At 58.3% G+C, this 57,671-nt stretch carries 47 protein-coding genes, 2 tRNA genes and 2 pseudogenes (1 of these 51 running past the window's edge); 22 read left to right on the top strand and 29 right to left on the bottom strand.

Annotated elements, in window-relative coordinates; translation table 11 throughout:
* The 5 genes from clpX to GOB85_RS05105 all read right to left on the bottom strand — a co-directional run.
* A protein-coding gene (gene clpX, locus GOB85_RS05125) for an ATP-dependent Clp protease ATP-binding subunit ClpX (RefSeq protein ID WP_173576573.1) crosses the window boundary here: on the bottom strand, nt 1–182 show its 5' portion. It extends 1,084 nt beyond the left edge of the window; only the first 182 of its 1,266 coding nucleotides appear in the window; the start codon lies at nt 180–182; its stop codon lies off the left edge, out of view.
* A 141-nt stretch (nt 183–323) separates the two neighbouring features.
* A complete protein-coding gene (locus tag GOB85_RS05120; RefSeq protein WP_173576625.1) occupies nt 324–962 on the bottom strand; it encodes an ATP-dependent Clp protease proteolytic subunit in 639 nt (212 codons plus the stop codon).
* 260 nt (nt 963–1,222) lie between these two features.
* Nucleotides 1,223–2,554, bottom strand: a complete 1,332-nt coding sequence (gene tig, locus GOB85_RS05115) for a trigger factor (protein ID WP_173576574.1) — start codon at nt 2,552–2,554, stop codon at nt 1,223–1,225.
* Between the two features lie 124 nt (nt 2,555–2,678).
* A tRNA-Leu gene (locus GOB85_RS05110) sits at nt 2,679–2,763 on the bottom strand.
* Nucleotides 2,764–2,884: 121 nt separating this feature from the next.
* Complete coding sequence (locus GOB85_RS05105) at nt 2,885–4,318, bottom strand: NAD(P)H-hydrate dehydratase (protein WP_173576575.1); 1,434 nt, start codon at nt 4,316–4,318, stop codon at nt 2,885–2,887.
* A gap of 191 nt (nt 4,319–4,509) precedes the next feature.
* On the opposite strand from GOB85_RS05105, the gene GOB85_RS05100 reads away from it, so the two are divergent.
* The 3 genes from GOB85_RS05100 (at nt 4,510) to GOB85_RS05090 (ending at nt 8,686) form a co-directional block, all read left to right on the top strand.
* Nucleotides 4,510–4,959: a hypothetical protein gene (locus GOB85_RS05100; RefSeq protein ID WP_173576576.1), complete on the top strand. Its 450-nt coding sequence runs from the start codon at nt 4,510–4,512 to the stop codon at nt 4,957–4,959.
* A gap of 789 nt (nt 4,960–5,748) precedes the next feature.
* Nucleotides 5,749–7,356: a DEAD/DEAH box helicase gene (locus GOB85_RS05095; RefSeq protein ID WP_173576626.1), complete on the top strand. Its 1,608-nt coding sequence runs from the start codon at nt 5,749–5,751 to the stop codon at nt 7,354–7,356.
* Nucleotides 7,340–8,686, top strand: a complete 1,347-nt coding sequence (locus GOB85_RS05090) for a class I SAM-dependent RNA methyltransferase (protein ID WP_173576577.1) — start codon at nt 7,340–7,342, stop codon at nt 8,684–8,686. The genes GOB85_RS05095 and GOB85_RS05090 overlap by 17 nt, the downstream gene beginning before the upstream one ends.
* A gap of 62 nt (nt 8,687–8,748) precedes the next feature.
* Here GOB85_RS05090 and GOB85_RS05085 read toward each other — a convergent pair whose 3' ends face one another.
* Together GOB85_RS05085 and GOB85_RS05080 are read right to left on the bottom strand one after the other, a co-directional pair.
* Complete coding sequence (locus tag GOB85_RS05085; protein WP_408737038.1) at nt 8,749–9,417, bottom strand: endonuclease/exonuclease/phosphatase family protein; 669 nt, start codon at nt 9,415–9,417, stop codon at nt 8,749–8,751.
* Between the two features lie 38 nt (nt 9,418–9,455).
* Complete coding sequence (locus GOB85_RS05080; RefSeq protein ID WP_173576578.1) at nt 9,456–10,523, bottom strand: AI-2E family transporter; 1,068 nt, start codon at nt 10,521–10,523, stop codon at nt 9,456–9,458.
* Nucleotides 10,524–10,790: 267 nt separating this feature from the next.
* On the opposite strand from GOB85_RS05080, the gene GOB85_RS05075 reads away from it, so the two are divergent.
* The 4 genes from GOB85_RS05075 (at nt 10,791) to GOB85_RS05060 (ending at nt 14,935) form a co-directional block, all read left to right on the top strand.
* Complete coding sequence (locus GOB85_RS05075; RefSeq protein WP_173576579.1) at nt 10,791–11,663, top strand: helix-turn-helix domain-containing protein; 873 nt, start codon at nt 10,791–10,793, stop codon at nt 11,661–11,663.
* A 49-nt stretch (nt 11,664–11,712) separates the two neighbouring features.
* Nucleotides 11,713–12,567 (top strand): rhodanese-like domain-containing protein, encoded by an 855-nt coding sequence (locus GOB85_RS05070; protein ID WP_173576580.1) that lies wholly within the window; start codon nt 11,713–11,715, stop codon nt 12,565–12,567.
* A gap of 20 nt (nt 12,568–12,587) precedes the next feature.
* The gene (metC, locus tag GOB85_RS05065; RefSeq protein WP_173576581.1) at nt 12,588–13,802 is read left to right on the top strand and encodes a cystathionine beta-lyase; all 1,215 of its coding nucleotides are present in this window, start codon (nt 12,588–12,590) and stop codon (nt 13,800–13,802) included.
* A gap of 206 nt (nt 13,803–14,008) precedes the next feature.
* Entirely contained in the window at nt 14,009–14,935 is a 927-nt protein-coding gene (locus tag GOB85_RS05060; RefSeq protein WP_173576582.1) for a hypothetical protein, read from the top strand.
* A 125-nt stretch (nt 14,936–15,060) separates the two neighbouring features.
* Here the strand turns inward: GOB85_RS05060 and GOB85_RS05055 are convergent, their stop codons facing one another.
* On the bottom strand, nt 15,061–15,411 hold the full coding sequence (locus GOB85_RS05055; protein WP_173576583.1) for a RidA family protein: 351 nt from the start codon (nt 15,409–15,411) through the stop codon (nt 15,061–15,063).
* 219 nt (nt 15,412–15,630) lie between these two features.
* Between GOB85_RS05055 and acuI the strand changes: the two genes are divergently transcribed.
* Nucleotides 15,631–16,611, top strand: coding sequence for an acrylyl-CoA reductase (NADPH) (acuI, locus tag GOB85_RS05050; RefSeq protein ID WP_173576584.1), 981 nt, complete (start codon nt 15,631–15,633; stop codon nt 16,609–16,611).
* Nucleotides 16,612–16,933: 322 nt separating this feature from the next.
* Here the strand turns inward: acuI and ilvC are convergent, their stop codons facing one another.
* From ilvC to miaA, 4 genes are all read right to left on the bottom strand, one after another.
* Nucleotides 16,934–17,953 (bottom strand): ketol-acid reductoisomerase, encoded by a 1,020-nt coding sequence (gene ilvC, locus GOB85_RS05045; protein ID WP_173576628.1) that lies wholly within the window; start codon nt 17,951–17,953, stop codon nt 16,934–16,936.
* Nucleotides 17,954–18,049: 96 nt separating this feature from the next.
* A complete protein-coding gene (gene ilvN, locus GOB85_RS05040) occupies nt 18,050–18,583 on the bottom strand; it encodes an acetolactate synthase small subunit (protein ID WP_173576629.1) in 534 nt (177 codons plus the stop codon).
* A gap of 171 nt (nt 18,584–18,754) precedes the next feature.
* Nucleotides 18,755–20,569 (bottom strand): biosynthetic-type acetolactate synthase large subunit, encoded by a 1,815-nt coding sequence (gene ilvB, locus GOB85_RS05035; protein ID WP_173576585.1) that lies wholly within the window; start codon nt 20,567–20,569, stop codon nt 18,755–18,757.
* A gap of 117 nt (nt 20,570–20,686) precedes the next feature.
* Entirely contained in the window at nt 20,687–21,676 is a 990-nt protein-coding gene (gene miaA / locus GOB85_RS05030) for a tRNA (adenosine(37)-N6)-dimethylallyltransferase MiaA (RefSeq protein ID WP_408737033.1), read from the bottom strand.
* A 47-nt stretch (nt 21,677–21,723) separates the two neighbouring features.
* Here miaA and serB point away from each other — a divergent pair, with 47 nt between their 5' ends.
* Nucleotides 21,724–22,620, top strand: coding sequence for a phosphoserine phosphatase SerB (gene serB, locus GOB85_RS05025; protein WP_173576586.1), 897 nt, complete (start codon nt 21,724–21,726; stop codon nt 22,618–22,620).
* Between the two features lie 149 nt (nt 22,621–22,769).
* On the top strand, nt 22,770–24,665 hold the full coding sequence (locus tag GOB85_RS05020; protein ID WP_173576587.1) for an N-acyl-D-glutamate deacylase: 1,896 nt from the start codon (nt 22,770–22,772) through the stop codon (nt 24,663–24,665).
* A gap of 178 nt (nt 24,666–24,843) precedes the next feature.
* Here GOB85_RS05020 and GOB85_RS05015 read toward each other — a convergent pair whose 3' ends face one another.
* Nucleotides 24,844–27,369, bottom strand: coding sequence for an excinuclease ABC subunit UvrA (locus GOB85_RS05015; protein WP_173576588.1), 2,526 nt, complete (start codon nt 27,367–27,369; stop codon nt 24,844–24,846).
* A 180-nt stretch (nt 27,370–27,549) separates the two neighbouring features.
* Nucleotides 27,550–28,362 (bottom strand): deaminated glutathione amidase, encoded by an 813-nt coding sequence (locus GOB85_RS05010; RefSeq protein ID WP_173576589.1) that lies wholly within the window; start codon nt 28,360–28,362, stop codon nt 27,550–27,552.
* Nucleotides 28,363–28,678: 316 nt separating this feature from the next.
* On the opposite strand from GOB85_RS05010, the gene ffh reads away from it, so the two are divergent.
* From ffh to leuD, 7 genes are all read left to right on the top strand, one after another.
* Entirely contained in the window at nt 28,679–30,076 is a 1,398-nt protein-coding gene (gene ffh, locus GOB85_RS05005; RefSeq protein WP_173576590.1) for a signal recognition particle protein, read from the top strand.
* A 53-nt stretch (nt 30,077–30,129) separates the two neighbouring features.
* Nucleotides 30,130–30,477 carry a 30S ribosomal protein S16 gene (rpsP, locus tag GOB85_RS05000; protein ID WP_173576591.1) on the top strand — a complete coding sequence of 116 codons (348 nt, stop codon included), beginning with the start codon at nt 30,130–30,132 and terminating at the stop codon, nt 30,475–30,477.
* Nucleotides 30,478–30,510: 33 nt separating this feature from the next.
* Complete coding sequence (rimM, locus tag GOB85_RS04995; protein WP_173576592.1) at nt 30,511–31,050, top strand: ribosome maturation factor RimM; 540 nt, start codon at nt 30,511–30,513, stop codon at nt 31,048–31,050.
* Nucleotides 31,047–31,775 (top strand): tRNA (guanosine(37)-N1)-methyltransferase TrmD, encoded by a 729-nt coding sequence (gene trmD / locus GOB85_RS04990; protein WP_173576593.1) that lies wholly within the window; start codon nt 31,047–31,049, stop codon nt 31,773–31,775. Before rimM ends, trmD begins: the two co-directional genes overlap by 4 nt.
* A complete protein-coding gene (rplS, locus tag GOB85_RS04985; RefSeq protein ID WP_173576594.1) occupies nt 31,772–32,164 on the top strand; it encodes a 50S ribosomal protein L19 in 393 nt (130 codons plus the stop codon). The genes trmD and rplS overlap by 4 nt, the downstream gene beginning before the upstream one ends.
* 206 nt (nt 32,165–32,370) lie before the next feature.
* The gene (leuC, locus tag GOB85_RS04980) at nt 32,371–33,780 is read left to right on the top strand and encodes a 3-isopropylmalate dehydratase large subunit (RefSeq protein ID WP_173576595.1); all 1,410 of its coding nucleotides are present in this window, start codon (nt 32,371–32,373) and stop codon (nt 33,778–33,780) included.
* A 22-nt stretch (nt 33,781–33,802) separates the two neighbouring features.
* A complete protein-coding gene (gene leuD, locus GOB85_RS04975) occupies nt 33,803–34,429 on the top strand; it encodes a 3-isopropylmalate dehydratase small subunit (protein WP_173576596.1) in 627 nt (208 codons plus the stop codon).
* Between the two features lie 145 nt (nt 34,430–34,574).
* Here the strand turns inward: leuD and GOB85_RS04970 are convergent, their stop codons facing one another.
* Nucleotides 34,575–35,480 carry a LysR family transcriptional regulator gene (locus tag GOB85_RS04970; RefSeq protein ID WP_173576597.1) on the bottom strand — a complete coding sequence of 302 codons (906 nt, stop codon included), beginning with the start codon at nt 35,478–35,480 and terminating at the stop codon, nt 34,575–34,577.
* A gap of 183 nt (nt 35,481–35,663) precedes the next feature.
* Between GOB85_RS04970 and GOB85_RS04965 the strand changes: the two genes are divergently transcribed.
* From GOB85_RS04965 to GOB85_RS04955, 3 genes are read left to right on the top strand one after another with little or no spacing between them, the layout of a single operon-like run.
* Nucleotides 35,664–36,821, top strand: coding sequence for an iron-containing alcohol dehydrogenase (locus GOB85_RS04965; protein WP_173576598.1), 1,158 nt, complete (start codon nt 35,664–35,666; stop codon nt 36,819–36,821).
* A gap of 29 nt (nt 36,822–36,850) precedes the next feature.
* Complete coding sequence (locus GOB85_RS04960) at nt 36,851–38,227, top strand: MFS transporter (RefSeq protein WP_173576599.1); 1,377 nt, start codon at nt 36,851–36,853, stop codon at nt 38,225–38,227.
* 17 nt (nt 38,228–38,244) lie between these two features.
* Nucleotides 38,245–39,738, top strand: a complete 1,494-nt coding sequence (locus GOB85_RS04955) for a CoA-acylating methylmalonate-semialdehyde dehydrogenase (RefSeq protein ID WP_173576600.1) — start codon at nt 38,245–38,247, stop codon at nt 39,736–39,738.
* A gap of 86 nt (nt 39,739–39,824) precedes the next feature.
* Here the strand turns inward: GOB85_RS04955 and GOB85_RS04950 are convergent, their stop codons facing one another.
* Both GOB85_RS04950 and GOB85_RS04945 read right to left on the bottom strand, forming a co-directional pair.
* Nucleotides 39,825–40,961 carry a glycosyltransferase gene (locus GOB85_RS04950; protein ID WP_173576601.1) on the bottom strand — a complete coding sequence of 379 codons (1,137 nt, stop codon included), beginning with the start codon at nt 40,959–40,961 and terminating at the stop codon, nt 39,825–39,827.
* Complete coding sequence (locus GOB85_RS04945; RefSeq protein WP_173576602.1) at nt 40,958–43,012, bottom strand: HAD-IA family hydrolase; 2,055 nt, start codon at nt 43,010–43,012, stop codon at nt 40,958–40,960. Before GOB85_RS04945 ends, GOB85_RS04950 begins: the two co-directional genes overlap by 4 nt.
* 332 nt (nt 43,013–43,344) lie before the next feature.
* Between GOB85_RS04945 and GOB85_RS04940 the strand changes: the two genes are divergently transcribed.
* A complete protein-coding gene (locus GOB85_RS04940) occupies nt 43,345–44,604 on the top strand; it encodes a cation:proton antiporter (RefSeq protein WP_173576603.1) in 1,260 nt (419 codons plus the stop codon).
* Nucleotides 44,605–44,644: 40 nt separating this feature from the next.
* Here the strand turns inward: GOB85_RS04940 and GOB85_RS04935 are convergent, their stop codons facing one another.
* From GOB85_RS04935 to GOB85_RS04915, 5 genes are all read right to left on the bottom strand, one after another.
* Nucleotides 44,645–45,061, bottom strand: coding sequence for a hypothetical protein (locus GOB85_RS04935; protein WP_173576604.1), 417 nt, complete (start codon nt 45,059–45,061; stop codon nt 44,645–44,647).
* Between the two features lie 215 nt (nt 45,062–45,276).
* Nucleotides 45,277–45,353 (bottom strand) — tRNA-Arg (locus GOB85_RS04930).
* 105 nt (nt 45,354–45,458) lie between these two features.
* A complete protein-coding gene (locus GOB85_RS04925; RefSeq protein WP_173576605.1) occupies nt 45,459–46,838 on the bottom strand; it encodes an aminotransferase family protein in 1,380 nt (459 codons plus the stop codon).
* Nucleotides 46,839–47,135: 297 nt separating this feature from the next.
* Nucleotides 47,136–47,873, bottom strand: coding sequence for a LexA family transcriptional regulator (locus GOB85_RS04920; protein WP_173576606.1), 738 nt, complete (start codon nt 47,871–47,873; stop codon nt 47,136–47,138).
* A 232-nt stretch (nt 47,874–48,105) separates the two neighbouring features.
* Entirely contained in the window at nt 48,106–51,492 is a 3,387-nt protein-coding gene (locus GOB85_RS04915) for a S41 family peptidase (RefSeq protein WP_173576607.1), read from the bottom strand.
* A 212-nt stretch (nt 51,493–51,704) separates the two neighbouring features.
* Here GOB85_RS04915 and GOB85_RS04910 point away from each other — a divergent pair, with 212 nt between their 5' ends.
* Nucleotides 51,705–52,859, top strand: a complete 1,155-nt coding sequence (locus tag GOB85_RS04910; RefSeq protein ID WP_173576608.1) for an AI-2E family transporter — start codon at nt 51,705–51,707, stop codon at nt 52,857–52,859.
* 68 nt (nt 52,860–52,927) lie between these two features.
* On the opposite strand, the pseudogene GOB85_RS04905 reads toward GOB85_RS04910, so the two are convergent.
* From GOB85_RS04905 to GOB85_RS04875, 7 genes and pseudogenes are all read right to left on the bottom strand, one after another.
* Nucleotides 52,928–53,722 (bottom strand): annotated as a pseudogene (locus GOB85_RS04905) (IS5 family transposase); the annotation flags it as partial.
* Between the two features lie 122 nt (nt 53,723–53,844).
* Nucleotides 53,845–54,414, bottom strand: a complete 570-nt coding sequence (locus GOB85_RS04900; RefSeq protein ID WP_173576609.1) for a hypothetical protein — start codon at nt 54,412–54,414, stop codon at nt 53,845–53,847.
* 39 nt (nt 54,415–54,453) lie between these two features.
* The gene (locus tag GOB85_RS04895; protein WP_173576610.1) at nt 54,454–55,596 is read right to left on the bottom strand and encodes a baseplate J/gp47 family protein; all 1,143 of its coding nucleotides are present in this window, start codon (nt 55,594–55,596) and stop codon (nt 54,454–54,456) included.
* Between the two features lies 1 nt (nt 55,597).
* The gene (locus tag GOB85_RS04890; RefSeq protein ID WP_173576611.1) at nt 55,598–55,954 is read right to left on the bottom strand and encodes a phage tail protein; all 357 of its coding nucleotides are present in this window, start codon (nt 55,952–55,954) and stop codon (nt 55,598–55,600) included.
* Nucleotides 55,955–56,016: 62 nt separating this feature from the next.
* Nucleotides 56,017–56,541: a phage baseplate assembly protein V gene (locus GOB85_RS04885; protein ID WP_173576612.1), complete on the bottom strand. Its 525-nt coding sequence runs from the start codon at nt 56,539–56,541 to the stop codon at nt 56,017–56,019.
* Nucleotides 56,538–57,533, bottom strand: a complete 996-nt coding sequence (locus GOB85_RS04880; RefSeq protein WP_173576613.1) for a hypothetical protein — start codon at nt 57,531–57,533, stop codon at nt 56,538–56,540. The genes GOB85_RS04885 and GOB85_RS04880 overlap by 4 nt, the downstream gene beginning before the upstream one ends.
* Nucleotides 57,534–57,570: 37 nt before the next feature.
* Nucleotides 57,571–57,671: pseudogene (locus GOB85_RS04875) on the bottom strand (IS5/IS1182 family transposase); the annotation flags it as partial.

Here is a 57,671-nt window from a genome sequence, read left to right as displayed (position 1 = left end):
CCGTCACGGGATTTCACCATTGTCGTCTTGTGCTCTTCACGGATGATATCCATGCAGAGTTCAACGCACTCGTCACAGATGAAAACCGTTGGACCCGCAATAAGCTTGCGGACCTCATGCTGCGACTTCCCGCAGAACGAGCAATAAAGCGTGTTCTTGGAATCGCCGGACTTCGCGTTCATCTGCCGTCCCCTGACCTTGCCCTGAACGGGCCTTCCGGCATCGTGCCGGACAATTTAAAAACCGTAGCCATACCGGAAGCCATCATCAAGCCACAGCCGGACTCCGCGATACGGGCAGCCCTGCGGCCGCGCATCACGTTCTTATGACTTCTCCGGAACCTGAGCCGCGTGATTTTTGATGACCTCATCAACGATACCAAACGATTTAGCCTCCTCAGCCGACATATAGGAGTCACGCTCAAGCTTCTGCTCGATGTCCTCCAGCGACTGTCCGGTATGCTCCCGGTAGATCTCGTTCAGCCGCTGACGGATCGTCAGAATTTCTTTCGCCTGAATCTCGATGTCACTAGCCTGTCCCTGCGCGCCACCTGAAGGCTGATGCACCATCACGCGTGCGTTTGGCAGCGCATAACGATGTCCGGCAGCCCCACCGGCGAGCAGCAGCGACCCCATCGAAGCCGCCTGACCGATACAGACCGTGCTGACCGGGCTGCGGATATATTGCATAGTGTCATAGATCGCGAGCCCCGCGGACACGACGCCACCCGGACTGTTGATATAGAACGAAATTTCTTTCGTCGGGTTCACGCTCTCCAGATAAAGAAGCTGCGCCGAAATTACTGACGCCACCTGATCGTAAACAGGTCCCGTCAGAAAGATGATGCGCTCCTGCAGAAGACGCGAATAGATATCGAACGCGCGCTCACCCCGGGACGTCTGCTCCACCACCATGGGCACAAGCGCATTATTGTAAATCTCGACAGGGTTCGAATCCCACATCACATCATTCCCGACTTCTATGCGCCGCATTCCATTCCGGATCCCGAGTCGAAGCCCTTACGCTTCGCCGTCAGATCCGTTCCGGAAGAAGGCCCGTTCAGCTTAAGATAGAGATAAACAGGACCGGCGCCACCCCGTCCGGCGAAAATCACCTCACCTGCTCCGTATCCGGCTGAGCATTGTACAAAAACATGCGGCACTTTTCTCCCCGAAAAAGAGAAAAGTGCCGCATATCCGACTCTCAGAAATGGCGCCAGAAATCAGACGCTGGCCGGAGGCATGTCAGCCAGCTCTTCCGGCGTCACTTCCTTGTCTTCAACTTTCGCCAGCTCGATCAGATAATCGACAACCTTGTTCTCGAAGATCGGACCGCGCAGGGACTCGGCAGCCTGCGGATTCTTCATGAAGAAGTCGAATGCCGCCTGCTCCTGACCACGATACCGCATCGCTTCCGAGCGGATGGCACGTGCCATCTCGTCAGGCGTCACGGTGATTCCCTTCACGCGACCGATATCAGCCAGCAGAAGACCGAGCTTCACGCGACGCTCGGCGATCTTCCGGTAGTCGGCTTTCAGGGTCTCTTCGTCTTTATCCTTGTCTTCATCATCGAGCTCACCAGCCTTGCGGTCAGCCTCGACACGGGCCCAGATCTGCTCGAACTCGGCCTCGACCATGCTTTCCGGTGCCGGGAAGCTGGTCTTCTTCGCCAGTTCGTCAAGGAGATCACGCTTGATCCGCAGACGGGACAGCTGCTCGTATTCGTCAGCAACCTGCTTTGTGATCACTTCGCGGATTTTATCGAGATTCTCGAAGCCGATCTTCTTTGCCAGATCATCATCGACAGCCACGTCAACCGGGCGCTTCAGGCCCTTCGCGGTGATATCGAACGTGGCGACCTGACCGGCCAGCTCCGCTGCGCTGTAATCTTCCGGGAAAGTCACGCTGATCTGGCGCTCTTCACCTGGCTTCATGCCTTCGAGCTGCTCAGCGAAGCCGGGAATGAACCCTTCGCCACCGATCTCGACATTCACATCCTGCGCCGTGCCGCCATCAAACGGCACACCGTCACGCTTGCCGACGAAATCGACAACCACGACGTCGCCGCTCTCAGCAGCGCGCTCTTCCTCAATATCAGCGAACTCGCGCTGACGCTTTGCGATATCGTTCAGAGCCTTATCGACCGTCGCCGCATCCGGCGTTGCCTTAAGACGAACAAGCGACAGGTCGGACAGGTCCGGTTCCGCGATCTCAGGCAGAACTTCCATGTCGACCTTAAACTCAAGATCACCCTTGCCGTCGCCACCTGAGACCAGGTCAACCTTCGGCTGCTGTGCGGGACGAAGGCCACGCTCCTGCAGCAGGTCACGCACGCCGTCGGACACGGCCTGCTCAAGCACCTCGCCTTTAACGGACGCGCCGAAACGCTGACGCACGATCGCCAGCGGCACTTTGCCAGGACGGAACCCGGGAAGATTGGCCGAACGACCAACTTCCTGGAGACGAGCCGTCTCTTTGCTCTCGAGTTCGGTCGACGGAACGACCACGGTGAAGGCGCGCTTCAGGCCCTCGGAAAGCGTCTCAGTAACCTGCATGTGCCCAGGCCATCCTCTCGTACGAACTCAGTCAACAGAACAAAATACGGCCCGACTGGCCGCAGAAAAATAAATTTCGGCAAAACGGATCGGGATGCTGCCGCCGCCACCGGCGCCGAGCCGCTGGTACGGGCGGAGGGACTTGAACCCCCACAGCTTACGCCACCAGAACCTAAATCTGGCGTGTCTACCAATTCCACCACGCCCGCGTGGCATCGCAGCGCACCCCTGTCGCCGAAGGCGCTCGCATTACCGCAGACTGCCGGTCTCGGCAAGGTCAGCCATCCGTTGCAACCTGACAGGACCGGGCCCTTACAGCCGAAATAAAGTTCAGATCACGCCCTGCCGCGCCGTTGCGGCGTCCCGCGCCGCTCCGAGATGCGCGTCGAGGTCCTCCGCGATCAGCCAGTCACCCGCCCGCTGACCAGCATCACCATGCAGCCACACACCGGCACAGGCAGCCTCCCAGTGGTCCATGCCAGCGGCGAGTAATGCTCCGATGACACCCGAAAGCGTATCACCCGACCCGGCTGTCCCGAGAGCAGACGTTGCATGCGTGTTCAGCGCCGCCCTTCCGTCAGGCGCCGCGATAATCGTCGTTGCGCCTTTCAGCACGACCACGGCGCCTGTTTTTGCCGCCGCAGCACGCGCAGCGGCGAGATGGTCGTCTCCGGGAGCCCCGAAAACCCGTTTGAATTCACCGGCATGAGGCGTGACAACCGCAACACCACGCAACCGCTCAGGCTGCCCCTCGGCCCAGGAAAACGCACCGGCGTCCGCCAGAACGCACCGGCCGGCGGACAGCAGTTCTGGCAGCATGTCTCCCACCTCTTCCGGCAACAGACCCGGACCGCAGATCCAGACTTTGCGGCGCTCATCTTTCAGCAACTCGTCAAGCGGAGCGTCATCGATGATCAGGCCCGGCTCATTCATGCGGAAAATTGCCGCCGCCTTCCCGGCCGCGATCCGGACCAGACCGGCCCCGGCCCGACGCGCGGCTGTTGCGGCCATTCTTGCCGCACCGGGCATCGCTTCACCGGCTCCGAGACTCACGACGCCGCGACTGTATTTCTGCGCCTCAATTCCGGGAACCGGCAGCTTCCATAAGCCCGGTTCGTTCTGCCATGTGCACACATCCACACTCTCAAGCACCGCAGCCGGGATCGCGATATCCCGCACCTCGAACGCGCCGGCATACTCCCGTCCGGGCAACAGCAGATGACCGGGTTTCGCCCGAAAGAATGTGACAGTGAGATCTGCCCTGCGCGCATATCCCCGGATCTGCCCGGTTTCGCCATCGATTCCCGACGGTATATCGATGGCGACGACGCGCCTGGCTGCCGCCAGCACGGTGGAAACGGGCTCCCCCACATCCCGGCTCAGTCCTGCTCCGAAAACCGCATCAATCACAAGGTCGGCCCTGGCTGCTTCTTCTGGTAAAAAGGCGACACGGGGACCACGAAACCGCTCAGCGACAGCTGCCGCATCAGAACCGGGACGCGGCGTTACCAGCGCGGCCACGGACACAGGCCAGCCGGTTTCCGCGAGATGGCGCGCTGCGACGTAGCCGTCACCTCCATTATTCCCGGGACCACACAGCACCAGAACCCGGCAGGGCGCTGTGAACCGGCGGATTGCCCGGGCAACAGCGCGTCCTGCATTTTCCATCAGGACCGCAACCGGCACTGTTGCAGAAGCAATGTGATCGATCCTGCCCATCTCTTCCGGAGACGGCAGAGCGAGCAGATTCCGCTTATCCAGCATGCGACACTCCTTATATCCTGACTGAATCTGATCCTGACGTCTCAACGCAGCATGACGCCCTGCGCACACAGAAACACCCGGCACCGGTAACGGAGACATGTTATCCGGCGATAGCAGGTGCTTGCGTTCATCTGCCGAATTGGCGATCAAGCCGGACAACGTTTTTCGTCGCCACGCCGCCTGGAGTCATCATGCCTCACATTCTCTGGAGTCTCGTCCTGGCCTTCCATATCGCAGGGATGGCGATCTGGGTTGGCGGCGCGACCTATGCCGCACTGATCCTGCGACCCAGCCTCACTTTGCTCGACAAAGCGCAGCGCAGCGCCGTTCATCTGCTGACTCTCAAGAAATTTCTCCGCGTCATCTGGCATGTGATGCCGATCGTGCTCATCACTGGCTGGCTCATGATTATTCACGAGGGCGGGTTTGCCGTGGTGCCCTGGACAACCAACGCCATGCAGCTTCTCGGCCTCATCATGGCAGGGCTGTTCCTCCGCGTGTTCTATGGCCCCTATCAGAAGGCCAGACGTGCCATCCGGCCGCAGCCGGCGACATTCGACTCCATTCGGACTCTTATTCTTGGTGTCGCCGCCTGCGGTATTCTGACTATCCTCTGTGCCTCGCTCGGACACGGATTCTGAGGCGGATCACTTTGCCCGTTCGGCTGTCTTCCCGATTTTCATGAAACAGCATCCGAATCCCTGTCGGCTTCTTGATTTTTCGATCAGGACAGCCTACCGACGGGCACCGGGTTTTCAGCCCGCGTTTCAGCGCGCCTTCCGTTTTCAGGTTCCAGCCCGTTACAGGCGCCAGACCAACGCCTTTGTGCGACCGACAAGTTTGAGAGCGATTTGAGCCCCAAAACGACTGATTCATCCGAAAAAAAGCCGCGGAAAGCCGCAGCGCGTCCGCGCGTCCGCAAAACAGCCCCTGCTGAAGCCGTCACGACGGAAGTAGCGGCGGCCGGAGACGCTGCGACTGAAGAGACCCGGAAAAAACCGGCTGCCACGCCACGGAAGCGCGCTGGCGTCAGCGCTGCTGCCTCCGCGACTGCCTCGCGGAAAAAAACGGCAACGGTGAAGGCTGCTGACATCGCCACACCGGAGCCGGAAGCGATCGTACCGGTCAAAGCGGCCCCTCCCCGGAAAGCGGCGGCGAAAAAGGCTGCGCCGAAAGCCCGTGCGACGAAAAGCACGCCCGCTAAAACAGAGATTGTGGCCGTCACTGAAGACAATGCGCCGGTAGACAATGCACCGGTCGCCACGCCTGAGAGGGCTAAGCCTGCGCCAGCTCCGAAGCGGAAACCCGCTGCTGCCGGAAGCAAAACAGCAAAACCGGCAAGCCCGAAGCCTCGTGTGCGAAAAAAGGCTGCCGAGCCGGAACTGCAACTCACTGAGCCCGTCGATGAGCCTGTAAACCCGCACCCGGAAATGCCGGACGCGCACCCGCTCCATGTTACCGGGGCGCTCGACGTCTCTGCGGAAGAGGCGCCTGTCGAATCTGTCGTGGTGGAAGAGGCGGGCGCTCCGGCGGCTGAACTGCCTGCGGCAAAAAACGACGATCCCGTCTTCGCTGATCTTGGCCTTTCCGAGCCGATCCTGCGCGCGATTTCAGAAATGGGATACGTCCATCCCACCCCGATTCAGGCTCAGGCGATTCCCGCCGTCCTGCGCGGACAGGATGTTCTGGGCGTCGCCCAGACCGGCACGGGCAAAACCGCATCGTTCACGCTGCCGATGCTCGAAATTCTGTCCGGTTCGCGGGCTCGCGCCCGGATGCCACGATCGCTCATCCTTGAGCCGACACGCGAACTCGCGCTGCAGGTCGCTGAGAATTTCGTTAACTATGGCAAGCACCTCAAGCTGAACCATGCGCTTCTGATCGGTGGCGAAAGCATGGCCGATCAGAAGGAGGTTCTGAATCGCGGCGTCGATGTACTGATCGCAACGCCAGGACGGCTGATCGATCTGTTCGAGCGCGGCGGCCTGCTCCTCAACCAGGCAAAGATTCTCGTCATCGACGAGGCCGACCGCATGCTCGATATGGGCTTTATCCCGGATATCGAACGGATTGTCGGGCTGCTGCCCAGAACACGCCAGACGCTGCTTTTCTCCGCCACGATGGCGCCGGAGATCAAACGCCTCGCCGACGCGTTTCTGGAGTCGCCCCGCGAAATCACGGTCAGCCGACCATCTACTGTGGCAACGACAATCGAAGCTGGTCTCGTCATCGTCGATGAGGACGACAAGCGCAGGATGCTTCGCCACCTGCTCCGGGCGGAAAATGTTCAGAGTGCCATCGTGTTCTGCAACCGCAAGCGTGACGTGGATGTTCTGCTGAAATCGCTTGTGAAACACGGTTTCAAAGCAGGTGCGCTGCATGGTGATCTGCCCCAGTCCGTTCGTTTTCGGACTCTGGAAAAATTCAAAGCCGGCGAGCTGAAAATCCTTGTCTGTTCCGATGTCGCGGCGCGCGGAATCGATATTGGTGGCCTGTCGCACGTTTTTAACTTCGATCTGCCGTTCCACGCCGAGGATTATGTTCATCGCATCGGGCGCACCGGGCGGGCCGGGCGGGAAGGTCGGGCTTACAGCCTGGCAACCCCGTATGAACGGAAATTTGCTGAAGCCATCGAATCCCTGACGGGGGCAACAATTCCGCGTCTGGAACTCGACGGCGTGAAGCAGCTGGACTGGTCCGAAGAGGAACGGGGAAAAGATGGTCGCGGCAAAAAGAAGCGCCGTGATGATCGTGGCCGGGAAAAGCCGGCCCCTGAACGGGCGCAGGAGCCTGTCGAGCCGGCACGCAAAGCTCAGGCAGCCGCCCCGACGCCCGCTCCGGAGGAAAAGAAACCCGAACGTGACTCCGGACGGCAGCAGGATCATCGCAGAGATCGTCGCCCGCGTGGCTCGGAGATTCCGGATGCATCGTCTGAGAGTGTGGTCGGATTTGGTAACGATATGCCGGCCTTCATGTCTCTGCCGCGTCGCGTTCCCGTTCACGTCGACAGCATGACCGGGGATGCGCCGGAAAGCTGAACGGGGCAGACGCCCGGCCCGGTCACGTCAGTCTGCTGACGCGACCGGAGCCGAAGCATCCCCGTCGCAACTCTTTGACGTCACGGGCCTGGGCGGCAGCGGCGACGGTCTGGCCCGGCCAGTTGATCCGTCAGACGGTGGCGACCTCGTCTTTATCCCGTTTACAGCGCCTGGTGACCGTGTGCTTGCTCGCCGGACTGGTCATGACCGGGCCGTCGCTGAGCAGATTATCGTGCCAGGTTCAGAGCGGGTTGAACCGCCCTGTTCCCTGTTCGGTCAGTGCGGCGGCTGCGCGCTCCAGCATCTGTCCACAACGTGGACACTTGACTGGAAAAAGGACCGTTTGCTGACCGGCCTGCGGAAGGCCGGCGTTTCCGATATCCCGTTTGTCCGGACCACTCAGACCGGGCCATATACACGCCGCAGGGCCGAACTGGCGCTCAGACGGAAACAGGGCACGATCATTATCGGCCTGCATCAGCGCGGTGGCGATCCTGTTGACCTGACCGAATGTCACCTGCTCCACCCCGCGCTGACCGCTTTGCTGCCTCCGTTACGGGAACTGCTCGCAAAGACGGCTCTGCTGAAGCGTGAGGGTGATCTTCTGATCAATCTGCTCGATTCGGGACCGGATCTGCTGTTCTCTTCGGACGCAAACCCCGGCACGGCGGATCGTTCCCGCTTCGCCACATTTGCTGTGCAGCACGCTATTCCACGCATTGCCTGGCGCCGGGCCGGCACGATTGATGTCCCCGAAATTCTGACGCAGATCGCTCCGACCCGTATCCGTTTTGGCGATACGGATGTGGAGCCACCACCGGGCGCTTTCCTGCAGGCCAGTCGGGATGGTGAAATCGCCATTCAGGCCGCAGTCATTGAGGCCCTGCCCCGTATTCCAGGAAAAAAAGCCCGTGTGATCGAACTTTATGCTGGCTGCGGCACACTGACCTTTCCCCTGGCGGAGCATATCCGTGTCGAAGCGTTTGAAGGTCATGCTGCTGCGGTCCGCTCGCTGCAACAGGCTTCAGCCGGCAAGCGCATTGCTGTCACACTCCGCGATCTGAATCGTCAGCCGGTGGAGGCCCGTGAGCTTGGCAGTGCTCTCGCGGTCATCATTGACCCGCCCCATAGCGGAGCCGGCATGCAGATGACGCAGATTCTGGACGGAAAGCCGGGTGTGCTCATTTATGTGAGCTGCAATCCAAAAATTCTCTTTCGGGACACGGTCTCATTGCTCGCCAAAGGCTATCGGCTCGACAGTATCGCTCTCATTGACCAGTTTCTCTGGTCTGCGGAGATTGAAACCGTTTGCCGGTTTTCCCGCAAATGATGTAAAGAAGCCAGTCGCTTCCACAGCAGGGCGAAGGACGGCTTCCGACACGAGCCAGGGCTTCAGCGCAGAGGTCCGGAGGTTCGCAACCACACCATGATCGGCTGGTGATCGGACGCGAAGACCGGCAATACGCTGGCCCGTTCGCAAGCCATGCCGCGCACCAGGCACCGGTCGATCCGGATCGGCACAAGATCCGCCATGCGATGGGTCGGCTCACGCGGGCCAACATCGGCAAATCCAGGCACCAGCGTAGGGCCGACAAGATTGAAATCGCCAAGGATCGCGGCATGCCCGGGCAATACGGCGGCAAGGCGACGCAGCTGCCGGCGATTCATAATCTGTCCGTGTGAGAGGTGCACGTTCGCCACAGTAAACGTGTCAAAATGCACGATCTGGGCAACGCGCCGCACCAGTGCACCGGACGGAATCACGCAGGCGCGGGGCTTACGCGCAAATGGAGTCAGACTCCAGCAGGCCGGTCCGTGAATCCGTCCCGGCAACGGTGTTCGCGCATAGTAGCCACCGACACGCCCGGCCAGCGCATCCATCCCGATGGTGGCTTCCTGCATCAGAAGCAGATCCGGTTTCTCACGATTGATCAGCTCGATCACATCGTCGATCTGAGCGCCAACACTGTGCAGCAGATTCCAGCTTACAATCTTAACCGCCGGAGCCGAGGCACCTGTAACGATGTCGGTTGCCTTCAATATGATCCGGGGTCTGCGCAGGACGCGAGGCAATAAACGGGAAGACTTTGAGCCGGTTTTCACTCTCCGCGTCCTCCGTCCACCGGCGCCAGAACAGAAACCTGCCCTGCGGCGAACTCCACTGTCAGCGTATAACCCACGGCCAGCAGCACCGGCCCGATAAAAATTCCCAGCCCGCCAAATTCCATGACGCCACCAATCACACCAATAAGTGTCAGCAGGTAAGGCAGCTGCGCACCGCGCGCAATGAACATGGGGCGAATGACGTGATCCGCTCCCGAAATCGCAATCACACCGTACAGCGCCAGTGCCAGACCGCGCCAGAGATGATGGGAAGCGACGAGCCAGACCGCCGCGGGAATCCACACCAGGGGCGCGCCGATCGGCAGCACGGAAAACAGAGAAGCGACCGCGCCAAACAGCACGGGTTCCGGAACACGGACGATGGCGAAACCGATGCCGGTCAGGATACCCTGGATAATGGCCGTGCCGAGCACGCCATAGACGGTGCCGCGCACTGTTCCGCCTATAATCCGCACCATGCGGTCCGCATGCCGGCCGGCCACACGCCGGATCAGGGCCACGAGTGTCCGGCCAAGAGAGTCACCACTCAGCCAGAAGAAAAACGCAATGAACAGCGCCATCACCAGGTGAAGTCCACCGCTTGCTGCCTGGACCAGCAGGGAGATCAGCGACTGGGCAATATCACCGGCATAGGGGCGCAGACTCTGTCCCAGGTGGCCGACATCGTTTGCCGCCTTTCCCCACAGACGTGCCAGATCTGCTCCGGCAAGCGGAACTTTCGTGACCCATTCAGGCACCGGAGGAAGACGAAGGCTCGGGAGCAGGGAATCCGTCACCATGCTGATCATCTGCGGCGCATCAGCAACACCCTTCGACGCGATGAGAACGACCGGCAGAAGAATACCGACTGAACATAGCACCGTCATGCAGACGGCGGCAGTTACCGGGCCGGCACGCCGCCTTAGCTGGCGTAAAATCGGCCAGGTCACAAATGTGAGGATACCCGCCCAGACAATTGCGGACAGAAACGGTGCCATAACGACCACGCACCCGTACGCAACCCCCAGGATCAGCAGTCCCGTTATGATGCGTTCGGTGTTCATGAGTTCCCTGACATCGCGCTTTGCACCCGAGTTTTCCCCGATGCCCGGAGCGGGGCCAGCCGCCGGGGCTCATGACTGTTACGCTTGTGCCGCATATGCCCGCGGCTGACCAGAGACGACACCTGCACAGGTATCGCGATCAGAAAAAGCAGAAAATCCAGAGCCTGAGCACAGATGATTCGTATTTGAGACACCTTTACAGAGGTGAGAATTAACGTATTATTGACGAAATTCACCTTTGTTTCGCCTTACGGAGAACGATCAGATATGGCAGCTGTGACTATGCGTCTCAGCGAGATCGGGCAGCAGCTCCGTGCTTTCCGTCTTGAATCAGGAATGCGTGCGGATGAAATTGCCGCCCGGCTCGGCGTATCGCGTGCCGCGCTCTATCGTTACGAGAAAGGCGAAGTCATCAAGCTGGACACAGTCCAGCGACTTGCTGAACTGCTGAAAGTCTCGCCTCTGACCCTGCTTGGGATCGGTGTAGAATATTACAGCCGGCCACTCAGTTTTTTCGAACGCACCCGACAGGTCGAGGAAGAAGCGGATCAGATTCTGCAGATTGCCGATCCGGTCGCTTATCTTGTTACGTCGCCGGAATATGATCAGCTTCTGTCACGCGCGATCAGCAGGCAGACCGAGGACAAGCGGCTCATGGAGCAGCATCTCGCCATTCTTACGGCGAGAAAAGAGTCTTATCGTGTCCGTCGTCCTACAATGATCACCATGCTTAATGAGCTGACGATTGAACGCTTTCTGACACGAGGTGTCGGTGAATCCATTCCGATGCCGGACGAACTCCGTGTTGAAGCGCGTCGTGTCGCGGCCCAGGAAATCGAAAATATCGTTGGGATGATTGAAGCTGAACCGATTGGTCTCCAGTTCAGTCTCCTGGCTGATGTCGACAGCACGACAAACTGTATGCTGATGCGCGGCAGAGAACGCATGATGCTCGCCATCAACCCGTTCCGCTGCGACACCAGCCCGGCGGCCACGACCGGCGTTTCACTTGTGACAAGCGCCCCGGAAGCCGTGAATGCGCATCAGCGCGTTATCGAGGCGCTCTGGCGGGAGTCTGTAAAAGGCCGGGACGCCGCTGAACGTCTTCGCAGCCTGCTTGCGCAGCACGCCATCCGGTGATTGACTCTCCTCCCGCCGTCCAGCCCGGACGCAGGGAGGAGACAGCATTGTGACCGGTCCGCTCATTTCCGCCAGAGACCTGATAGCCGCGCTGAAAGTGCGTGATATCGTCTTGCTCGACGCCACGGCAAAACTTCCCGGCGAACAAGCCGACCCGGAAAAGACGTTCGTCGCGACACGCCTGCCCGGAGCACGTCGCTTCGACATCGAAGCCTTTTCCGATCCGGAGAATCCGCTTCCCCATATGGTTCCCTCCGCGGCACGGTTCGCGCGGCTGGCCGGTCAGCTCGGCCTTACCCGGGACTCGGAAATCATCTTCTACGATCAGGGAAATATTGCATCATCCTGTCGTGCCTGGTGGCTCGTCCGGCTCTTTGGCCATGAGCGGGTGCATGTTCTTGACGGCGGCCTCCCTGCGTGGCTGGCAGCGGAAGGACAGATCGAAACCGGTGTTCCCGCACCACCAGCCGAAGCACAGTATGAAACACGCCTGAATGTGCGCTTTCTCAGAGGTCTGGGCGATATGCTCGCCCTCTGCGCCACGCCCGACGGAACCGTTATTCTTGATGCCCGCTCCCGTGCCCGGTTCGATGGAACGGCACCCGAACCACGTCCTGGCCTGTCATCCGGTCACATGCCAGGTGCGGCAAGCCTTCCCTTTGGCGAATTGCTGACAGAAGAGAGGTTTTTCCTGTCGGCTGACGCGCTGCGGCAGCGCTTTGCCGAGGCTGGTGCAAATGAAACAACGCCAATTGTCGCGACATGCGGTTCCGGGATGACAGCGTCAGCCATTGCATTCGCCACGGAAATCGCCGGGCTGGGAAGTGCCGCGCTCTATGATGGTTCCTGGGCCGAATGGGCCGCGACCCCGGGCGCTCCGATTGAAAAAACCACACCGGCGTAACGCCTGCGGAGAAACAGATCATGACAGATGAAGACAGGGTCGCCGCAGGCTGGGACCGGCTTAATTCCCTCCTGGTGCGTCTTGGCAGGCCGGACGTTCACGACGAGCATTTCAGGGACACGGGAACACTGGTCAACACCCCTGTCACGCGCGGTTCAACTGTCCTGTTCCCCGATCTCGCCACGATGCGAAAAGTCGGGAGCGAACGTTACGATCACACCGCGATCTATGGCGCCATGGGGACGCCGGTCCAGCACGAACTTGAACGCGCCATCGCCGCCATTGAGAACGGACGTGACACACAGATCGTCTCCTCCGGCCTCGCTGCCTGCACGACAGCGCTCCTCACCTGGACCTCATCGGGTGGACACTGCCTGATCCCCGATGCCTGCTATGGACCCACGCGCCGGTTCGCGGACACGATGCTCGGACGCTTCGGCGTGGAGATAACCTATTACGATCCCCTGATCCGGGAGCCCGAACTTCGTGCTCTCATGCGGCCCGATACCCAGGTCGTCTTCGCCGAAAGCCCGGGAAGCCATACGTTCGAGATCCAGGACATCCCGATGCTGGCCCGCGTGGCTCACGCACACGATGCCCGTCTTCTTCTTGATAACACCTGGGGTTTCGGTATCTTCGCACCGTTCGACAAGGGCGCCGATGTCTCCATCCAGGCGCTGACCAAATATCCCGGCGGTCATTCCGATGCCGTTCTTGGTGCCATCACCGTGGCGGCTGAGGAAGAGTGGCACCGTCTGCGCGATGCCGCCATCCAGCTCGGGCAACTTGCGGGACCGGATGATTGCTGGCTGACACTGCGCGGATTACGGACCATGGGCGTAAGACTGGCGCGCCAGTCCCGCACGGCGCTGACAGTGGCAAAATGGCTGTCCACGCACCCGAAAGTTCTTCGCGTGCTGCACCCTGCTTTACCCGACAATCCGGGATATGCTCTCTGGGAGCGGGACTTTTCCGGAGCCGGTCCGCTGTTCAGCGTGGTGCTCCAGCCTTCCTGCACGCGTGCGGCAATGGAGAAAATGATCGACTCTCTGTCGCGCTTTGGAATCGGCGCCTCCTGGGGAGGCTTCGAAAGCCTTGTGTTGCCGACAACAGGAGGCGTCATCCGCTCTCTGCCCGAATGTCGTGCCGATCACCCGGCTTTCCGTCTCAGCATCGGTCTGGATGATGCTGCCGACCTGATCGCCGATCTGGAGCACGGCCTGATGCGTCTCTGAATGAGGATTTTTCAGGAAAATTCCGTCCGGCATCAACAACACACCGGATGAGACAGTTATTCCTGGACGAGCCCGCGCCGGGTCGCTTCACCGTCCAGGAAATCAATATCCATGCCCCTCATCGCCGTCTGCGCGTCCCCTGACGCACGGAATGTTTCCGCCTCCGCGTCTGTTCCCGCCTGGTCCGCTCTGCGGATATGCCTGCGATGAAAGCAGAACAGCTTCACGTCATTACAGTTCGTGCCAATCCGCTCCGCTGGACCGTCCCGGATCGGATCTATCATGACTGGGCCGCACATATTCTCGCCAGTGGCGCTGCTCTCACTGTTGTCGAATGTCAGTATGGCGACCGCCCGTTCACCTGCCAGATCCCCGGCATCAATCATGTTGGCGTCCGGGCACGCACGCTCACCTGGGTTAAGGAACGCTGCCTTAATATCGGTCTCGCCAGCCTCCCTCAGGACTGGAAATACGTCGCCTGGATCGACAGCGATATCTTTTTCCGCAGACCGGACTGGGCCAGTGAAACCGTCGAGGCATTGCAGCATTTCGATGTGATCCAGCCCTGGTCGGACTGTTATGATCTTGGCCCGAATGGCGAACACATGTTCCTGCACCGGTCATTCTGCCGTCTGTGGATGGACAATGAACCGATCATGCAGGGACCACGCGCGCATCGCTCGCCTTACCGCTTCGCCCATCCCGGCTATGCCTGGGCCGCGACGCGCGGTGCGCTTGATCGTCTGGGCGGTCTGATCGACACAGCCATTCTCGGTTCAGCCGATCACCACATGGCTCTGGCCCTGATCGACCGTGTGCGTGAAAGCTATCCTGGCACGGTTACGGAAGGATATAAGCGCCCCCTTCTGCGCTGGCAGGAACGTGCCCGCCACCATATCGCCGGAAACATCGGTGCTCTGTCAGGAACGATCGAGCATCGCTTCCATGGCTCCAAGCGCGATCGTGCCTATCAGAGCCGCTGGGATATCCTGACGCGCAACCACTTCGACCCTGAAACGGATCTGATCCGTAATATCTGGGCCGTGTGGGATCTGGCGGGTAACAAGCCGCGTCTTCGTCGTGAAATCGAGCGCTATTTCCGGACCCGTAATGAAGACGCCAACGTGTGTTGAGGAAGAAGGGTATTCAGTTCGGGTGTCTCAGGGCTTTGCCCTGAAACCCAAAAGGGGCATGGCCCCTTTGATCCCTTTTAATTCAGTGCGGTGCAGGAGTCTGTGACTCCTGCCACTTTCACAGTCTATCGGATCGCCGCAATTCCGGTGATTTCCACTTTCCAGGCCGGATCAGCCAGCTTCGCCTCAACTGTTGCGCGGGCAGGCTTATTGTTTCGGTCCAGCCAGGCATCCCACGCCCGGTTCATGGCCGCCATATCACTCATATCTGCCAGAAAAATCTGAACAGAGAGCAGATTGCTTTTGCTCGTCCCGGCCTCCGCCAGCAGTGCGTCGATCTGTTTCAGGATATCCGTCGTCTGGCCTTCAGCATCCAGTGTCGCATCATCGGCAACCTGTCCGGCCAGATAAACGAGACCGTTATGAACGGATGCACCGCTTAGTCGTTCTTCAGGAAGCAAACGCTTAATGGTCATAAAACAGCTCCGGGCATGCAAAAAAGCCGATCTGACCAGAAATACCTCACAGCAGGAAGTCCTCGGCTACCCCGACACCACGCATCTGTGAGACCGGTCGCGCGTTCATACTCCGTCAAAGCGATTGACGCCCGCCGGCGATGTGCCCGGGATCACCACAAAACAGAACCCTCTCCGGACATCCCTTCAACCGGAAGCGCGACGTAAGGACTCCCACGCATGTTCGATGCCCTGATGATCGAAAAAAACGGAGACTCGCAGACCACGCTGATCCATCGGATCGATGACACAATGCTTCCCGAAGGGGATGTCCTGGTCAGCGTCGAATGGTCCACAATCAATTACAAGGATGCGCTCGCCATCACAGGGAAAGGACCGATCGTGAAGTCCTTTCCGATGGTGCCCGGTGTTGATTTCGCTGGCCAAGTGATCGAATCAGAGTCCGGGCATTTCAGACCCGGTGACAGGGTTCTGCTCAATGGCTGGGGTGTTGGGGAGAAGCACTGGGGCGGCCTTGCTCAGCATGCCCGCGTCAGAAGCGAGTGGCTGATACCGCTTCCTCCCGCTTTCACGACCCGTGAAGCCATGATCCTTGGCACCGCCGGATACACCGCGATGCTCTGCGTCATGGCGCTGGAACGTGCGGCTGTCACCCCTGACAGCGGCCCGATTCTCGTCACAGGAGCATCAGGCGGTGTCGGAAGCATTGCGGTAATGCTCCTCGCCCGGCTGGGTTACATTGTCGCCGCCGCCACAGGCCGTCCGACTGAAACGGATTATCTGAAAAGCCTGGGCGCAAGCGACGTTATCGACCGGGAGCCATTAACCCGCACAGGCAAGCCGCTTGAAAAAGCCCGGTGGGCCGGTGCCATCGATGTTGTGGGCGGGCAGGTCCTGGCAAGTCTCTGCGCGGCCATTCAGCCGCGCGGCGCTGTTGCTGCCTGTGGCCTTGCGGGGGGCATGGATCTCCCGCTGACCGTCGCGCCGTTTATTCTGCGTGGTATCAGTCTGCTCGGGATCGACAGCACATCCTGCCCACGTGAAGAACGACTGAAAGCATGGTCGCGTCTGGCGGACCTGATCGACCCGAAAGAACTTGAATCAGTCGTCAGCGAGTGTCCGCTCTCCGGCGCCATCACAGCAGCGGATGATCTGCTGGCGGGGAAAATTCATGGGCGTGTGATTGTTCGCGTTCAGTGACGCCAGATGTTCAGGGCGCCACCCGGAGACCTGTCAGAGGCCAGAGCCTCCGGGTTCCGATTTGCTGAGCAAACCGGGATGCAGGGGGCACAGATCCCTGCCGGGTTCGGACCAGGTCCGAAAAGTCTTTTCTACCAACCTGCATAAAGACTGACCGTCATAAAGAAGCCCGGGCTCCGCCCGAACCCGGAAGGGACCGCAGGCCCCTTCACCCCGGTTTGTTATCCAACAAACCGGATTTCAAAGATCTGCGACCTTTGGGAAATGCGGGCCGGAGCCCCGGGACTCTCTTTCCGTGTGTCAGCCTCAACGCTGGCTGGTACTAGTTCTTTGACTTATCGACCAGCTTCGACTTCGCAATCCACGGCATCATGGCGCGCAGTTTTTCGCCGGTTGCCTCAATCGGGTGTGCATCGTTACGCGCACGTGTCGCCTTGAAGCCAACATTGCCGGACTGGTTCTCAAGGATGAAGTTCCGCACGAAGGTGCCGTCCTGAATGTCGGTCAGGATGCGCTTCATCTCAGCCTTCGTCTCCGGCGTTATCACGCGCGGACCAGACACGTACTCACCATACTCCGCTGTGTTGGAGATGGAGTAGTTCATGTTCGCAATGCCGCCTTCATAGAGCAGATCCACGATCAGCTTTGTTTCGTGCAGACACTCGAAATAGGCCATTTCAGGTGCATAGCCAGCCTCGACCAGGGTCTCGAAACCAGCGCGGATCAGCTCGACCAGACCGCCGCAGAGCACTGCCTGCTCGCCGAACAGATCGGTCTCGACTTCTTCCTTGAACGTCGTCTCGATGATACCGGCGCGGCCACCACCGTTCGCGGACGCATAGGACAGAGCGATCTCAAGCGCGTTGCCTGAAGCGTTCTGCGCCACGGCAACCAGAGACGGAACGCCGCCGCCGCGCTGGTATTCGGAGCGGACCGTGTGGCCCGGGCCTTTCGGCGCGATCAGGAACACGTCGAGGTCTGGACGGGCCTCGATGATGCGAAAATGGATCGCCAGACCGTGCGCGAATGCCAGGGCGGCTCCCTGCTTCAGGTTCTTCTCAAGCGACTCTTTATAAAGCGCGCCCTGGCCTTCATCCGGCGTCAGAACCATCACGACATCGGCCCACTTCGCGGCCTCGTCCGGGGTCATCACCTTAAATCCGGCAGCTTCAGCCTTGGCAACCGCTGAAGAGGTCGGGCGCAGACCGATCACGATTTCCTTTACGCCGCTGTCTTTCAGGTTGTTGGCATGGGCGTGGCCCTGGCTGCCGTAACCGATGATCGCAACCTTCTTATTTTTGATCAGATTCACATCAGCGTCACGATCGTAATAGACTCGCATAGACATGGTATTTTTGCCTTTCAATGAAAAGAAATCAGCGAAAAGTGGTCCGGAACGCAGCAGGCTCCGGTCGCGCCCTTCCGCTTCGGTGAACCGTCAGAGCGTGCGTGGCCCCCGTGTGAGAGCCGCGACGCCAGTGCGGGAAACTTCAGCCAGACCAAGCGGTGTCATCAGTTCGACAAAGCTGTCGAGCTTGTCACTTGCTCCGGTCAGCTCAAACACAAACGAACTTGCCGTCGTATCAACCGCGCGCGCGCGGAACGCCTCGGCAATCCGCAGCGCCTCGGTCCGGGCCTCGCCTGTGGAGACGACCTTCACAAGCACCATCTCGCGCGCGATATGCGGCCCGAGCGTTGTCAGATTGGCCACGCGGGCCACTGGCACCTGCCGCTCAAGCTGGGCCCGGATCTGCTCAATGATCGCCGGTGTGCCGGACGTCACGATATTGATACGCGACAGACCGCCATCCGCCTCGACCGGCGCCACAGTCAGACTTTCGATATTATAACCGCGCCCCGAGAACAGGCCGACAACACGCGCGAGAACGCCGCTTTCATTATCGACCAGAACGGACATCACGGCCCGGCTGAGCGGTTCATCAGAACCATCGGAAGAAGAAGGGGCCACCATCGGGGGCAGGCCGGGAGTGTATTTCATCGACTGAATCCGGAGTCCGAGCCGTTACGACGTCCCGGCGGCTGTAATCGCGACCGGAACAAAAGGAAAGATGAGGCACAGGCAAACCTGCCCTTCACCCAGACGGATCATGACCCGAAAGCCCGATCCGCACAGAAGTTCAGGTCAGACGAGCATTTTGCCCTCATCCGTGATCCGGGCACCCTGCACCTCCTGCTCCGGCCCGAGAATCATCTCGTTATGCGCGGCGCCGGACGGAATCATCGGGAAGCAGTTCTCCCCTTCCGCGACACAGATATCAATCACCGCAGCACCATCATGAGTCAGAGCCGCGCGGATCGTATCATCCAGTTCGCTCAGCTTCGTGGCGCGGAAACCCTTTGCATGGAAACTGTCGGCCAGCTTCACGAAATCCGGCAGCGCATCGCTGTAACTCTCCGAATAACGTGAACCATGCAGAAGCTCCTGCCACTGCCGGACCATGCCCATGTAGTGGTTGTTGATGATGAAGATTTTCACCGGGAGGCGATACTGCGCGATCGTGCCCAGTTCCTGAATGTTCATCAGGGTCGAGGCCTCGCCGGCCACATCGATCACCAGCGCATCAGGATGCGCCACCTGTGCGCCAACCGCCGCAGGCAGGCCGTAGCCCATCGTGCCCAGACCGCCGGATGTCAGCCAGTGGTTCGGCGTCTCGAACTTAAAGAACTGAGCCGCCCACATCTGGTGCTGACCAACTTCCGTGGAGACGAACGTATCGCGTCCGGTCTCAACAGCGAGCTCATAGATCCGCTTAATCGCCTGCTGCGGCTTGATCACCGCGTCCGGCGCCTGGTCCTGCGTGAAGCGCAGGCAGTCCAGTGAACGCCATGCCCCGATCCGCGCCCACCAGGTTTTCAGCGCCGCCTGATCCGGCACGGAAGCATTCTTCTCCCACGCCCCGATCATCATCGCGATCGTGCGACCGGCATCGCCGACAACCGGCAGATCCACATGAATGATCTTGTTGATCTGTGACGGATCAATATCCGCGTGGATCTTGAACGAGTGCGGCGAGAACGCATCCACGCGCCCCGTCACCCGGTCATCGAAACGCGATCCGAGCGCGATCAGAACGTCGCAGTCATGCGTCGCCAGATTGGCCTCGTATGTTCCGTGCATGCCAAGCATGCCAATGAACTGCCTGTCGCTGGACGGGAATGCCCCAAGCCCCATCAGAGTCTCTGTGCAGGGAAATCCTGTCATATGCACAAGCCGGGTCAGATCGGCGCAGGCCTGCGGGCCGGCGTTGATGACACCACCACCCACATAGAACAAAGGCCGTTTCGCCTGCTTCATCGCCGCGACAGCCTGCGTTACCGCATCCTGATCCGGCTCGGTGCGCGGCTGATAGGAACGACGCGTTGTGCGGGAGGGGGGCTCATAGGGCGCGGGACCGACCGTGATGTTCTTCGGCAGATCGACCAGCACCGGACCTGGCCGGCCCGAACGGGCGATCTCGAACGCCTCGTTCACCACTGGCGCCAGATCTTCGGGACGCTTCACAAGATAATTATATTTCGTGACCGGTCGGGTGATCCCCGTCGTGTCCGCTTCCTGAAACGCGTCATTGCCGATCAGCGGCACCGGCACCTGCCCGGACAGACAGACAACCGGGATGGAATCCATCAGCGCGTCCAGCAGGCCCGTCACGGCGTTGGTCGCGCCGGGACCGCTCGTCACCAGCACAACCCCGACACGTCCGGTCGAACGCGCATAGGCCTCCGCCGCATGCACCGCCGCCTGCTCATGACGCACCAGAATATGCCGGATGCGATCCTGCTGAAACAGTGCATCGTAAATCGGCAATACCGCGCCGCCCGGATAACCAAAGATGACCTCGACGCCCTGATCCACAAGAACACGCATAAGAACCTCAGCACCGGTCAGCGTCGTGCTGGCTTCGGGCAGAGCGGCGGTCATCTGTGTGGTCGCGTTCATTGTCGTCTTCTCCCCCAGGGCCTTTGTCCCCCCGGGTTGTCTGAGCCTGGTATCCTGCTGTGATCTCTCAGCCAGGCGGTTTACCTCCGGATCTGTGCCGGTGGCGGGAGCGCGGGTTTAAGCGCCAGATCGGCCGGCGTCAATCCGTTCATGCACGAAAGAAATAATTTTCCCGTATTTTCTTTCCATATATTGCTCTGAACAGACAATTCTCTTTTCATAAATAACCGCATCGCCATCCGCCGCCAGAGAATGATGCCCAAACCAGGTCGCCTGCCGCTTTGTGTAGCGTCCCGTCGCGAGCACAGCCCGCTCTTTCGCCTCTGCAAGACTGATGTCTCCGCGCAGCATTGCCGCCAGTTCAGGCACCCCGTGCGCCCGCATCGCCGGCAGCGCCGGATCGAGCCCGTGATCGAGCAGCGCCCGCACCTCCTCCACAGCGCCCCGCTCCACCATGGCCCCAAATCTTGCGGCAATCGCCTCGCGCAGTTCCGCCCTGTCGGGCGCGAGGCGCACTGCCACAAACCGGCACGGCGCGGCTGGCAGCCCCGGCTGTGCGCGCCACCATGCCAGCCCGTGTCCGGTTCCCCGCCAGACCTCCCAGGCGCGCGCCAGGCGTTGCGTGTCCGTCGGGCTGAGCCCCGAACCCGTCTCCGGGTCCACCTCCATCAATCGGGCATGCAGCCTTTCCGGATCGACCGAGAACGCTCTTGCTTCAGTCCGCGCCTCAGCTCCCGGATCAGGAACTTCCGCCAGCCCATCCGTGAGAGCCCGCAGATACATCCCCGTTCCCCCACACAGGATCGGCAGCCGGCCGGCGTTCCACGCTTCCTCCATGGCCGCCAGTGCTTCCAGTCGCCACCAGGCCACACTGCGCGCTTCCACCGCCGGGCTGATCCCGTAAAGCCGATGCGGCAACAGAGCTTCTTCCTCCGGCGTGGGCCGTGCCGTCAGAATCCGCAGTTCGCGGTACACCTGCATTGAGTCCGCATTGATAACGGTGCCACCAAGACGCGACCCGAGCGCCAGCGCAAGTGCCGATTTCCCCGAGCAGGTCGGCCCGGCCACAATCAGAGCAATCCGTCCGGCCTGTCCTCTGTTCATCATTCCGCCTGCTTGCCTCTTCCCCGCAACCCTGTCACACGCAAATCATTATGGACGCCACTCTGACACTCATCGCGAACCGCGAAGCCACATCCCTGACGCCCCTCGATATCGAGACCGTCTCGACACTTTCCGGCGGACGTGAAGACACTGTGCTCTCTCCCGGAGAAGCCGTGGATATCGTCTGCGCTCCCGTTTCACCAGCATTGCTCGATACCATCCGGGCCGCGCTGGGTGATCGCCCGCTGGATCTCCTGCTCACAGATGGGAACAGCCGGCGCAAACGCGTGCTCGTCGCGGACATGGACAGCACCATGGTCGCGACTGAGACGCTCGACGACATTGCGGCTGAAGCGGAGCGTCTTCGCCCCGGCATCGGCGAGGCCGTCGCCGCCGTTACCCGCCAGTCGATGAACGGCGAGATCGATTTTCAGACATCGTTGCGCAATCGTGTGGCTTTGCTGAAAGACCTCCCGTCTTCCCTGCTGGAAGCCGCCGCCTCTCATCTGCGGCTGAATGACGGCGCCAGAACACTGGTCGCCACCATGCGGGCCAGCGGCGCCGTGACTGCTCTGGTTTCCGGTGGTTTCACCTTTTTCACCGCGCGCGTCGCAGATCTCTGCGGTTTTTCAGAACATCATGCCAACCATCTGAATATTTCCGGAGACACACTGACCGGAACTGTCAGGGAACCCATCCTCGGCCCCGATGCGAAACTCGACCATCTGAAGCGCATCACGGAAACGGCCGGCATTCCTCTGGGCGATGCTCTCACCATCGGTGACGGCGCCAACGACCTGCCTATGCTCCGTGCCGCCGGTCTCGGGATCGCCTTTCACGCCAAGCCCGTGGTTCGCAAAGAAATCGTCAACCGTATTGATCGAACCTCTCTCCGCAGCGCCCTTTTTGCGCAGGGTTATACCGTCGCCGAATTCCGCGACGCTTAATCACCACCAGCGCCATACTCTCCGGGAACCGGATTGCGTCTTATTTGTTATACTAAGATGCAATCCGGCATAGCTGATGACACAATCCGGCATCGACCTGACGCGTTATGGCTGCCATGTTGCGTCGATCACCACCCCCGGAGGCATGTGTGACAGAAATCGTTTACCGCGATGCGCTTTTTTTTGACGGCACAGGATCTGACCCGGTTATTTCCGATATCGCCGTATCCGATGGAAAAATCTCCGCAATCGGCCCTCACCTTGACGCTGGCAGTCAGGCAATCGAGGTGAACTGCAAGGGTCTGTGGCTGATGCCCGGCCTTCTCGACATCCATACCCATCTCGATCTCGAAATCGAAATCGCCCCGGAACTCCCGGAAGTCGTCCGACATGGCACGACGACCGTGGTGATCAGCAACTGCTCCCTCGGCGTGACATATGGCAATCTGCGCCGCGATGGCGACGATCCGATCGTCTCCTGCTTCGCCCGCGTTGAAAATATGCCAAAATGCGTCCTCACAAAGGTCGCTGATGCCTGCACATGGAGCGATTCCCAGGGCTATCTCGATCATCTCGAAAATCTTGCACTCGGCCCGAACGTCGTCCCGCTGATCCCGCACTCCATGCTGCGGATTGAAGTCATGGGCATGAAAGACTCTGTCTCCAGACGCTCCACGGCCCGCGAGCTCAGCCGCATGCGGGATATGGTCGAAGCCGGAATGAACCAGGGCTATGCCGGTCTTTCAACCGATGCGCTGCCCTTTCACTTTCTGGCCAATGACCCGCACAAGAAGAAAAGAATTCCCACACAGTATGCGAGTTTTCGCGAACTCTCACGTCTGACCAGCGTCGTGCGCCGCCATAGTCGTGTCTGGCAGGCCACACCCCCGAAGGAAGACATTTTCGAAGCTGTTCGCAGTTTTCTGCTCACGAGCGGTCGTCTTTTCGGTCGCCCGCTGAAGACGAGCGTTCTTGCGATCATTGATCTGCAGACGAACAGGTCGGCTGTGATCCTGTGCCTTCTCCTCTCAAAAATCCTGAATTCCGGGTTTCTGAAAGGTGCATTCCATTTTCAGGCCATGCCGTCCTCATTCCGGATATGGAGTGACGGGGCCATCAATCTCATGGCCGATGAGATTCCCGAATTCCGCGCGCTCAATGAACTGGAACCTGAAGACCGCGAAGGTCGCGCCCGTATCCTCAGCGACCCGGAGTGGGTCGCCGCGTTCCGGGAAATGTGGCTTAAAGGAAAAAAAGGGTTCTCACTCGCGAGACTTCAGCGCCTGATTCGCCTTGAAGATGTCGTCCTGTCCCGAAATTTAAAGGATATGACCGTTTCCAGCTGCCCTCTGGAAAACTGGAACGGCGAAACCCTTGACGCGCCTTACCACCGGCTTCTCCGATGGCAGGCCTCACGAGGCAGGCGGGGAGCCACCAACACTATCGAGGCTGATTTTTTCTCTCACTTTCCTGACCCCATAATGGACGATGCGGAGTTCCTTCTCCATCTTCTGCGCGTGTGGGACACGGATTTCCGCTGGGAAACGACCGTTGCCAATCGCAATCCCAAAGTTGTCAAAAAACTGTTGTTTCATCCGCAGACCGTTCCGGGATTCAACGACAGCGGTGCCCATCTCGCGAATATTGCTTTTTATGACGGCAACCTTCGTGCTCTGAAGATCGCACAGGACGACGGAGTGCAGAGAGTCTCTCAAATGGTCCACAGACTTACGGGTCTGCCCGCGGCTTTTTTCAATCTGAATGCCGGTGTCCTGCGCGTCGGCGCCCAGGCCGATCTTTGCCTGATCGACCCGGATGCCCTGCACCGATGGAACCCGGAAGGCACCTACGAATTCGTCTGGCGCAGCCAGTTCGGGTGCAGGCAGGTCATCAACCGGCCGCAGGGCGTTGTCAGGCAGGTCATGATCGCAGGTAAGATTGCGTGGAATGACGATGTCTATACCGCGTCATTCGGACACTCTGCATTCGGACGGGTGCTCAGAGCAAAGGATCACCCGCTGGAACAGGCGAAAGTCGCGGTGTAATTTTTCTCCAAAGGCAGGAGCTCGTGGCTCCTGCATCTCCTCCATCAATTATAAGGCGTTGTGTCCATTTGCGGGTTGCGGAGACAAATCCTGATCCTACCAGAGGGTCCGAACTTTCGCCTGTGTGAGATTGACAGGTGCAGGGGCCTTGCGGTCCCTGCCGGGTCAGGGCTGTCCTTTACCCGATATACTGTTTGAGAAACGGTGCCGTCCTGCTCGCGGCCGCACTGGCGACATCTGCCGGCGTTCCCTCCGCGACGATATGACCACCCCGCGTTCCGGCGCCAGGCCCCATATCAATCACCCAGTCACCACGTGCGACAAGCCGCATATCATGTTCTGCCGCGATGACCGTATTCCCGCTTTCCACCAGTTCCTGAAGATGCTCCATCAGACGGTCGACATCCAGCGGATGCAGCCCTGTCGTTGGCTCATCCAGAACGTAAAGCGTGTGTCCACGACGCTGCTTCTGTAATTCCGTCGCCAGTTTGATCCGCTGCGCCTCGCCACCCGACAGCTCAGTAGCCGGCTGGCCCAGCCGCAAATGCCCCAGACCACCCTTCATCAGCGTAACCAGCGTCGCAGACGGGGCGGGATCGTCAGCAAAGAACCTGGTGGCCTCTTCGACATTCATCGCCAGCACATCGGCAATCGATCTGCCGTGATACATCACGTCCAGCACCTCGGGCTTATAACGTGAGCCATGACAGATCGGACAGGGGGTGTAGACGCTCGGCAAAAACAGCAGTTCCACCATTACCGAACCTGCCCCTTCACAATGCGGACACCGCCCTCTGGGCATGTTGAAGGAGAACCAGCTGGCATCATATTTCCGCTCACGCGCCAGATCGGTGCGTGCATACAGTTTGCGGATTGTATCAAACAGCCCCGTATACGTTGCCAGATTGGAGCGTGGCGTCCGTCCGATAGGTTTCTGATCAATGACAACCAGCCGCCGGATCGTCTCCAGACCCGCCGTAATCCGAGCCTGAGGATGGGTTGCCGGCGCCTGCGACAACAGCATATCGTCATCGCCATCCTCCTCCATGTCCGCCAAAGGCTGCCCCAGCGCCTGCGCAACAATGGTTGTGAGAACCTGACTGACCAGCGATGATTTTCCTGAACCGGATACGCCCGTCACCGACGTAAATACACCCAGCGGAAACGACGCTGACAGATCATCCAGATTGTTCCACCGGATTCCTTTCAGCTTCAGCCATCCGGCCGGCACCCGTGGTGTCCGATGCGGCAACGCAGGCGGCGAAAACAGATAGGCTCGTGTGCTGGACTCCGCCACATCACGCAACCCGTCCGGCGGACCGGAATACAGGACATGCCCCCCGGCCTCACCCGCCATCGGGCCGACATCCACAATCCATTCCGCCTTACGGATGATATCGAGGTTATGCTCGACCAGAAAAAGAGAATTTCCGGCGGCCTTCAGTTTTGACAATGCTTCCAGCAGCGCCTCCGTATCCGCCGGATGCAGTCCCGATGACGGCTCGTCAAGAACGTAAACAACACCGAACAGGCTGGAATGAATCTGCGTCCCCAGACGCAGACGCTGATACTCACCCGGCGACAATGTCTGCACGCCCCGGTCCATCTGCAGATAACCAAGTCCGAGATGCAGCAACACACCAATACGCGCGCTCATATCGGTCACGATGCGCTGCGCCGCGATCCCCTTCGCATTTCCGGCACCAGCCTGAGTTTTCCTCGCGACATCGGAAAGCTTTGTGGCGATCTCTTCCAGAGGCAGAGCCGTCAGCTGCGCGATGTTCAGTCCACCGAACGTCACGTGCAATGCGTCTGCGTTCAGCTTCTGGCCATGACATTCCGGGCATTCCGTCGCCGTCATGAACGATTCTGCCCGCCTGCGCATTGTCGCACTCTGCGAACCGGAAAACGTCTGCATGATATAGCGACGCGCGCCTGTAAAAGTCCCGTTATAACCGGGCTCTTTCTTCTGTGTGATCGCTGCCTGCACCTGCTCATGTGTCAGCCCCGGATAAACCGGAACCGTAGGTGTCTCATCTGTGTACAGAATCCAGTCCCGCGTCTTACGCGGCAAATCACGCCAGGGACAGTCCACATCCACACCCATGGTGATCAGAATGTCGCGCAGATTCTGTCCCTGCCAGGCTGTCGGCCATGATGCCACGGCCCGTTCACGGATCGACAAACTGTCATCCGGCACCATTGAGGCTTCGGTGACATCCAGAATACGACCGAGCCCATGACATTTCGGACAGGCGCCCATCGGTGTATTGGGCGAAAACGATTCAGCTTCCAGTCGCGCCAGACCCGCCGGATACGTCCCTGCTCGCGAGTAAAGCATCCGCAGCAGGTTCGATAGCGTCGTGATACTGCCAACGGATGACCGTCCCGAACTTCCTCCACGCTGCTGCTGAAGGGCAATCGCTGGCGGCAATCCGTCGACAGAATCCACTTCCGGAACCGGCATCTGCTGAAACAGTCTGCGGGCATAAGGCGAAACGGATTCCAGGTAGCGCCGCTGCGCCTCGGCATAGATCGTCCCGAACGCAAGCGAGGATTTTCCTGAACCGGAAACCCCTGTAAACACCACCACCTTATCGCGCGGAATGTCGACGCTCACATCACGCAGATTATGCTCCCGTGCGCCGCGCACATGAACATAGCCATCCGCCGCTCCGTCCGGAGACGTTTGAACCTTCGACATCTGACCACTCCGCAATCCTGAGACACGACAGAAACAGGAGGCGCAGTTCAGACCTTCAGAGAAGAAAAACGGACGCGCAGCCCTGCCTCACCTTTTTCACTCTAAAGTGAACCGGCGTGATGAGGCACCCTCCGCGTCACAACCCCGAAAATCAGCGTTCCTTAGAAAAAATGACGTGGGTCAATGACGTTCCACCACATCCTGTGCACGCAATTCCGGTTCAGCGAAGCGCCGGTTCGCAAGCACGGGCAGCGCCTGCCGCGCCGCCGCGATCCGGTCCCGGCTTACATCACAAAACAGCAGATCCGGCGCGATCCCGGCGCGCACGACAGCTACGCCCAGCGGATCGACCATCATGCTGCATCCGATATTGCGTGCCCCGCATTCCCCGACAGCCGCAACATAACAGGTGTTTTCCAGCGCCCGCGCCGTGACCATCACTTCCCAGTGCCACTCCTTGGACGGCCCCCGAACCCAGGCTGCCGGAACGGTGAGCAGATCCGCTCCGTCCAGCGCCAGACGGCGTGCCAGTTCCGGGAAACGCACATCATAACAGGTCATCAGCCCGACATTGATGTCCCCGACCCGAACCAGAGCCGGAACCTCGTCCCCGGGCACATAATGATCGGACTCCTTCATCGAAAATGCATCATACAGATGAAGCTTGCGATAGACCGCGACGACGCCGGCCCCGTTCACAACGACCTGACAGTTATAGGCAAAGCCCGGACGTGCCGGCACCGAGATGCAGCCAATCACTGTCAGGTCCGTCCCGTCCAGCGCCTTCACCAGCCCGGTCACAAAGGGACCATCCAGAGCCTGTGCCGTCCGCACGGTAATTCCGAGATCCTTCACATCCGCCGCAATAATGCTTTCCGGCAGCACCAGCAGCTTCGCGCCTTCCGCTGCCGCCCTTTTAATAAGAGACACACACTGCGCGAGATTGGCGCTCCATTCCGGAGTCACCGCGAACTGACCAAGAGCAACTTTCATCGGGAATCTCCTCAGGCAATGGCATGCTGGTGAAGCGTTGATGTCATATCGGGAATCGAGTCGCCGGATATGAACCTTCTGATAACAGGAAAGGCCCGGAGCTTTGCCCTGTAAGCACTCATGTTAAAGCCGGACAGTGAAACGGTGAGACTTTGCCGGGATCCGGGGCAGCGCCCTGCGTTCCCCGCACGAGCGAATATATCACAAAACCTTTGACATCCCGCCCCCCGGGCGCGTAAAGCCCCGGTCCAGCATAAGTCCCGCCACATCGCGAGTATTCGCGCAGTGGCGCGTAATCTCTTGGGGTAAACGGTTCTTGTTCGAATCTCTTTCCGACAGGTTTTCCGGCGTTATCGGTGATCTCGGTAAGCGTGGCACGCTGACCGAGGCCGACGTGGCCGAAGCCATGCGCGAAGTCCGTCTGGCCATGCTGGACGCCGACGTCGCGCTGCCGGTCGTCAAAGATTTCGTCAACAAGGTTAAAGAACGCTCCGTCGGACACGAGGTGCTTGAAAGCATCTCTCCCGGCCAGGCCGTTGCCAAGATCGTCAACGATGCGCTGATCGACGCCCTTGGCGGCGCCGGTGCCGTTCCGCTGAACCTCAATGCCGTTCCGCCGGTGCCGATCCTTATGGTCGGCCTTCAGGGTTCCGGTAAAACCACGACGTCCGGCAAGATTGCCCTCCGACTCGCCACCCGCGAGCGGAAGAAGGTTCTGCTGGCCTCGCTTGATACGCAGCGTCCCGCAGCACAGCTCCAGCTCCAGCAACTCGCCGAGCGTGCCGGCGTGACCTCGCTGCCGATCATCCCCGGCCAGACCCCGGTCGAAATCGCGAAACGCGCGATGGAAACCGGTCGCAGTCAGGGTTATGACGTCGTCATCCTCGACACCGCCGGTCGCCTGTCGATCGACGAAGCGCTGATGGAAGAAGTCCGGCAGATCCGCGATGTCACATCGCCTGCTGAAACGCTGCTCGTCGTCGATGCGATGACAGGTCAGGACGCCGTCAATACCGCAAAGCACTTCAACGAGGCGATCGGTGTCAGCGGCGTTGTCATGACCCGTATGGATGGTGATGCGCGTGGGGGCGCTGCTCTTTCCATGCGTGCCATTACCGGCGCGCCGATCAAGCTGACAGGCTCGGGCGAAAAGCTCGATGCCCTGGAAGAATTCCACCCCGAGCGCGTCGCCGGCCGTATCCTGGGCCTCGGTGACATCGCCGGTCTGGTGGAAAAAGCCGCCGATACGCTCGACCAGGAAGAAGGCGAGCGGCTGGCCAAGAAGATGATGGCCGGCAAGTTCGATCTTGACGACTATGTTTCCCAGATCAGGCAGATCCAGAAGATGGGATCGATCTCAGGCATCCTTGGCATGTTGCCGGGGATGGGCAAGATCAAAGACATGGTCGACACGAAGAACATCGACACAACGATTTTCAAACGTCACCAGGCCATTATTTCTTCCATGACAAAAGCAGAGCGGAAAACGCCTGCCATGATCAAGGCGTCGCGCAAAAAGCGTATCGCCTCGGGGTCTGGAACCACAGTTCAGGACGTCAACAAACTGCTCAAGCAGTTTGATGACATGTCCACCATGATGAAGCGGATCAACAAAATGGGGCTGAAAGGTCTCATGCGACAGGCATCCGCGCTCATGTCCGGGGGTGGCGGGGGCCGTGGCGGCCCTCCCGGTGGCCGGCCGCCTTTCGGCTGACCCCAATCCCCCGCCCGTTTTTCCCTTTTCTGACAATCTCCGGAGTAGTCTGAATGAGCCTTAAAATCCGTCTCGCCCGCGCCGGTGCGAAGAAGCGTCCTTACTACCACATCGTGATCGCGGACAGCCGCTCACCGCGCGATGGCCGCTTCATCGAGAAGGTCGGCGCCTACAACCCGATGCTGCCGTCCGACCACGCCGAGCGCGTTCGTCTGACCAGCGAGCGCATCACGCACTGGCTGTCTCAGGGCGCCCTGCCGACCGACCGCGTTGCCCGCTTCCTCGGTAATGCCGGCCTGATCGCGAAGCCGACCTGGAACGAGCAGCCGAAGCAGGCCGCTCCGAAGAAGAAGGCTCAGGAGCGCGCTGCCGCTGCTGCAAAAGCTGCTGCTGCCGTCTGAATATTGAAAAGACCGTAAAGTCACTTCCGCGCCATGACAGACGCTCGCATCCAGATCGGAGTTATAGGGAGACCGCACGGCGTGCGCGGGCTGGTGCATGTGCACAGCCTCGCCACCGATCCGGGCTCGCTGACTTCGTACGGCGTGCTGACGGATGATCGGGGCGCGCAGTGGACGCTGTCATGGCGCGGAGATGGGGTGGCCGAGCTGTGTGACGCGCAGGGAAACCCCCTCGCCGACCGCAATGCGGCCCAGGCTCTCGTCAACCGCAAGCTCTATGTAAGCCGGGACAAACTGCCGGAACCGGAGCCCGAAGAGTTCTATCATTCGGATCTTATCGGGCTGGATGCTCTTGAAAACGGCGAGTCCCTCGGGCGCGTCGTCATCGTGCATGATTACGGCGCCGGAGCGAGCCTTGAGCTCGATTCCGGTCTGGTTATTCCGTTTACCCGCGCCTGCGTGCCGGAGATCGACTTCACCAGCCGGAACCTGACCATCTCGCGTCCGGTCGAAGTCAACGGTGAAGCTGACCAGGAGCCGAAACGGGCGAAAGTCCATGGAGGCGAGGCATGAGCTGGACAGCGACAATCCTGACGCTATTTCCGGACATGTTCCCGGGGCCGCTTGGTCAGTCTCTGGCCGGCAAGGCACTGGATGCCGGATCGTGGCATTGCGATGCACGGGATCTGCGTCCCTTCGGTCTCGGCCGGCACAACACCGTGGACGATACGCCCTGTGGTGGCGGAGCGGGCATGGTGATGAGGCCGGATGTGGTGGACGCCGCTCTGGCAGCGGTCTCACGGGACGATGGCGCGCCCTGCGTCTATCTCACCCCGCGTGGTCGTCCGCTGACCCAGGCCGATATCCGTCGCTACGCCACGGGGCCGGGCGTCACCCTGCTCTGCGGTCGCTATGAAGGTGTGGACGAACGCGTTCTCGAAGCGCGCGCCATCGAGCAGGTTTCGATCGGCGATTATGTCCTCTCCGGCGGCGAGACGGCAGCGCTTGTTCTGCTCGATGCCTGCGTCCGGCTCCTGCCGGGTGTCATGGGCTCGGCGGAGAGTGGCGTCGAAGAGAGCTTTTCGGACGGTCTTCTCGAATACCCTCACTACACCCGCCCGGCAGAATGGGATGGCCGCGCGGTGCCGGACGTCCTGCTGTCCGGCAACCATGCCGCCATCTCACGCTGGCGGCGCGAACAATCCGAACGGGTCACGCGCGAGCGCAGGCCCGATCTGTGGGCAGCCCACCTGTCGAACACAACACGCTCATCGGTTCAGGAAGGACATCCGATATGAACATTATCCAGCAGTATGAGGCCGACGAAATCGCGCGTCTCAGCGCCATCCGTGCGGTCCCCGTTTTCCAGGCCGGCGACACCGTCCGCGTGTCCGTCCGCGTCAAGGAAGGCGAGCGCGAGCGCGTGCAGGCCTATGAAGGCGTCTGCATCGCCCGCTCCAACAAGGGTCTGAACAGCAACTTCACGGTTCGCAAAATCTCGAATGGTGAAGGCGTCGAGCGTGTGTTCCCGCTCTATGCACCGACCATCGCCGAGATCCACGTCGTGCGTCGTGGTAAGGTCCGTCGTGCGAAGCTGTATTACCTGCGTGGTCGCAGCGGCAAGTCTGCCCGTATCGCCGAGCGCGCCCGTGACACGGGTGAGAAAGCGGCTGCCAGCAAGAAGTAATCTGTTGTCTGGCCGGACTTGCAGAAAGTCCGGCCAGAACCGATGTTCTGCGGGCAGGTTATCGGGGGTTGTTCTGTCCCCGATCCCGTCAGAGGCCTGTGACCGCTGAAAACCTGTTTATCAAACCGAACCGGGGTTAAAATCCTCTGACGGGCCGGGCTGAGTCCGGAGCGCAGTCCCGCTTCATTCCCATATGAGGAATCGTCATGTCGTCGCCGCGCACTCTGTTCGACAAGATCTGGGCCAGCCACGTCGTCGATACTCTGCCGGACGGCACGGCCATCCTCTATATCGACCGCCACCTCCTTCATGAGGTTACCAGCCCGCAGGCTTTCGAGGGCCTTCGCCTCGCCGGTCGCAAGCTGCGCCATCCCGACGCGACCATCGCCGTTGTTGACCACAACGTGCCGACCTCCGACCGCACGAAGCCGATCGAGGAGCCGGAAAGCCGGAACCAGATCGAAACGCTCGAACGGAACGTGAAAGAATTCGGTGTCCCCTATTTCCCGCTTCTGTCTGCCAGTCAGGGCATCGTCCACGTTGTTGGCCCCGAACAGGGTATCTCCCTGCCTGGCATGACCATCGTCTGCGGCGACTCCCACACCTCAACGCATGGCGCGATGGGCTCCCTCGCTTTCGGCATCGGGACTTCCGAGGTCGAGCACGTGATGGCCACCCAGACCATCCTGCAGAAGCCCGCAAAGAACATGCGGATCAGCGTCGATGGTGAACTGACTCCGGGTGTGACCGCGAAAGACGTCGTGCTGGCCATCATTGGAAAAATCGGCACCGCCGGCGGCACGGGTCATGTGATTGAATTCGCCGGCTCCGCCATTCGTGGTCTCGACATGGCCGGTCGCATGACCGTCTGCAACATGGCCATCGAAGCCGGTGCCCGCGCGGGCCTGATCGCCCCTGACGACACGACCTTCGACTATGTCCGGGGTCGTCGCTTCGCCCCGAAAGGCGCTGATTTCGACGCCGCCGTTGACTACTGGCGGACGCTTCCTTCCGACGAAGGCGCTGTTTACGACACTGAAATCGCTCTGCGCGCCGAAGAGATCGAGCCCTGCCTGACCTGGGGCACCAGCCCCGAGACAGTTCTGCCGATCAGCGGCACGGTGCCCGATCCGGCCAGCGAGACCGATGAGGCCAAACGCGCTCAGCTTCAGCGCATGCTCGACTACATGGATCTTAAAGCGGGCCAGAAAATCGCCGGCACTCCGGTCGATGTCGTTTTCATTGGCTCCTGCACCAACAGCCGCATCGAAGACCTCCGCGCCGCTGCGGTCATCGCGACTGGTCGCAAAGTCGCACATGACGTGCGTGCCATGATCGTCCCCGGCTCTGGCCTGGTGAAGGCTCAGGCCGAGCAGGAAGGTCTGGACCGCATCTTTCTCGATGCCGGTTTTGAATGGCGCGAGGCTGGCTGCTCCATGTGTCTGGGCATGAATCCGGACCGACTGACGCCGGGTCAGCGCTGTGCCTCGACGTCAAACCGCAATTTTGAAGGACGGCAGGGGCCGGGCGGGCGGACGCATCTGCTCTCCCCCGCCATGGCCGCCGCCGCTGCTGTCACCGGTGTTCTTACCGACGCCCGCGAACTCGCCGTCTGACCGGCAGGAAGGATCTGACGCGATGGAAAAATTCACGACCCTTTCGGCTGTCGCAGCGCCACTGCCGGAAGCCAATATCGACACCGATAAAATCATTCCGGCCCGCTTCCTGAAAACCACGAAGCGCACCGGGCTCGGTGTCCATGCCTTCGACAGCATGCGCTACCGCGAAGATGGCTCGGAAAACCCGGATTTCATTCTCAACCGTGAGCCCTATCGCAAGGCAGAGATCCTCATCGCGCATGAGAATTTCGGCTGCGGCTCGTCCCGCGAACATGCCCCGTGGGCACTGCTTGATTTCGGCATCCGCTGCGTGATTGCACCGTCCTTCGCCGACATTTTCTTCAATAACAGCTTCAAAAACGGCATCCTGCCGATTCGCCTGCCGCGCGACATCTGCGACGCGCTGATGCAGGACGCGCAGATGGGTGCCAACAGCCGCATTACCGTCGATCTGGCACGTCAGGTCATCATCCGCCCGGACGGCGCCGAAATTCCGTTTGACATCGACCCGTTCCGCAAGCACCTGATGCTGGAGGGCCTCGACGATATCGATCAGACGCTGAAGCGCGAAAACGCTATCGAGACGTTTGAAACGAACAGGAAGAAGGACGAGCCCTGGTTTCCTTCTATTGAACTCGACGACTGACAAAACCCGGGCTCTGCCCGAACCCGGAAGGACCACAGGCTCCTTCACCCCGATCTGTTGACTAACAAAAAGGTCTGCGACCTTTCGCGGGGCGCGGAGCCCCCGGGACACTCTTTCAGTGTGTCAGCCTCAATGCTGGTCGGTCTTATCCGTCATCCGGCATAAACATCGCCTGTGCCCCGTCCGCCTCCGCGCGTAGCAGATCGCATAACCGTCGAATACGCGGGCTTCCCTGCTCATCCGCCCGGATGATCAGCCAGTATGTTCTGATTAACCTGGCATCCCCGGGTAAAACTCGCACCAGTTCCGGTCGCGTCGCCGCTACGAAAGCAGGCAGCACCGCCAGACAAACTCCCGAACAGGCCGCCTCCATCTGCGCGTGCAGACTGGAATTCTGCACGCGAACGGCTCTCGGCGGCACCCCAAGTTCTTCCAGGTAATCAAGTCCGCGCGTGAACAGGAGTTCATCAACGTACCCTGCGAAAGTATGCCCGGCCAGATCCGTACGCGAGCCAATCGGATCGTGGTTCGCAAGATAAGCCTGCGTGCCGTATACAAACAGCCGGTAATCCGTAAGCCTGTATGCCACGAAATTCTGTCCGGCCGGTGGATTGAGCGTGATCGCAATGTCAGCCTGCCGCCGCGATAATGAGACGATCTGCTGGATCGTCACCATCTCAACCGTCAGCGCCGGATTGGCCGTCAGAAGTACACCGATCCTCGGTGCAAAAAAGAAATTGCCAATTCCTTCCAGCGCACTGATCCGCACCGAGCCCGACAGACCGGCCGCACTGGTGTCATCAGCGACACGCTCTGCTTCCCGGCCCATGGCCTCGACTGAAGCGAGCAGTCGTTCACCTTGTCGTGTGAGCGCGTAACCACGCACATGCCGCTCGAACAGCGTGGCATCCACAGACTGTTCCAGAGACTGAATATGGCGCGCCACAGTCGCGTGATCGACCCCCAAGGCCCGACCCGCCACGGATAGCGAACCGGCGCGGGCGACTGCGAGAAAATACTGCAGATCCCGCCAGTCAAGCCCACGTTTCATGCCACACCAGACCTCCCGCGCACCGTGCCGGAACAGCCGGGGCAGTGTGCAGATTTGCACAGGCACTGAGCGAAATCGCCTAATTTTCCTGCGACCGGCACCGCGTTAACGCTGAGGGACAAACAATACGAAAAAGCCACCGGAAAACACAAAACCGGAAGTCTTTCCAGCAAAGGGAATGACATGACAGCCCTTTATCTCCCGCCCTTCGTCCGCCTCGGCGGCGGGGCTCTCAATGATCTGCCGGATGCCCTGCGTCTGGCTGGCCTGAAAACCCCGTTCCTCATCACCGACCAGTTCATGGCGTCCTCGGGCCTGCTTGATCGTGTCAGCACGCTTCTGCACGAAGCCGGAATCGAACTGCGCGCCTTTACCGATGCCGTGCCCGACCCGACCATCACCTCCGTGAATGCCGCACTCACGGCCCTGCGCGAAGGGCGGCATGACTGTGTCATCGGTCTTGGCGGCGGCAGCCCGATCGACACCGCCAAGATGGTGGCTGTCCTCGCCGTACATGACACAACGCCCGCCAGCCTCAGGGCGCCTTTCATGCAGGATGAGCCGGGTCTCGCCATCGTGGCGATTCCCACCACCGCCGGCACCGGCTCGGAAGCAACGCGCGTCACCGTCATCACGGACGAGACCACCGACGAGAAAATGCTGTGCATGGGCGCCGCCTACCAGCCCCGTATCGCCATTGTCGATTACGAGCTGACCCTCTCGATGCCACAGCGTCTTACAGCTGATACAGGCACAGATGCTCTCACCCACGCTCTGGAAGCCTATGTTTCAAGACGGGCCAGCCCATTCACGGATGCGCTTGCCCTCACGGCAATGGCCCGGATCTGGAAATACCTGCCCGCCGCCTGCACCGATCCCGGCAATCATGAGGCCCGCGCTGCCGTGATGCAGGGCGCGTTTGAAGCAGGCATGGCGTTCTCAAATGCCTCCGTAGCCCTTGTCCACGGCATGAGCCGCCCGATCGGCGCACATTTCCATGTCGCGCACGGCCTCTCAAACGCCATGCTGCTGCCAGAAATCACCGCATGGTCGCTCCCCGGTGCGAAACAGCGTTACGCTACCTGTGCTCGTGTCATGGGGCTTGCCGGTGAGGACGACCCGGACAGTGTCGCCGGCGCGATTCTTGTCGATGCCCTGCGCAAGCGGAATGCGGAAATCGGCGTACCCAGCCCCAGAACATTCGGACTGAATGCTGCGCGCTGGGATAACCTTCTGCCTCTGATGGCGGAACAGGCCCTGGCTTCCGGATCTCCTGCCAACAACCCGCGTATTCCTGATGCCGACGACATCATCGAACTCTATCGCCGCGTCTGGGCCTGACCGCCACGACCGAACCGGGATCAACCACCATGCAGTCCCCTGCTCAGCCTTCACGCCAGATGCACGGCCTTGTCTTTGCATCCAGCGTCGGCACCGTCATCGAATGGTATGATTTCTTCCTTTACGGCAGCCTCGCTATCTTTTTCGCGAAACTGTTTTATCCGCCCGGTGACGCGGTTGCCGCGACACTGATCAGTGTCGCGACCTTCGCGACCGGCTTCGCCGTCCGCCCTGTCGGCAGCCTCATTTTCGGCCATCTCGGCGATCGCTTCGGCCGCAAGATCACCTTCCTCGCCACACTGCTCATCATGGGGTGCTCGACCGCCGCCATCGGTTTTCTCCCCACTTTTGCCACGGCAGGGTATGCCGCTCCGGTGCTGCTGATCCTGCTCCGCATCATCCAGGGCCTCGCCCTCGGCGGCGAGTATGGAGGTGCCGCAACCTATGTGGCCGAACACGCTCCGGCGCATGAACGCGGAAAATGGGCGAGCTATATTCAGGCGATGGCATCCGGTGGATTTATCCTGTCACTCGGCATGGTGCTCTCCCTGCGCCTCGGTCTGGGTGAAGACGCTTTCGGGAACTGGGGCTGGCGCGTGCCCTTCCTGCTCTCGATTGTTCTCGTCGCCGTCTCATTTCGTATCCGCATGCGCCTGCATGAATCGCCCGTGTTTCTGGAAATGCAGCAGGAACAGACCCTCTCCGACTCTCCCATCCGTGACGCTTTCACCATCCCCGGCAACGCGCGCCGAATCCTGTTTTTCCTGATCGGCGTCGCCTGTGCCCAGGCTGTCACATTCTACACAGCCCAGTTCTATGCCCTGTATTTCCTTCAGAGCGTCATGAAGGTCGCCTTCCTTCCCGCAACGCTCGCCGTCGCGACCGGATCTCTGTTCGGCCTGCCTTTCTTCGTGATCTTCGGGTCACTCTCTGACCATATCGGTCGCAAACGCCTCTCACTGCTCGGCATGGCCGCCGCTGTCCTGTTGTATATTCCGCTCTTCATCCTGTTGCGCTCCTCCGTGCATAACACCGGAATCGATTTCCTTCCCGTTGCAGCAACAGTCTTTATCCTCGTCGTTATTTCAGCCCTGATCTACGGCCCCTATGGCTCCTTCATCGTCGAAAGCTTCCCGGCAAAAGTCCGCTACACATCGATTTCAATTCCCTATCATATCGGCAACGGCATCTTCGGCGGCTTTCTGCCACTGATCAGTCTCAGCCTTGTCAGCCGCACCGGCAATCCACTCGCAGGTCTCGCCTATCCGATGGCCATTTGCGCAATCGGCTTTGTTGTCACGCTGTTCTTCGTCCCCGAAACACTGCCGCGTGGCGCCGACCACAGACGCCAGGCAACTCCGCTTTCCGGAACAGTCTTCGGCGCTCAACCCGACTCCCTGAGCTGAATACAGGAATAAATCCCATGACCGTCATCCCCCATGTCATTGCCGGGAAACACACCGAAGGCCACGGAACACACCGCACCGAGGTTTTCAACCCCGCGACCGGCCAGGTCACGCACCATGTCGCCATCGGCAATTCGCAGGATCTCGATGCCGCCATTGCCGCCGCCAGCGACGCTTTCCCGGCATGGGCTGAAACACCGCCACTGACCCGGGCGCGCATTCTCTTTCGCGCCCGCGACCTTATCGAAGCCCGTATGAACGATCTTGCTGCTCTTATCACAGCCGAACATGGAAAGGTGCTGTCCGACGCAAAAGGCGAAGTAACACGTGGTCTGGAAGTCGTGGAATATGCAACCGCGGCACCGGAACTTCTGAAAGGTGAGTACACCGAACAGGTCAGTCGCGGCGTCGATGCTTACACAATGCGACAGCCTCTTGGCATCGTTGCCGGAATCACGCCATTCAACTTCCCCGTCATGGTCCCGCTCTGGATGGCCCCGATGGCCATTGCGACCGGCAACTGCTTCATCCTCAAACCCTCCGAACGCGACCCGTCCGCAGCCGTCATGCTCGCTGATATTTTCCATGAAGCCGGTCTGCCCAAAGGTGTGTTCCAGGTCGTGCAGGGTGACAAAGATATGGTCAATGCCATTCTCGGACATCCGGCTATCCAGGCCGTCAGTTTCGTCGGGTCCACTCCGATTGCCAGACATGTTTATGCGACCGGAACCGCTGCCGGAAAACGCGTTCAGGCACTTGGCGGCGCAAAAAACCACGCTATCGTCATGCCGGATTGCGATCTCGACAAAACTGTCGATGCGCTGATTGGCGCCGCCTATGGCTCAGCAGGTGAGCGTTGCATGGCCATCTCAGTTGCTGTGGCGGTCGGACCCGTCGCCGATGCTCTGGTCACGAAACTCGCTGATCACGTCCGAAGCCTGAAGATCGGAACCGGTACCGACAACAGCAATGAGATGGGTCCGCTCGTCACAGGACAACATCTCTCCCGCGTGCGTGGACTGGTGGATTCAGGCGTGGAACAGGGCGCGACCCTTGTGGTCGACGGGCGGGATCATGTCGTCTCAGGCTACGAAAAAGGCTTCTTCATCGGTGGCTCTCTCTTCGACAATGTTACTGAACGCATGAGAATCTATCAGGAAGAAATCTTTGGACCCGTTCTGTGCGTCATGCGCGCGCCGGATTTTGACACTGCACTGAACATTATCAATGACAGTCCTTATGGAAATGGCACTGCCATCTTTACACGCGATGGCGACACAGCTCGTACATTCACCCATAATGTGAAAGCAGGGATGATCGGCGTCAACGTACCAATCCCGGTCCCGATGGCGTTTCATTCATTTGGCGGCTGGAAAGATTCGCTTTTTGGTGATCATCACATGCACGGCCCGGAAGGTGTACGCTTCTTTACCCGTATGAAGGCCATCACAACCCGCTGGCCAGCCGGCATCCGCTCCGGTGCCGAATTCATAATGCCAACTCACGGCTAAAGTGTCGGAACTTTCACCACAACCAGTCACCGGATCACGCAGGCACTCTCAGTGGCATCTTCGGAAAACGACGCCGAAGATGCCACTCAGACACGTCCACGCAATCGCGCAATACCGCGACGAACGGGAACGGCCGCACGCCAGACCCAGTAAACCGGCATCAAAAAACGCTTTTGCCATGTTGAAACAATACGAATCTGATCAATATCTCTCAGGGCAACCTGCATCAGGTGTAGCATGTGCTGCTGCTGATGGGCCAGGTCCTGTATCTGTACCTGCAATCCCGACATCGCTCCGTCGTCCTTCTGTTCTTTCGCCTCTCTGAACCGCGTATCGAAGTGATGTCGCAACGCCTCAACCTCACGATTCATATTCTCAACCGGGTCAAGAATGATCTGCAAAGCGCTCCGAAGACCCGGATCTTTGTTGAGTGACTCTCTGAGCATTCCGTTCCGAAGAAGCGTTTTCCTGAATTTTTCCTTATCTCTGATGGACTGCTTTTCAACAGAAATATTTCCTTCAGTGACGATATGATGTGTCGCCAGAAGCTGCGAAATCACGCCGATATCGCCTGCAGCCATCAGACCGCAAATGAAATTCCGGTCCCCGGCATCGGGAAAAAACCCTTCAGGAAAATTCGCACTCCTGAGAGCGCTACGCCGGAACAGGAAACAGACCGCCGGAAAAGAATTTCCTCCGATCAGGGAAATATAATCGAGAGCCCCAGGGTCATGCCGCACACTTGATCTTTCGATCTGGCGCACGTCCAGGCCCTCACAAATCTCGCTGACCTGAAAAAAATCCGTTACAACACCACAAAATCCGATACCATCTTTATCTGTAAGAAAGTTTATCGTGTCACAAAGAAAATTGACATCCCATGTCTCATTGTCGTCATGCAGGACAATGAACTCTTCCTGTACAAATCCCAGAGCGCGGCCAGCCGCTTCTCCCGGCAGAAGTCGTTCATCAGAATTAATGACACTGAGCCGGTGGCCAAAAACGGGGCGGTACAGGCGCAGCATATCTTCAAGCGCCTCTCTGTCACCGCCATTATTGACAAGATACAGATGCCATCGTGTACATTTCTGTAAAAGAACACTACCCAGTGCCCGTGGCAGCAGAGTTGACGCGCCATATGGACACATGATGACCGCAACATCCGCGAGCTGATTCCGCTCATGAACAGTTCCGGCGGCAGAAGTGCCTGTTATAATATTCATCTGAACTGACTGAGACTACGTGAATCATAATATGCACATTGGCGTCGGATATCCTGCGCCAGAAGAACCTGCATCTCCGGATCGCCACAACGACGCAGAGCCGCCAGTGCCGATCCGACCGGCCATTCCCTGCGTCGCAGATCCAGGTGCGAGCCGACCACAGCATCAGGCCGCAGCTCAGGAACCAGCGTGACGACATGAACATGAGCAAGATCAGGCGAATGACGGATCGAGCCCAGCACAGCAAGTTCCCGGGACGTCGGCGAAAGGGACAACCGGCTGATCGCCGCCTGTCCTGTTTCAAGTGTCAGGTCGTCCCTGATCAGGCCAGACGGATGCGCTCCGGCGAAAATGAGGCTTATTGCCTGCAGAGCGGCCTGCTGAAAAGGAGCAATCAGTTCCTTATGCTGAGAGCCTTCTGAAAGGCTATCTGCCAGAACAGGCTTTATAGTGCCGTCCTTCCATTCATAACCAAGAGTGACTCCATCTGAAGATGAAAAACCATTTTCCAGAATGGCAACAGCATTAAACAGCCCATAGAGATGTTCGGCCTGCATGTAATCGTTGCCGAATGCTCCTTCCAGCCAGCCTGCCCGCAACCGCTTTGCCTGCGCGCCCGGTCTGAGGCCAGCATACAGGCCATAGAGCATCGGCGAATAACCACCCTCGCGCAGAATATCTGCAATGGAGGCCTGAACTGATGCCTGCCAGCCAATATCGACAATACCGCAGGGCCCCTCATGCAGCCCTTCCTGGCGAAAATAATACAGCGCGTTCGTCATGGACTGCCGGAGATGGGCATAAACGATCCCGGCGTGACGTTGCAGACATTGTCGGAATTCTTCTGCACCAGAACCGTCAGAAACCTCAGCATCAGGAGTGCCGAAAACGGTCATGAGATCCTCAACAAGAGGGGTCAGACCCTGCAGATCGCCACGCTTCAGCATGCTTCGCACCGTCTCCGGATGGGAGACATAAGTCAGCAATGCCAGCGCCTCATCACTCAGGTGGTCGGGACGGCAGCTGATCGTAACTGCTCCATAATTGACCGCATATCGTGAGACATAAAGATAAACAGAAGAAATTCCTGTTTTTCTATCCAGATCCAGTTCTTTCCAGGCCTGCCAGAGCAACCAGCCGTCACGGGCGCAGAAGTAAAGCCGCTTCAGTCCCAGTTCCTGTGCCCGCCGGACCAGCCAGCTTACAACGCTACCTGCAACCAGGGCGCCCCAGGATGCTCCCAGCATACTCATGATCTGCCCCGCAGACGATCCACCTGACCCGGCCCCTCCGCGCAGCACGGCCCCTCTCATCATAAAAGAATACGGCAGCACGGCCGGAGTCAGCGGTCCCCCATCCCGGACATTCGAGCGGACACGGGGGAAAGCAAATGCTTTTATCCCCGCCTGCATCGGCATGATGACATCGCCCCACTCATTATCGCCCACATGCAGGATACGGGCATCAGCGCCACAAAACTCCTGCACGACGCCCCATTGTTTCCCATCAGCCTTCGTGTATCCGGTTTCAGACGACACAAGAAGATCCTGTGCATCGTCATAACCCGCCGACAAAAGCAGATCGCGGATGACGTCTGCGGACAGATACATATCCGACACGAAAACAACGCGAATGTCCTGCTCGCGACAGAAACGAACAGCCGCTGCGATTTCCGGAACAGCGAAACACGTCGCATGCTCAGCTTCCAGTTCGGCGCCCATTATGTCTGTTACAAAACCTCCGTAATCCGGACGTCCCGCTATAAGAATGGACAGAATCTCAGAAAAATTAACTTCGCTCCGGCTCGCATTCCGTGCGACCTCGCGAGCCTTCTGCTCAGCTTCCTCCCGCAGGACCGCATAACCGGAAAAACGAATGCCGTATTTCCGTGTAAGAGCATCCTCGGCGATCGCAAACACATCCACGGGCATGTCCAAAATACGGGTCAGCGCTGTGTCGAACACGTCGAATGTGACAACGTCGATCCCCGTAAGACACGACCGGAACCGGGCAAGCCAGGCTTCATCCATCACCCATTCATCATGGATCACGCGACGTATTCTCTCGAAGGACATCATAGTGTTATCGGGGTGTTATCGGGCACAAACGGTCACATCCGGAAACAAAGCCGTTAAGATAACCGGACAAAGGGTTTAATATCCAGAAGCAGATTGAAAAACGATCGAAGCCCTGATCTGCTTCACGCAGCGATCATTTTCGCGCCCGCGCGGCGCAGACTCTGTGCTGGACGGTAAGAGAACCGCTCCTCAAATCCGGCATCCATAAACATTCAACACATGACGCGTTTCTCATATACAAAATTTGCATATATCGACCGGGAGCACGTATTATCCGCTGCCATTAAGCGAGAGGGGGATAACGGATGACGAATATTACAGGGCTTCTCGCAGACGCGGGTATTTTTGTTCTTCTGCCATGGCTGCTCTGGCGGCTGACGCGCAGAACAATACCTATCGTCGTTCTGCCTATACTCATCGGCATCCTTCTTGCCGTCATGCACGTCCCCGTTGCTCAGATCGGTGTTCCCTCATTATATGGCGATGATATCGGCTGGGTTGCTGTCCTCGTCCTTGCCTTCACCGCCGGTCTGGAGATGTGGCAACATCCAGGCCAGGATGAGAACGCTGCCGGCGCTTTTGCATCCCCTTCCGTGGGACGCCTGCTCGGTGGCGCCGCCGTCGCACTGGGCGGCCCTTTTCTCGTCGGATCGGTGCTGGTCTGGTGGTTTTTTCTGCCATTGCATGGGTGGCAGGCTCCCCATGCCACCCCGATTGTCGCCGCTGCTTCAATCGGTCTCTGCATCGCCGTCAGCGCGCTCCCCGTTCTCATCGGCATCGTGCGCGAGCTTGAACCCTCCCACCGCCCTGTCGGACAACTCGCGCTCAAACTCGCGGTCATCGACGATGCGGCCCTGTGGATTGGTCTCGCCATCCTGCAATTCGCGGCCCGTGGTCCCGCCGCCCTGCACGGATGGACAAGCCTGGAATTCCTTGCCATCGCATTGCTCGCGGGCCTGGCCTGGGCAGGAAGCTGGGCCTCGCGTCATTTCAGACACCCACCGCTCTGGGTCATCTGGGCCACAGTCCCCGTTTATCTCGCAGCAGGATCATGGGCGAGCATGCAGCTTGGTCTGCATGAACTTATCGGTGCCTACTTCGCCGGCGCCATCATGCCCCCGAGCTGGGTTCGCAGACTCCCTGTCGAATGGGTCGGAACGTTTTCTCTTATCTGGCTTGCGCCCATGTTTTTCGGCCATAGCGGTCTTCATATCGATGGTGATGCGCTTACCTGGCCTTCGGTTGTCGCCTCGCTGATGCTGGTGGTCATCTCAGTCATCACCAAGATCGCCGCAGTCTGGCTGTTCCCACCCGCGGCAGGCCTCAGCAACCGGCAGGCCCTCAGCGTCGGCGCCCTCCTGCAATGCAAAGGCCTGATGGAAATCGTCGCGGCGACGATCCTCCACGCGCATGGCATGCTCTCGGAGTTCGCTTTCGCATCCCTTATGGTGCTCGCGGTTATCTCAACAACCCTGACCGGCCCCATGTTTCGCCTGTTTACGCGTCACGAGCGTCCCGTCTCGCGAAACGCGCCTTCAGATATCATGGTCAGCGCCGGAGACTGAGGCCGGAACAGGAGTGCAGAAAACTGCTCGCAGCCAGACGCTATTCAGGCCTTGCGTCTGGCGCTCCGCTCTCTTTTTTAACCGGAACCGCCGCTTTTCGGGCAAACGCTTCACATTCGCTGATGAGTGGCGCGCAGGCCGCCAGCGGGCCGTTCAGTGTTGTTGAAGGCCCCGTGTAAGCGATACGGGACACCCGATCGTCTTTCAGTGTCGCAATGACATGACAGGTACCACGACCACCGATCGACACCCCGAACAGAAACGGGGTGGTAATGGATACCGGGCCATCAACCTGCTGGTCCTGCTTCCAGACCAGAACATCCTGACCGTCCCGCTGCTCTTCCACATCCGGCACTCCGGCACATGAAACGAGATCCGCGCGTGACAGACCAACCAGTTCATGACGCGCCCGCTGAGGCGCCGTCGTACACGCAGGAAGACATGCAAGAAGAATCAAAAGACAAAACCCGGCGCCGGGACGCCGGAACAGACAAGAAAAGAAAGACGCACTCACCACATAACCGATCAGGTGTTTCTGAAACTCTCATCCCCGCAAGCCGCCGGAATGGCCTGATTACCGGCAATACAGTAAACTGCGCGAACAAAACACAATAGCGCACCGTGCAACGGATGATCTCCGAAGCAATTGACCAGCCATATTGTAAAGAAGACTGGCGCACCCGAAGAGACTCGAACTCCTAACCCCCAGATTCGTAGTCTGGTGCTCTATCCAGTTGAGCTACGGGTGCGCTGCGAGGGGCGTTCTAGCCGAGACGATTACGCTTGGCAAGCCGCTATCCAACCTCAGTGGGAAAGAAAATTTTTACCTCATTTCCCTTCTTCTTCAGAAGAAATCAGAGCTGCACACTCCGCAAAGCCACCCTGATCGCAGCCACGATCTCATCAATATCAGTCCGCCCGGCAATCAGCGCGGGACTCAGGCACAGCGTATTGTTGAAACCAGGAAGCGATCTGTTCGTCATCCCGATCAGTACGCCCTGCTTCCGGCAGGAACCCACAATGCCCTTCATGACCGCTTCCGTAACCGGCTCCTTCGTCATCCGGTCCGTCACCAGCTCAGTTCCCCAGAACAGCCCCTTTCCACGAACCTGACCAATGATCGGAAACTCATCCTGGAGGGCAAACAGTTTCTCACCAAGATAAGCGCCGGTCTCAAGGGTATTTTCGAGAAGTCCCTCATCCTCAATGATGCGCATGTTCTCAATCGCCGCCGCCGGTCCCGCCGTGCAGCCACCAAAGGTCGAGATATCCCGAAAGAACGACATCGGGTCATCAGGAACCATCTTAAACTTATCGAACACAGCTTCCGTCGTGACTGTGCAGGAAATCGCCGCATATCCGGACGCAACGCCCTTGGCCATCGTCACAAAATCCGGCTGAATGCCGTAATTCTGATAGCCGAACCAGGTTCCCGTGCGCCCAAGGCCACACACAACCTCGTCAATATGAAGCAGAATATCGTATTTCCGGCACAGTGCCTGAATGTTCTCCCAATAGCCCTCCGGCGGCACCACAACGCCACCACCTGCCGTGATCGGCTCAAGACACAGCGCACCAATGCTGTCAGGCCCTTCACGCAGAATCACATCTTCAATCTGACGGGCGGCAACCTCGCCAAACGGCGCGTCAGTGCCATCGGAACGACGATATTCCAGGCAATGCGGAACCTCGACAAAGCCGCCAGGAAATGGCCCGTATGCCTCGGCACGCTGCGCCTGCCCGCAGGCTGCCAGAACACCGATCGTCGTGCCGTGATAGTCACGATCGCGATAAAGGATTTTACTTTTCCGGCCACCGTAATGCTGCGCCGAGATCTGGCGCACCATCTTGAAGACTTTCTCGTTCGCCTCGGAGCCGGAATTTGAATAATAGACCCGGCTGAGACCCGGCATCTTCTCCAGCAGTTTCTGCGCGAAGAGCGCGCCTGGCACCGTCCCGCCGCTGCCAGCAAAATAGTTCAGCCTGACCAGCTGTTCACGAACCGCATCGGCAATCGACTCCCGGCCATAACCGACATTAACGGTCCAGACACCGCCGGACAGGGCATCGAGATATTCATTTCCGAGCGCATCCCACAAACGCAGGCCCCTGCCTTCGACCATAACGGTCGGATCCGTGGTCTCGTAAGGCTTATGCTGCGTCATGTGATGCCAGACATGCGCGCGATCCGCGGCGATGGCGGGATTCCGGTTTTCCGGCCAGGTGCTCTGCATCGTGAAACGTATTCCCCTAAAACTGCCGATACTGGCAGGCGTGTCTTGTGGGCCACGGCCAGACTGACCCGCCACAGCGGATCATCCCGGCAAGCCATAACAAAGGACAAATCCCACAGTTACGATGTGTCAATGACACCACGTGGCAAACACTGATGTCCATGCCCCGGGAGGCAGTTTCGTATGCTGTCATCCGGTTTCGGTGTCACGTTTTTATGGTCAAAGTGATCCTGCCCGAATAACCGGCAAAAATCGCACACCATGTTTACGGAACGAACCGGGGTGCCTTTTCGGGCGTCAGAGGCCCAGATGAATCCGGCCCGTAACCCTGCCAACGATTCTGAGATCGGCATCCATGCCGCTCCCCGCCCAGGCCACGCTGGATGACGGCACATCAAAGGACCGGAATGCGCTGTTATCGCTGGAAATCGTAAACGAGTCCGGACTTCTTATAAGAAGTCGTTTGACGATGAACATGTCCTGCATTGTCATGACATACACATCTTCCCGCAACGTCTCCGGCGTCGGATCAACGAAAACCGTGTCACCATTCTCAATAGAAGGACGCATGCTGTCACCGCTCACCTTCACCATGAAGACGTTATTATTCCACGCCCCAATCACGGATCGGATGAAATAGTCGGAAAACATGACAACTTCATAGCCTTCCCACTGCTCCACCATGCTGCCCGCACCCGCCTGAGGCTCAGCATGAAAATACCGGACCGGTCTCATCCCGTCGGCACCGGACACCGCCGCATCCGCCATGACACCAGCGGCCATCTCACGCCCGGTCGCCAGCCAGTCCAGTGAAACGTTGCAGGCATCCGCGAGCGCAATCATCGGCCCGACCCGCATCTCCCGACCCGCGATATAATTATTCAGTGTTCCCAAAGGGATATTGGCCCGCGTCGCAACCCGGTTATTCCCGCCAGCCGCGTGAACGGCTGCCCTGAGCCGCCCGGACCGTTTTCTGACATCATCGTCATCGCCTTCCGAAAGACCGTCGAGTTCCAGCCGTGCATGTCTACCCATCTCTCGATAGCCTCTGTTCATTTTTTGAGGTGTCTGTTTTAAAATTATTACACACAGACCGCCACGGCAATCCTCAATTGAAAATTCCATATGAGCATTTTTTAGCAGCTTTGCACTGTAAGAACCATCTGCCGTGTGATCGGAGACCATCCTGAGCAAGATGTGCTACCTGTCATGGGATCATCTGGTCCCCGCCCGAACCCGGCAGAGACCGCAGACTTCTGCGTCCCGACTAATTTACCGGAGCCGGTGGCTGCGGTGCAAAGGCTTCGGGTTTCAGCGCCGGAACCGGATCGCGAGCCAGACCGTCGTTGAGCACATCAATCGCCTTCATGAGCTGCTGATCCTGCCCGGCAAACGTTGCGTGCGGCATGTTCTCAACCGTGATGTCCGGCTCAACGCCGTGATTTTCCACCAGCCAGTGTCCGTTCATATCGAAGTAAGGGTCTTCCGCTGTCCGGGCCAGCCCACGGTCGATCAGGCGATCGCTGTCCGATAACCAGACACCCGCCCCCGCCGTCCGCATCCCGACAAGCGGCGCGAGATGCAGCGATCTGATCCCCTGCGAAAAGGTCTCGCCGTCTGAATAGGTAAACTCGTCACACAACACGACAAGATGCCCGCGATAAGCCTGCTGCATATTCACCGCCGGCGCCGTGTTGTAGCGCCCCCAGAACATCCACGCCCTGCGCATCAGCTCAGAAAGAATCCACGAATCGATATTGCCACCCATATTGCGACGCACATCAATGACCATGCCGTCCTTGTCGAGATTCGCATAAAACTCGCGTATAAACGTTGCGATATCCGGCGGCCCCATCGCGCGCAGATGGAGGTAACCAATCCGCCCGTGGCTGGCCTGCTCCACCATGGCGGCCCGGCTCATTTCCCAGTCACTGTAACGCAGCGCCTGCTCCCTGACCGCGTTCGTGGCAACCACAACCGTCCTGTGATCATGCCCGCCACGCCGGATCGTCAGCAGCACCTGACGGCCCGCCTGATCCGCCAGCTGGAGAGACAGATCCGGTGCTCCCACCACACTCTGGCCATTGATCGCGATGATCAGATCGCCTTCATGCACATCCACGTTCGGATGAAGCAGTGGTGAAATCTGATCCGGCAGATCCTGGTCACTGGCGTAGATATGCGCAATCCTGAATCCCTCCTTCTCCCGTTCGAGCCGCGCTCCAAGCCCCGCGATCAGATCCGTTGCCGGCCGCACTCCGGTATCAGCCGGGCGCAACTGGGAGTGCAATGCGCTGAGTTCGCCCACCATCTGCCCGATCAGGTCGTCAAGATCAGATCTGTCTGCCAGCCGTTCGACAAGCGGACGGTATCGGCCGCGAACCGCATTCCAGTCCACGCCCCGCATCGTGCGGTCATAAAAATGATCCCGATGCAGACGCCACGAATCATCAAACATCTCGCTCCATTCAGCACCAGGATCGATACGCAGACGCAGATCATCAAGCCTGATCGTGTCAGGCCCGAGGTCCGTCGGCTGTCTGGCTCCGGCCGGAACAAGCAGCAATTTCGGGGGAGCCTGTTTCGGTGCGTGCATTTGCAGAAGCAGTGTTTTCCCATCAGGCGTTATGCTGAATGACTGTACCCCGGGCGCAAACGTCTCGACTTTGTGCTCCCTGCCATCGATATGAATCGATTTCAGCGGTTTCGCCTCATCCGTTCCGTCGAGAGCATAAAGAAACTCTCCTGAAACAGCGAGAGAGGAGTAATCACCAGCCGGGACAGGAACCTTATAAAGACGACGACCGAGTCCGTCGGTCACAATAGCCGCTGGTTTCGCTTTATCTTTATTGTCCGCCTTATCTTTATCCTTCCCGGCTGCTTTGTCAGGTTCAGATGGATCAAGCTCAGTGGCGGGCAGGAATGGAAACTTCGCATCCGGCTGGAGCCCCAGCGCGTAAATCCCCGTCCGCTTCGGAAAAACAGGACCAGGATTGCGATCCCCCCATGGCGAGCCGTTTGCGAGCGAAAAATCGCGATCGGAAAGGAAATAAAGCCAGCGACCATCGGGGGTAAATGCAGGCGTGTAAGACTCGTATTTCCCGTCAGTCAGCCAGTTCGTTCTGCCATCTTTCAGTGTATAAATCGCAATCTGGCGACGAATATTGCCACCCCGGGACCGGACAAAGGCCAGCGCATGACTGTCAGGAGCCCAGCTTACCGTTTCATACGTATTCGTTCCGTCTCTCGTCGCATCGTCAACGATACGATCCTCCTTCTTTATCACATCAAGCACAGAGAGAGGCCCGGACAGATCGGCGTGTGCGATCAGCCTGCCATCAGGCGAAACATAAAGCGCCGTCGGCTCGGTATGGCTGCCATGGGTGAGTTGTTCACCCTTCCCGTCTCCATCTGTTGGAAAACGCCAGATCTCTGACTCGCCGGAAGCATCGCTGAACGCATAAACCGCCTTCCCATCCTGACTGACAGTTGCATGACGCAGACGAATATTCGCCGCGTCAGCGATCTGCACACGCCTTCGCTCTCCGGGACCGGCCAGAACAACATGCCCGCGAAATGTCAGCGCCGCGAGTCGTCCGTCAGGCGCCAAAGCGATATCATTGAGATAATGGAAAGGATGATCGAGCCATTGCGGCCGCCGCTCCGCATCATCAGATGCAATATCAACCGGAATCCGGCCACCCGTCCCGCTGCTCAGGTCATACCGGAAAAGATCGGCGCCAAGCTGATACACCACGATACTGCCTGACAGGCTCGCCTGCCGCACCCCCATATCCCTGTGATGGGTCAGTTGCTGAGGATCACTGCCATCGGGCGCATAACTCCAGAGGTTGTCACGACCATTCTGATCGCTGACCAAAACCAGCCGGTCATGCCACAGCATCGGACGCCGTAAATTCACATCCTTCGATCCGATACGCTCTGCTTCTCCGTTACCATGAAGATTGAAACGCCACAGTTGCGAAACGGCCCCACCACGATAGGCCCGCAGATGGTCACGGCTCATCGCTGTTCCGAAACGAACAAAATAAAGCCACTGGCCGTCTGCACTCAGCACCGCATCATTCGCATCAGCCAGAGGATAGACATGACGATCGCCCGTCGCCGGATTGACGCTTGCGACAATCCGGCTGAACCCGGGGCCAATGTCCGGCGCCATACTGTAGAGAAGGCCAGCCTTCGCATCCCAGCCGACGGGCTGCACCGCCAGATTCTCAAACGTCACCCGCCGTGGCGTTCCTCCGGAAACGGGCATCACGTAAATTTCAGTCGGACCATCAAAATTCGCGAGAAAAGCGACCTGCGTGCCATCGGGCGACAAAACCGGATGCGGGTCGATCCGGGTCCGGTCCGTCAGCCGCCGCGCAGCACCTCCCTGAACCGGAACTGTCCAGACAGACTGCTCCGCATCAAAAGCCAGTGTCTCCCCCGCGATGGCCGGATCCCTGAGATATCCTGGTGCGGCGTAAGCTGTTGTGGCGAGGAGGAAAAAAAAGTGCAGCCACAGAACAGGCGCGAAATTCTCATCGACAGTCTTTCTCTCAGAACCGAAATCAGCCCGATCATGCCCGGGATCACCTGCCAGAGAAAGCAATCCGGCCGGGTGAATGGAACACAACGAAAGATCACCCATGGGTGTATGACACCTACAGGCACATCCGCATTCCCATTAAGAACACTTCTGGTCACGCAGATCTGCTGTCACCGGCGGATAATCGGGACAAGCCCGCAAATCCCGCCTCTGTGTAACGGCCCTTATACCACAAGCCGAACCTTTACGGGGCGACCTTCGGTTCATAAAGGAAACGGGCTACGCCCCGCGCCACGGACCATGAAGGCAGATCGATGACTCACTCTCCACAGAACGGGCTTCCAGACCGTTCGCGCATTGAAACACGGGCCGTCCTCGTCGCTCTCCTGGCCAGCGCCATCGTCATCTGTGCCATCTGGATCCTCAAGCCCTTTCTGCCGGCAACGATCTGGGCAGTAACCATTGGAGTCACGACATGGCCTCTTCTGCGGAGATTTCAGGCCGTTCTTGGAAACAGCCGAGGCCTTGCCGTCTCTCTCACCATTCTTATCGCGCTTCTCGTATTCGTACTGCCGCTCTGGCTCGCGATCACGACTGTGGTGAGGCACTCAGATGACATCGGCATGCTGATCTCGTCCGCGTTAACGTTCCATGTTCCGCCGGAACCGGAATGGCTGCGTCAGCTTCCGCTGGCTGGCCCCCACATGACATCCATGTGGGGCAAACTGCAGCACATGAAGGTCCCCGAGATGGTCAGCCAGGTCATTCCATCTCCTCAATATCTTATTCAGAGCTTTCTTTCCTACGCCGGCAGCTTCGGGATGCTTGCCATCCAGTTTCTGCTCACGCTCATCATCCTTGGCGTGCTGCTCATGAAGGCCGAAGCGGCAACTGCTGTTGCAGAAAAGGCTGTCGCCGCACTTGCGGGTGAGCGCGGCAAGGAGATGCTGCAACTGGCGGCCCATACAATCCGCGGTGTTGCATTTGGCGTCACGGTGACCGCAATCGTCGAATCCGCCGTTGGCGGGCTGGGACTGAAGATTGCAGGCGTGCCATGGGCAAGCATTCTCACCGCTGTGACATTCATGGCGTGCCTGCTGCAGGCAGGTCCCGGCGTTACGCTTATCCCTGCCGTGGTCTGGCTTTATTTTGAGCACGGTCTGCTTCCGGCCATCATCCTTCTGGTAATCACGATTATAACGATCGTTATTGATAACGTCCTCCGCCCGTTTCTAATTCGCAAACAGGCTGATATTCCGCTCGTTCTCATCATGCTTGGCGTCATCGGCGGACTAAGCGGACTCGGGCTTGTGGGAATCTTTATCGGACCGCTTATTCTGTCCGTTGCCTATACACTCACCAAAAGCTGGATAGCGGATTCACCGGACTGCGATGAACTCTCTCCGGTTTTGGTGACGAAGACCCTTCCCGTTGCTCCACAGATCAATACACCGGTCATGAAACCGTGAAAAAATAACCGGGCAGGCAAGGCTCTGTAATGCCCGGCACTAGGCAATACCGGAGAATGACGGTGGCTTGCTGTCTGATTCAAAAAGCGACCTGTTTGATTTTCTGTAGAACTCTTTAGCCAGGTCCGGGATGAGGAAAGTGTTGCCTCCACATCCCGTGTGAGGCGACGGCAGTTCCCCAACCATGCAAAGCTGCGCTCGACGATCCATCGCTTCGGCAGAACGACAAAGCCCTTTTCCAGATCGCTCCGTTTGACGATCTCCATCGTCCATTGCCTGAGTTGCACCAGGGTGTTTCGCAGTTTCTTACCGGCACAGCCTCTATCGCCGATCAGATGCCGGAGCCAGGGGAACGGCGACCTGACCCGACCTGCCACCAGCGACGCACCATCGTGATCCTGGATGTCAGCGGGATGCACGACCGCTGACACGATATGAGCTGGCGTGTCAGTTGCAATATATCGTTGCGCCCCTTCATCTTCCTGCCCGCGTCATACCCGCGCGGTCCGCGGCTTTCTGACGTTTTGACCGACTGACTGTCGATGATCCCGACGAACGATGTGGCGTCACGCCCGTCCTGTTGCGCGACAGGATGACGAGAATATGATTCATGGCCTCCCATCGTCCTTCGCTGGTCCAGCGATAGAAATAGCCCCGCACGGTCGTAAAGGCCGGAAAGTGCCGGAGCAGTTGGCACCAAAGGCAGCCGGTCGTGACGACATACAGGATCGCCTCCATGACACGGCCGCAAGTCGGTGTGTCACCCCCCAGCTGCTTCCTTACTCCAGTTCGTCCCGGCAATACTGCGTGCGGGTGATCTCGGTCCAGGTCGTCGTGATTTCATCAGGTTGTCGCAAACCCATGAATCATAACCTTCTGAAATGACTCAAATAATTTTCAGTCAGATACTCAGGTGATTTGTTAAAAATATTAATAATATAATTAATTTACTGGAAATATAAAAATTCCGATGATAATGAATATTTCAATTATTCGGAATGGAAACAAAAACATCAATACCCTCTGATTTTGTTTCAGTAATTAATTTTGATATATTATCTCTGTTCGTTCCTATAGGACATTCCACAAAAACCGTTCCCGGAGCCGTTCTCGACCCGTAACGCAATTGAGTAGAGCCGTAAGAATCACGCCCTGTGCACGTGCAATCCGGGGCACGCCACGGTTCAAAGATCAGTGCATCAGCCACCACCAGACTCATCTGATATTCGAGCGCTGCCCGGGTATTCCGCTTTACCAAAAATTCATTCTGTATCCGTGCAATATAAGCACTATCGGCCTCGCCAGAAAATCTTGGGAGACCGTCACCAAAATAATCTGAGGCCGCCATGTCAATGAAATTACCAGTGCTGGTCTGAAGTCTCGATTGCAACTTTGCATAAGAGAGCAATCGAAAAAACATCGCCCAGGGCCATGCCAGCCCGGCAAGCAACCCGTCAAGGACAGGCGTTGCGTTCTCCGATACATCCGGGAACCATCCTGCCGGCAATACAGCTCTTATTCTTGCAGCTATATCGTCCTGATCACCTACCGCCATTCTGACAGCCTCTCTTCCGGTTTATTCTGCGACATCAGGTTAATTTCCTCCGCTGTTAACTGTCACAGATGCTATGCGAACAACACTTCCAACTGTTCCACCTATATCGGCGACAACACCGTTCACAGTCACAACACCAACACTCGTCACAAGACTACCTGCTGCCTGAAGTGCGATACTTGAAATAAAAGTATACTGACACACACTTCCCACCCCAAGCGCGTTGACGTAGTTCGTAACAGCTCCGCTTACTGCCGTCTGCACAGACATTAAGTCCACACCCGAGGCAAGAGATACGGGCACGACGATAGCTGCCGGAATAACAGTCGCACGCAGAGTTGACGTTTCAACACCACAGGCTCGCGTCGCCTCGATTGCATCTTCAACTGAGTTCAGTATTGTATCGGACACATCACCCGATCCATCATCAATCGTCGCAAAAAAATATCCGCCTCGATACTGACCACCCGGGGTCTGATTTTCCACAACCTGATACGTTAAATTCGAAGCAACACCCGAAATAGAAGCCTCTACGGCCATTAATGTCGCAGATGACAACGACGAAAACCACAGAACCATCCGATTTTTTACGGAATCATCACTCTCTTCGTCAGCGCCGTTACTTACGGCAGAAAGATTTGTGCATGTGTCGATGCCGGCGATCTGAGTTCCCAACAGATTAATTACACCACCAGAAACGTTCCCAATTGCTCCAGCTGTATTACACTGCACCGGACATGTGATCGATGCCAGACCCTGAGGCCGAACATACCCCCCTGCAGTATCGGACCAATACTGATTCGTTGAATCTTCTGTTACCGTAAACGCAATAGTTCCATCAGATGATTTTACGATCGCACCCACAGGTACAACAGCCGAAGTTGAGGCTGGCGAAAGACTGATAAAGGTCTCTGATGTTGTTGCTGCAGTCGCACCAAGACGGACGACTCCATATTGCGCAATCCATGTATCCACATCAGAACCAAATGACGTGGCAAGCCGTGTCACTGAAAGCACCTGAAGAATCAGATACTGGATCCAGAGTGCAACGGTAGAATTGGCCTCTATCAGTGCTCTGGCAACCGACCCGGCTGTAAAATCAAGCAGCGCTGAGCATGAACCCTGTGCAGCTGCGGCTGAATTGGAGACCAGAGTCGAAAAATTCTGAAGTGATATATTCATTTTATATTTCCAGAGTCACTGTGTCGCCAGTCGAGGTGCTCACATATGTTATGGATATCTGCCTTTCACCCAGACCAATGTCCTGCACGTTGACGACAGGAGCAGGATTTGAGGAAACCATCGGTTCCAGCGTCATCTGCTGAAGAATAACAGCCTTAAGATCCGCTGGCGTATCGACACCACCCACTCGCCCAGGCAAGCCTGCGCCGTAGTCTAGTGCAAAAATGTAATCGCCAGCGTTCGTAGCGAGGCGCCGCAGGACGCGTTGCGTTCCGACATCATTGCCCGTCGCGATTTCCAGCCCTCCCGTTTCAGTTATGATAAGGTCAGTCCCGCGGATATGAAACAAATCAGCCATTATAAATGTTTTTAAATCCAAATATATTATTGAACTATTTTAACTTATGAAGAAGAAAATTATTATTTCGGAATATCCGTTATACTATTGCCAGTCTGCACACCGCCATGCACATGCTGCACCAGAGAAATACCGGATGCATTCACATCGCTTGAAACAGATATATCTCCATCGATGATAAGATTTCCCTTTACCATGACGCCAGCATCAGTAACTACGAACTCAACTCCTCCGATCTTTATCCCAAATTGCCCCGGATTCAGAGCATTCCCATTCAGACATAAAAATTTCGCTGGCTGCGATGCCGCATCAAATACTCGAGCCACAACAACATAGTTGTCTCCGTCTCCCTGAGCAGTTTCCACCAGAACATGATTACCAATCTCCGATGGCGCGTAACATGTTACCGTTCCTGCTGACACAGCTATGTCGCATATCCAGCCCGTTTCCGTATTCTCGGGCTGAAGACGAACCTTGACCAGCCCAGATGACGGATCGACAGCACTCACCACACCAAATCTCGCCCGGCCAATACGGTTCGTATGAGAATGCATCATCATATCCAGAGCACCCCGGACGTGTTTCATATATTTCCCTCCATCCCATCACGCACTCTCAGCGTAACGCTCTTAGAAATTCCCTGGCTTCCATATGAAAATGTTACGTCGTCTACAGTATAAATTATTGAGTCGAATGTGGTTCCGGTACCCTGAAGCCTGATGCGCTGGCGGGGAGAAATATCAATTTGTGGATGAACAGTCATTCTGATCATTCGTTCATGAGCAACGAGATCATTAAAACGTAACCGGGCCAGCGCAACACACTGATCCTGCGTTGTGCCAACCGGCGCCGTAAAATTGTAACGGCTCGAACCGGTCTCGCTTCCAGAAGGAAACGTCGCTGAATGTACAGCTCTCTGACGAGCATCCCATGCTGATACAGTTACGGAGGCATCTCTGGAATAGGTAAAGCGCCTGGCCAGCACCATGTTTCCTACCGGCGCCGTTGGATAAAATGATCCAGACACAGCTGCTGTCCAGTCAAGCGTCAGAACTGTATCCGATATATCGGGAGAACGGAAATGCAATGTTTTATCATCCACCCATAAGTCGTAACCATATTCTCTCTGCATACCAACGCAAAAATCCCATGCAGTCTGGAATCGATGCATACCTGAAAGACCATGGGCTTTATGTTCGTATTGATAAAACTGTCCGACCAGGCCATCAGTTGCATCGATATCGGCCTGAAGACCAACTTCCGATGCCAGCGTTTCAATCGCTTCAGAGGCCGTCATATTGAGAAAAGATGTACCGGACAGTTCATATTCTATAAGGCGTGATGCCCAGTCACGGCCACTGGCAATGACAACCTGCGTTTCAGGACGATATTCTATATAGTCAACAAGCCCTGAAAAAACCTTCGTAAAAGACTCGCTTCCTTCCGGCGCTGATGCGGTCATAAAACCGCAAAAAATATCTATTTCAATCTCACCGGATGTATTGCTGGCGGGGTCAAACCACTGCGATGCTGCACCTTCGACAGGCACAACAACTGAGAATACGCTGGCTTCAGCCATTCGTGATCGATGAATCTCGAGTCTCTGAGAGCCTGAATCAGAAAGCGGTTTGATTGATTTTTCGCAGAACTCTGCGGATATGGGCAATCATCAACCATGCGCAGGATGACGAGATTGTTGTCTCGACATCCTTCGTGA

It is taken from the genome of Acetobacter fallax, assembly GCF_011516735.1.
Taxonomy (GTDB): domain Bacteria; phylum Pseudomonadota; class Alphaproteobacteria; order Acetobacterales; family Acetobacteraceae; genus Acetobacter; species Acetobacter fallax.
This window is presented reverse-complemented; position numbering and strand designations above follow the sequence as displayed.

Excerpts from the sequence above, each read along its gene's own strand:
- GOB85_RS05120 (WP_173576625.1), bottom strand. The coding sequence starts at position 962 with ATGTGGGATTCGAACCCTGTCGAGATTTACAATAATGCGCTTGTGCCC.
- tig (WP_173576574.1), bottom strand. The coding sequence starts at position 2,554 with ATGCAGGTTACTGAGACGCTTTCCGAGGGCCTGAAGCGCGCCTTCACC.
- GOB85_RS05105 (WP_173576575.1), bottom strand. The coding sequence starts at position 4,318 with ATGCTGGATAAGCGGAATCTGCTCGCTCTGCCGTCTCCGGAAGAGATG.
- GOB85_RS05100 (WP_173576576.1), top strand. The coding sequence starts at position 4,510 with ATGCCTCACATTCTCTGGAGTCTCGTCCTGGCCTTCCATATCGCAGGG.
- GOB85_RS05095 (WP_173576626.1), top strand. The coding sequence starts at position 5,749 with ATGCCGGACGCGCACCCGCTCCATGTTACCGGGGCGCTCGACGTCTCT.
- GOB85_RS05090 (WP_173576577.1), top strand. The coding sequence starts at position 7,340 with ATGCGCCGGAAAGCTGAACGGGGCAGACGCCCGGCCCGGTCACGTCAG.
- GOB85_RS05080 (WP_173576578.1), bottom strand. The coding sequence starts at position 10,523 with ATGAACACCGAACGCATCATAACGGGACTGCTGATCCTGGGGGTTGCG.
- GOB85_RS05075 (WP_173576579.1), top strand. The coding sequence starts at position 10,791 with ATGGCAGCTGTGACTATGCGTCTCAGCGAGATCGGGCAGCAGCTCCGT.
- metC (WP_173576581.1), top strand. The coding sequence starts at position 12,588 with ATGACAGATGAAGACAGGGTCGCCGCAGGCTGGGACCGGCTTAATTCC.
- GOB85_RS05060 (WP_173576582.1), top strand. The coding sequence starts at position 14,009 with ATGAAAGCAGAACAGCTTCACGTCATTACAGTTCGTGCCAATCCGCTC.
- GOB85_RS05055 (WP_173576583.1), bottom strand. The coding sequence starts at position 15,411 with ATGACCATTAAGCGTTTGCTTCCTGAAGAACGACTAAGCGGTGCATCC.
- acuI (WP_173576584.1), top strand. The coding sequence starts at position 15,631 with ATGTTCGATGCCCTGATGATCGAAAAAAACGGAGACTCGCAGACCACG.
- ilvC (WP_173576628.1), bottom strand. The coding sequence starts at position 17,953 with ATGCGAGTCTATTACGATCGTGACGCTGATGTGAATCTGATCAAAAAT.
- ilvN (WP_173576629.1), bottom strand. The coding sequence starts at position 18,583 with ATGGTGGCCCCTTCTTCTTCCGATGGTTCTGATGAACCGCTCAGCCGG.
- ilvB (WP_173576585.1), bottom strand. The coding sequence starts at position 20,569 with ATGAACGCGACCACACAGATGACCGCCGCTCTGCCCGAAGCCAGCACG.
- miaA (WP_408737033.1), bottom strand. The coding sequence starts at position 21,676 with ATGATGAACAGAGGACAGGCCGGACGGATTGCTCTGATTGTGGCCGGG.
- serB (WP_173576586.1), top strand. The coding sequence starts at position 21,724 with ATGGACGCCACTCTGACACTCATCGCGAACCGCGAAGCCACATCCCTG.
- GOB85_RS05015 (WP_173576588.1), bottom strand. The coding sequence starts at position 27,369 with ATGTCGAAGGTTCAAACGTCTCCGGACGGAGCGGCGGATGGCTATGTT.
- GOB85_RS05010 (WP_173576589.1), bottom strand. The coding sequence starts at position 28,362 with ATGAAAGTTGCTCTTGGTCAGTTCGCGGTGACTCCGGAATGGAGCGCC.
- rpsP (WP_173576591.1), top strand. The coding sequence starts at position 30,130 with ATGAGCCTTAAAATCCGTCTCGCCCGCGCCGGTGCGAAGAAGCGTCCT.
- rimM (WP_173576592.1), top strand. The coding sequence starts at position 30,511 with ATGACAGACGCTCGCATCCAGATCGGAGTTATAGGGAGACCGCACGGC.
- trmD (WP_173576593.1), top strand. The coding sequence starts at position 31,047 with ATGAGCTGGACAGCGACAATCCTGACGCTATTTCCGGACATGTTCCCG.
- rplS (WP_173576594.1), top strand. The coding sequence starts at position 31,772 with ATGAACATTATCCAGCAGTATGAGGCCGACGAAATCGCGCGTCTCAGC.
- leuC (WP_173576595.1), top strand. The coding sequence starts at position 32,371 with ATGTCGTCGCCGCGCACTCTGTTCGACAAGATCTGGGCCAGCCACGTC.
- leuD (WP_173576596.1), top strand. The coding sequence starts at position 33,803 with ATGGAAAAATTCACGACCCTTTCGGCTGTCGCAGCGCCACTGCCGGAA.
- GOB85_RS04970 (WP_173576597.1), bottom strand. The coding sequence starts at position 35,480 with ATGAAACGTGGGCTTGACTGGCGGGATCTGCAGTATTTTCTCGCAGTC.
- GOB85_RS04965 (WP_173576598.1), top strand. The coding sequence starts at position 35,664 with ATGACAGCCCTTTATCTCCCGCCCTTCGTCCGCCTCGGCGGCGGGGCT.
- GOB85_RS04960 (WP_173576599.1), top strand. The coding sequence starts at position 36,851 with ATGCAGTCCCCTGCTCAGCCTTCACGCCAGATGCACGGCCTTGTCTTT.
- GOB85_RS04955 (WP_173576600.1), top strand. The coding sequence starts at position 38,245 with ATGACCGTCATCCCCCATGTCATTGCCGGGAAACACACCGAAGGCCAC.
- GOB85_RS04950 (WP_173576601.1), bottom strand. The coding sequence starts at position 40,961 with ATGAATATTATAACAGGCACTTCTGCCGCCGGAACTGTTCATGAGCGG.
- GOB85_RS04940 (WP_173576603.1), top strand. The coding sequence starts at position 43,345 with ATGACGAATATTACAGGGCTTCTCGCAGACGCGGGTATTTTTGTTCTT.
- GOB85_RS04925 (WP_173576605.1), bottom strand. The coding sequence starts at position 46,838 with ATGCAGAGCACCTGGCCGGAAAACCGGAATCCCGCCATCGCCGCGGAT.
- GOB85_RS04920 (WP_173576606.1), bottom strand. The coding sequence starts at position 47,873 with ATGGGTAGACATGCACGGCTGGAACTCGACGGTCTTTCGGAAGGCGAT.
- GOB85_RS04915 (WP_173576607.1), bottom strand. The coding sequence starts at position 51,492 with ATGGGTGATCTTTCGTTGTGTTCCATTCACCCGGCCGGATTGCTTTCT.
- GOB85_RS04910 (WP_173576608.1), top strand. The coding sequence starts at position 51,705 with ATGACTCACTCTCCACAGAACGGGCTTCCAGACCGTTCGCGCATTGAA.
- GOB85_RS04900 (WP_173576609.1), bottom strand. The coding sequence starts at position 54,414 with ATGGCGGTAGGTGATCAGGACGATATAGCTGCAAGAATAAGAGCTGTA.
- GOB85_RS04895 (WP_173576610.1), bottom strand. The coding sequence starts at position 55,596 with ATGAATATATCACTTCAGAATTTTTCGACTCTGGTCTCCAATTCAGCC.
- GOB85_RS04890 (WP_173576611.1), bottom strand. The coding sequence starts at position 55,954 with ATGGCTGATTTGTTTCATATCCGCGGGACTGACCTTATCATAACTGAA.
- GOB85_RS04885 (WP_173576612.1), bottom strand. The coding sequence starts at position 56,541 with ATGAAACACGTCCGGGGTGCTCTGGATATGATGATGCATTCTCATACG.
- GOB85_RS04880 (WP_173576613.1), bottom strand. The coding sequence starts at position 57,533 with ATGGCTGAAGCCAGCGTATTCTCAGTTGTTGTGCCTGTCGAAGGTGCA.